The sequence below is a fragment of the Nocardia bhagyanarayanae genome (genome assembly GCF_006716565.1).
GTDB lineage: Bacteria > Actinomycetota > Actinomycetes > Mycobacteriales > Mycobacteriaceae > Nocardia > Nocardia bhagyanarayanae.
In genome coordinates this window covers 1,265,550-1,322,348 of record NZ_VFPG01000002.1, presented here as the reverse complement: position 1 = coordinate 1,322,348, position 56,799 = coordinate 1,265,550, and the positions used below count along the sequence as shown (strand labels likewise).

Annotated in this window: 54 protein-coding genes and 1 tRNA gene (2 of these 55 running past the window's edge); 20 read left to right on the top strand and 35 right to left on the bottom strand. The window is 66.1% G+C overall.

Going from position 1 to position 56,799, the window contains the following annotated elements:
- The 5 genes from FB390_RS32730 to FB390_RS32705 all read right to left on the bottom strand — a co-directional run.
- Window positions 1-526, bottom strand: the 5' end (the start) of a protein-coding gene (locus FB390_RS32730; protein ID WP_141813010.1) for a helix-turn-helix domain-containing protein. The gene continues 641 nt to the left of window position 1, outside the view; only the first 526 of its 1,167 coding nucleotides appear in the window; its start codon is at window positions 524-526; its stop codon lies beyond the left edge, outside the window.
- A 281-nt stretch (window positions 527-807) separates the two neighbouring features.
- A complete protein-coding gene (locus FB390_RS32720; protein ID WP_141813009.1) occupies window positions 808-1,155 on the bottom strand; it encodes an NAD(P) transhydrogenase subunit alpha part 2 in 348 nt (115 codons plus the stop codon).
- 684 nt (window positions 1,156-1,839) lie between these two features.
- Window positions 1,840-3,480, bottom strand: coding sequence for a GMC oxidoreductase (locus FB390_RS32715; RefSeq protein ID WP_221639453.1), 1,641 nt, complete (start codon window positions 3,478-3,480; stop codon window positions 1,840-1,842).
- 35 nt (window positions 3,481-3,515) lie between these two features.
- Window positions 3,516-3,728, bottom strand: coding sequence for a hypothetical protein (locus tag FB390_RS32710; RefSeq protein ID WP_141813008.1), 213 nt, complete (start codon window positions 3,726-3,728; stop codon window positions 3,516-3,518).
- Window positions 3,729-3,823: 95 nt separating this feature from the next.
- Complete coding sequence (locus FB390_RS32705; RefSeq protein WP_141813007.1) at window positions 3,824-4,408, bottom strand: TetR/AcrR family transcriptional regulator; 585 nt, start codon at window positions 4,406-4,408, stop codon at window positions 3,824-3,826.
- A 109-nt stretch (window positions 4,409-4,517) separates the two neighbouring features.
- On the opposite strand from FB390_RS32705, the gene FB390_RS32700 reads away from it, so the two are divergent.
- A complete protein-coding gene (locus tag FB390_RS32700) occupies window positions 4,518-5,507 on the top strand; it encodes a GlxA family transcriptional regulator (protein ID WP_141813006.1) in 990 nt (329 codons plus the stop codon).
- A gap of 132 nt (window positions 5,508-5,639) precedes the next feature.
- A complete protein-coding gene (locus FB390_RS32695) occupies window positions 5,640-6,602 on the top strand; it encodes an alpha/beta hydrolase (protein ID WP_141813005.1) in 963 nt (320 codons plus the stop codon).
- A gap of 185 nt (window positions 6,603-6,787) precedes the next feature.
- Here the strand turns inward: FB390_RS32695 and FB390_RS32685 are convergent, their stop codons facing one another.
- Window positions 6,788-7,120, bottom strand: a complete 333-nt coding sequence (locus FB390_RS32685) for a thioredoxin family protein (RefSeq protein WP_141813004.1) — start codon at window positions 7,118-7,120, stop codon at window positions 6,788-6,790.
- Between the two features lie 241 nt (window positions 7,121-7,361).
- Here FB390_RS32685 and FB390_RS32680 point away from each other — a divergent pair, with 241 nt between their 5' ends.
- From FB390_RS32680 to FB390_RS32670, 3 genes are all read left to right on the top strand, one after another.
- The gene (locus FB390_RS32680; RefSeq protein WP_141813003.1) at window positions 7,362-7,976 is read left to right on the top strand and encodes a TetR/AcrR family transcriptional regulator; all 615 of its coding nucleotides are present in this window, start codon (window positions 7,362-7,364) and stop codon (window positions 7,974-7,976) included.
- Window positions 7,973-8,857 carry an alpha/beta hydrolase gene (locus FB390_RS32675; protein ID WP_141813002.1) on the top strand — a complete coding sequence of 295 codons (885 nt, stop codon included), beginning with the start codon at window positions 7,973-7,975 and terminating at the stop codon, window positions 8,855-8,857. Before FB390_RS32680 ends, FB390_RS32675 begins: the two co-directional genes overlap by 4 nt.
- 72 nt (window positions 8,858-8,929) lie before the next feature.
- Complete coding sequence (locus tag FB390_RS32670; protein WP_141813243.1) at window positions 8,930-9,670, top strand: SCO6745 family protein; 741 nt, start codon at window positions 8,930-8,932, stop codon at window positions 9,668-9,670.
- Between the two features lie 94 nt (window positions 9,671-9,764).
- Here FB390_RS32670 and FB390_RS32665 read toward each other — a convergent pair whose 3' ends face one another.
- The gene (locus FB390_RS32665; RefSeq protein WP_141813001.1) at window positions 9,765-10,925 is read right to left on the bottom strand and encodes an acyl-CoA dehydrogenase family protein; all 1,161 of its coding nucleotides are present in this window, start codon (window positions 10,923-10,925) and stop codon (window positions 9,765-9,767) included.
- Window positions 10,926-10,931: 6 nt separating this feature from the next.
- Window positions 10,932-11,765: a CoA transferase gene (locus tag FB390_RS32660; protein WP_141813000.1), complete on the bottom strand. Its 834-nt coding sequence runs from the start codon at window positions 11,763-11,765 to the stop codon at window positions 10,932-10,934.
- Window positions 11,766-12,263: 498 nt separating this feature from the next.
- Between FB390_RS32660 and FB390_RS32655 the strand changes: the two genes are divergently transcribed.
- Window positions 12,264-12,926, top strand: coding sequence for a trypsin-like serine protease (locus tag FB390_RS32655; RefSeq protein WP_141812999.1), 663 nt, complete (start codon window positions 12,264-12,266; stop codon window positions 12,924-12,926).
- Window positions 12,927-13,043: 117 nt separating this feature from the next.
- Here FB390_RS32655 and FB390_RS32650 read toward each other — a convergent pair whose 3' ends face one another.
- The 3 genes from FB390_RS32650 to FB390_RS32640 form a co-directional block, all read right to left on the bottom strand.
- A complete protein-coding gene (locus FB390_RS32650; protein ID WP_141812998.1) occupies window positions 13,044-13,574 on the bottom strand; it encodes a hypothetical protein in 531 nt (176 codons plus the stop codon).
- Window positions 13,575-14,303: 729 nt separating this feature from the next.
- Window positions 14,304-14,990: a Zn-ribbon domain-containing OB-fold protein gene (locus FB390_RS32645; RefSeq protein WP_246124532.1), complete on the bottom strand. Its 687-nt coding sequence runs from the start codon at window positions 14,988-14,990 to the stop codon at window positions 14,304-14,306.
- A 727-nt stretch (window positions 14,991-15,717) separates the two neighbouring features.
- Entirely contained in the window at window positions 15,718-17,097 is a 1,380-nt protein-coding gene (locus FB390_RS32640) for a flavin monoamine oxidase family protein (RefSeq protein ID WP_141812996.1), read from the bottom strand.
- Between the two features lie 64 nt (window positions 17,098-17,161).
- On the opposite strand from FB390_RS32640, the gene FB390_RS32635 reads away from it, so the two are divergent.
- Entirely contained in the window at window positions 17,162-17,764 is a 603-nt protein-coding gene (locus FB390_RS32635; RefSeq protein ID WP_141812995.1) for a TetR/AcrR family transcriptional regulator, read from the top strand.
- A 126-nt stretch (window positions 17,765-17,890) separates the two neighbouring features.
- On the opposite strand, the gene FB390_RS32630 is transcribed toward FB390_RS32635, so the two are convergent.
- Window positions 17,891-18,412, bottom strand: coding sequence for a hypothetical protein (locus tag FB390_RS32630; protein WP_141812994.1), 522 nt, complete (start codon window positions 18,410-18,412; stop codon window positions 17,891-17,893).
- Between the two features lie 324 nt (window positions 18,413-18,736).
- Here FB390_RS32630 and FB390_RS32625 point away from each other — a divergent pair, with 324 nt between their 5' ends.
- The gene (locus FB390_RS32625) at window positions 18,737-20,422 is read left to right on the top strand and encodes an RICIN domain-containing protein (RefSeq protein ID WP_141812993.1); all 1,686 of its coding nucleotides are present in this window, start codon (window positions 18,737-18,739) and stop codon (window positions 20,420-20,422) included.
- Between the two features lie 14 nt (window positions 20,423-20,436).
- Here FB390_RS32625 and FB390_RS32620 read toward each other — a convergent pair whose 3' ends face one another.
- The 4 genes from FB390_RS32620 to FB390_RS32600 form a co-directional block, all read right to left on the bottom strand.
- Window positions 20,437-21,189 (bottom strand): hypothetical protein, encoded by a 753-nt coding sequence (locus tag FB390_RS32620; protein ID WP_141812992.1) that lies wholly within the window; start codon window positions 21,187-21,189, stop codon window positions 20,437-20,439.
- Window positions 21,190-21,527: 338 nt separating this feature from the next.
- Window positions 21,528-22,889: a phosphatase PAP2 family protein gene (locus tag FB390_RS32615; protein ID WP_141812991.1), complete on the bottom strand. Its 1,362-nt coding sequence runs from the start codon at window positions 22,887-22,889 to the stop codon at window positions 21,528-21,530.
- Between the two features lie 473 nt (window positions 22,890-23,362).
- Window positions 23,363-23,905 carry a hypothetical protein gene (locus tag FB390_RS32605; RefSeq protein WP_246124531.1) on the bottom strand — a complete coding sequence of 181 codons (543 nt, stop codon included), beginning with the start codon at window positions 23,903-23,905 and terminating at the stop codon, window positions 23,363-23,365.
- A gap of 570 nt (window positions 23,906-24,475) precedes the next feature.
- A complete protein-coding gene (locus FB390_RS32600) occupies window positions 24,476-25,090 on the bottom strand; it encodes an ATP-grasp domain-containing protein (RefSeq protein WP_221639452.1) in 615 nt (204 codons plus the stop codon).
- A gap of 1,023 nt (window positions 25,091-26,113) precedes the next feature.
- Here FB390_RS32600 and FB390_RS32595 point away from each other — a divergent pair.
- From FB390_RS32595 to FB390_RS32585, 3 genes are all read left to right on the top strand, one after another.
- A complete protein-coding gene (locus tag FB390_RS32595) occupies window positions 26,114-26,950 on the top strand; it encodes a hypothetical protein (RefSeq protein WP_141812989.1) in 837 nt (278 codons plus the stop codon).
- Between the two features lie 370 nt (window positions 26,951-27,320).
- Window positions 27,321-28,148 (top strand): hypothetical protein, encoded by an 828-nt coding sequence (locus FB390_RS32590; RefSeq protein ID WP_141812988.1) that lies wholly within the window; start codon window positions 27,321-27,323, stop codon window positions 28,146-28,148.
- 543 nt (window positions 28,149-28,691) lie between these two features.
- Window positions 28,692-29,024, top strand: coding sequence for a tyrosine-type recombinase/integrase (locus FB390_RS32585; RefSeq protein ID WP_221639471.1), 333 nt, complete (start codon window positions 28,692-28,694; stop codon window positions 29,022-29,024).
- A gap of 41 nt (window positions 29,025-29,065) precedes the next feature.
- Here FB390_RS32585 and FB390_RS32580 read toward each other — a convergent pair.
- Window positions 29,066-29,139 (bottom strand) — tRNA-Pro (locus FB390_RS32580).
- 621 nt (window positions 29,140-29,760) lie between these two features.
- The gene (locus FB390_RS32575; protein WP_141812987.1) at window positions 29,761-29,970 is read right to left on the bottom strand and encodes a hypothetical protein; all 210 of its coding nucleotides are present in this window, start codon (window positions 29,968-29,970) and stop codon (window positions 29,761-29,763) included.
- Between the two features lie 267 nt (window positions 29,971-30,237).
- On the opposite strand from FB390_RS32575, the gene FB390_RS32570 reads away from it, so the two are divergent.
- The 3 genes from FB390_RS32570 (at window position 30,238) to FB390_RS32560 (ending at window position 31,764) form a co-directional block, all read left to right on the top strand.
- Window positions 30,238-30,993 (top strand): XRE family transcriptional regulator, encoded by a 756-nt coding sequence (locus FB390_RS32570; protein WP_141812986.1) that lies wholly within the window; start codon window positions 30,238-30,240, stop codon window positions 30,991-30,993.
- The gene (locus FB390_RS32565) at window positions 30,980-31,453 is read left to right on the top strand and encodes an NUDIX hydrolase (RefSeq protein WP_141812985.1); all 474 of its coding nucleotides are present in this window, start codon (window positions 30,980-30,982) and stop codon (window positions 31,451-31,453) included. Before FB390_RS32570 ends, FB390_RS32565 begins: the two co-directional genes overlap by 14 nt.
- 74 nt (window positions 31,454-31,527) lie before the next feature.
- Window positions 31,528-31,764 (top strand): hypothetical protein, encoded by a 237-nt coding sequence (locus FB390_RS32560; RefSeq protein WP_141812984.1) that lies wholly within the window; start codon window positions 31,528-31,530, stop codon window positions 31,762-31,764.
- A gap of 315 nt (window positions 31,765-32,079) precedes the next feature.
- Here the strand turns inward: FB390_RS32560 and FB390_RS32555 are convergent, their stop codons facing one another.
- From FB390_RS32555 to FB390_RS32525, 7 genes are all read right to left on the bottom strand, one after another.
- Entirely contained in the window at window positions 32,080-32,367 is a 288-nt protein-coding gene (locus FB390_RS32555) for a hypothetical protein (RefSeq protein WP_141812983.1), read from the bottom strand.
- 921 nt (window positions 32,368-33,288) lie between these two features.
- Window positions 33,289-33,648, bottom strand: coding sequence for a hypothetical protein (locus FB390_RS32550; RefSeq protein ID WP_141812982.1), 360 nt, complete (start codon window positions 33,646-33,648; stop codon window positions 33,289-33,291).
- Between the two features lie 693 nt (window positions 33,649-34,341).
- The gene (locus FB390_RS32545; RefSeq protein WP_141812981.1) at window positions 34,342-35,244 is read right to left on the bottom strand and encodes a DUF6630 family protein; all 903 of its coding nucleotides are present in this window, start codon (window positions 35,242-35,244) and stop codon (window positions 34,342-34,344) included.
- A gap of 421 nt (window positions 35,245-35,665) precedes the next feature.
- Entirely contained in the window at window positions 35,666-36,118 is a 453-nt protein-coding gene (locus FB390_RS32540; protein WP_141812980.1) for a MaoC family dehydratase, read from the bottom strand.
- On the bottom strand, window positions 36,115-36,873 hold the full coding sequence (gene fabG / locus FB390_RS32535) for a 3-oxoacyl-ACP reductase FabG (RefSeq protein ID WP_141812979.1): 759 nt from the start codon (window positions 36,871-36,873) through the stop codon (window positions 36,115-36,117). The genes FB390_RS32540 and fabG overlap by 4 nt, the downstream gene beginning before the upstream one ends.
- 28 nt (window positions 36,874-36,901) lie before the next feature.
- Window positions 36,902-37,657 carry an SDR family oxidoreductase gene (locus FB390_RS32530; protein ID WP_141812978.1) on the bottom strand — a complete coding sequence of 252 codons (756 nt, stop codon included), beginning with the start codon at window positions 37,655-37,657 and terminating at the stop codon, window positions 36,902-36,904.
- Window positions 37,654-38,874, bottom strand: a complete 1,221-nt coding sequence (locus FB390_RS32525) for an acetyl-CoA C-acetyltransferase (RefSeq protein ID WP_141812977.1) — start codon at window positions 38,872-38,874, stop codon at window positions 37,654-37,656. The genes FB390_RS32530 and FB390_RS32525 overlap by 4 nt, the downstream gene beginning before the upstream one ends.
- Window positions 38,875-39,026: 152 nt before the next feature.
- Between FB390_RS32525 and FB390_RS32520 the strand changes: the two genes are divergently transcribed.
- Window positions 39,027-39,620, top strand: coding sequence for a TetR-type transcription factor C-terminal domain-containing protein (locus FB390_RS32520; RefSeq protein WP_141812976.1), 594 nt, complete (start codon window positions 39,027-39,029; stop codon window positions 39,618-39,620).
- Here the strand turns inward: FB390_RS32520 and FB390_RS32515 are convergent.
- The 3 genes from FB390_RS32515 to FB390_RS32505 form a co-directional block, all read right to left on the bottom strand.
- Entirely contained in the window at window positions 39,597-40,241 is a 645-nt protein-coding gene (locus tag FB390_RS32515) for a TetR/AcrR family transcriptional regulator (RefSeq protein ID WP_141812975.1), read from the bottom strand. The genes FB390_RS32520 and FB390_RS32515 overlap by 24 nt on opposite strands.
- Before the next feature lie 84 nt (window positions 40,242-40,325).
- The gene (locus tag FB390_RS32510) at window positions 40,326-41,747 is read right to left on the bottom strand and encodes an aldehyde dehydrogenase family protein (RefSeq protein ID WP_141812974.1); all 1,422 of its coding nucleotides are present in this window, start codon (window positions 41,745-41,747) and stop codon (window positions 40,326-40,328) included.
- On the bottom strand, window positions 41,744-42,871 hold the full coding sequence (locus FB390_RS32505) for an NDMA-dependent alcohol dehydrogenase (RefSeq protein ID WP_141812973.1): 1,128 nt from the start codon (window positions 42,869-42,871) through the stop codon (window positions 41,744-41,746). The genes FB390_RS32510 and FB390_RS32505 overlap by 4 nt, the downstream gene beginning before the upstream one ends.
- 160 nt (window positions 42,872-43,031) lie before the next feature.
- Here FB390_RS32505 and FB390_RS32500 point away from each other — a divergent pair, with 160 nt between their 5' ends.
- The 4 genes from FB390_RS32500 to FB390_RS32485 all read left to right on the top strand — a co-directional run bounded on the left by FB390_RS32500 (window position 43,032) and on the right by FB390_RS32485 (window position 49,042).
- Window positions 43,032-44,429: an MFS transporter gene (locus tag FB390_RS32500; RefSeq protein WP_141812972.1), complete on the top strand. Its 1,398-nt coding sequence runs from the start codon at window positions 43,032-43,034 to the stop codon at window positions 44,427-44,429.
- Between the two features lie 115 nt (window positions 44,430-44,544).
- Window positions 44,545-46,071 (top strand): class I adenylate-forming enzyme family protein, encoded by a 1,527-nt coding sequence (locus FB390_RS32495; protein ID WP_141812971.1) that lies wholly within the window; start codon window positions 44,545-44,547, stop codon window positions 46,069-46,071.
- Window positions 46,068-47,489 carry an FAD-binding oxidoreductase gene (locus FB390_RS32490; RefSeq protein ID WP_141812970.1) on the top strand — a complete coding sequence of 474 codons (1,422 nt, stop codon included), beginning with the start codon at window positions 46,068-46,070 and terminating at the stop codon, window positions 47,487-47,489. Before FB390_RS32495 ends, FB390_RS32490 begins: the two co-directional genes overlap by 4 nt.
- The gene (locus tag FB390_RS32485; RefSeq protein WP_141812969.1) at window positions 47,486-49,042 is read left to right on the top strand and encodes an acetolactate synthase large subunit; all 1,557 of its coding nucleotides are present in this window, start codon (window positions 47,486-47,488) and stop codon (window positions 49,040-49,042) included. Before FB390_RS32490 ends, FB390_RS32485 begins: the two co-directional genes overlap by 4 nt.
- 61 nt (window positions 49,043-49,103) lie before the next feature.
- On the opposite strand, the gene FB390_RS32480 is transcribed toward FB390_RS32485, so the two are convergent.
- The 4 genes from FB390_RS32480 to FB390_RS32465 all read right to left on the bottom strand — a co-directional run bounded on the left by FB390_RS32480 (window position 49,104) and on the right by FB390_RS32465 (window position 53,363).
- Window positions 49,104-50,438 (bottom strand): NAD(P)/FAD-dependent oxidoreductase, encoded by a 1,335-nt coding sequence (locus tag FB390_RS32480; RefSeq protein ID WP_141812968.1) that lies wholly within the window; start codon window positions 50,436-50,438, stop codon window positions 49,104-49,106.
- Between the two features lie 101 nt (window positions 50,439-50,539).
- Window positions 50,540-51,925, bottom strand: a complete 1,386-nt coding sequence (locus tag FB390_RS32475; protein WP_246124526.1) for an MFS transporter — start codon at window positions 51,923-51,925, stop codon at window positions 50,540-50,542.
- A 188-nt stretch (window positions 51,926-52,113) separates the two neighbouring features.
- Window positions 52,114-52,509, bottom strand: a complete 396-nt coding sequence (locus FB390_RS32470; protein WP_141812967.1) for a RidA family protein — start codon at window positions 52,507-52,509, stop codon at window positions 52,114-52,116.
- Between the two features lie 23 nt (window positions 52,510-52,532).
- Window positions 52,533-53,363: a phytanoyl-CoA dioxygenase family protein gene (locus tag FB390_RS32465; protein ID WP_141812966.1), complete on the bottom strand. Its 831-nt coding sequence runs from the start codon at window positions 53,361-53,363 to the stop codon at window positions 52,533-52,535.
- Between the two features lie 222 nt (window positions 53,364-53,585).
- On the opposite strand from FB390_RS32465, the gene FB390_RS32460 reads away from it, so the two are divergent.
- A complete protein-coding gene (locus tag FB390_RS32460; RefSeq protein WP_141812965.1) occupies window positions 53,586-54,491 on the top strand; it encodes an MBL fold metallo-hydrolase in 906 nt (301 codons plus the stop codon).
- Between the two features lie 66 nt (window positions 54,492-54,557).
- Here FB390_RS32460 and FB390_RS32455 read toward each other — a convergent pair whose 3' ends face one another.
- The 3 genes from FB390_RS32455 to FB390_RS32445 all read right to left on the bottom strand — a co-directional run.
- Window positions 54,558-55,850, bottom strand: a complete 1,293-nt coding sequence (locus FB390_RS32455) for a flavin monoamine oxidase family protein (RefSeq protein ID WP_221639451.1) — start codon at window positions 55,848-55,850, stop codon at window positions 54,558-54,560.
- A 179-nt stretch (window positions 55,851-56,029) separates the two neighbouring features.
- A complete protein-coding gene (locus FB390_RS32450) occupies window positions 56,030-56,683 on the bottom strand; it encodes a TetR/AcrR family transcriptional regulator (protein WP_246124524.1) in 654 nt (217 codons plus the stop codon).
- 66 nt (window positions 56,684-56,749) lie between these two features.
- Window positions 56,750-56,799 carry the 3' end of an acyl-CoA dehydrogenase family protein gene (locus FB390_RS32445; RefSeq protein WP_141812963.1) on the bottom strand. It continues 1,129 nt past the right edge of the window, so only the last 50 of its 1,179 coding nucleotides appear in the window; the start codon falls outside the window, past its right edge — the gene reads right to left on this strand; it ends in the stop codon at window positions 56,750-56,752.

Here is a 56,799-nt window from a genome sequence, read left to right as displayed (position 1 = left end):
CGGCATCCGCCAGCGAACGGCCAAGCGCCACACGGGCAGGCTCGAGTTGACGCGTTTGAACCATCACCGACCCGACCAGCTGCAACACTCGCGACCGCATAAGCGGCGAGGCCGCCTCACCATCCTTGACAAGACGCGGAAGAATCTTGGCCAACCGCTCGTACTCGTTGTGGTGATAGAGCCGCACCGCATCGACCAGCATCGCCTCGATACCCTGCTCGACGATCCCCTCCGCAGGCTGCCCCTCCCCTAACGCCGCGAGGGCATCACGCGTCGCCGCCCAAATCTCATCGCTCCCGTACCCATCTTCAGGAGGAGCCGGATCCGGACCGAGGAGAGCCGACAACGGACACCCCAGGGCAACCGCAATCCGCCGAAGCGTCACCATACGAGCGTCATCCCGCTCCCCCTGCTCGATCTTGCGAATGAGCGACAGTGAGACCCCCGACTCCTGCGCCAACTCCCGCTGCGAAAGACCACGCCGCTTGCGAACCGATTGAAGCCGTTCCCCGAGATCAAGGCTCATGCGACGAGGCTAAGACCGTGAAGCGGTCCCGTACAGCAGCAACCCGCCGACACCATCGAAGCCTTCGTCGCACTCTGCGACGGACTCTGTACAGCCATCCTCCTCGACGACCACGAATCCGACCCGGACCACATCCGCGAAGTCCTCAGTGGCGCGCTACTGCGGCCCACCCCATAGCCCGGGCGGGTCGACAATCTCCAGCCCGCAGCAGTCAGCGTTCGATGTAGGAAAGTTCGTTGGTGCGTCCCGCCTCCGGATTTCCGTCGTACCGCTCGAGTCCATCAATCGGCTGCGGGGTTGGCGGGTAGTGCCGTCTTCTCATGTTCCAATCCGCGCATGGACGGCGCGATCCAAGTCATCCGCTGCGCGTACACGGCCTGTTTATAACCTTTCCGGATGTCTTCGAGGGAAGTCGCCGGATCGTCCGCATCCAATAGCAGACTGTCCAGGTCATAAAACGCGTTGCGGTTCGCCTGCCATTTCGTTTCGAAGCCCCCGACGATATTGAGCGTGGACAGCAAGGCGGCGACAGTCGCGCAGATCGCGGCGAGATCAGCCTGAGGCGGGTCCGGGATCTGGATCGCCAGCGCGGCGGCAGCACTCAGGACGGCCGCACCGATGAGACTCACATGGTGCGCCACAGACCACCCAGCCGACCCGCGCCGAAACTTGTTTCGCGCCACGCGGACTCGTGCGAGCAGATGATCCCTGGCCGACCCGGACGCGGATCCACCAGTGCCGCTTTGCGTTGTCATGACACCATCTTCTCGCGAAACATGGTGCGGAAGAAGGCGAGCACAGCCGCCAGGTTCGATTCAGCTGCCGCTGCCACTGCCACCACTGGATCCCCCGAGACCACCGCGCTCCGTGGTGGTTGTCGGGGGTTTGGTCGCCGTCGGCTGTTGCGGGAGCGTCGTACGCGGTGACTGGGTGGTGGACGGTGTAGTTCGGGGCGCGGTCGTGGTGACCGACGTCGGCGGCTTGGGTGCCTTCCGCGGTTGGGTGGAGCCGCATCCCGTGGCGAGCAGCGAGGCTGCCACCGCGGCGGGCAGTGCATACGCCACTCGCCGTGACATGCGCCGCCCGCCGACACGGACGTTCCCAGATGAATTACCCCGCATAGTCTTCCCCCCTTGTTACCGATCGAGCGAACCGATCTTAACAACAGGCGAGGCGAGAGCGAGAAGTCGGTGAACGTCCGCCAGCTGTGTCTGCCACACGAAGCAGGCTGGGCGGCAACACGACTCGTGGCGTTCACCGCGACACCCCCGCGGTGGTCGAGGACGCGTACCACCGCGCCCTCGACGCCGGGGTCACAGATCGCTGGCGACGATGTTCTCGATATTGCGTTCCGCCAGAGCGGTAATGGTGACGAATGGATTGACGCTGGTATTGCCGGGGATCAGCGAACCGTCGATGACGTAAAGCCCGGTGTAGCCGGGCAGGCGACCGTAGTTGTCGGTCGCCTCGTTGAGCACGCAACCACCCAGCGGGTGATAGGTGAAGTCGTCGCCCCAGGTCTTGTAGACGCCGAAGAGGTCGGTCCGGTAGATCGTCCCCTCCTTCGCGTTGATCTTGTCGAAGATGCGCTTGGCGGCGTCGATGGCGTACTGGTTCTGGGAGGTCTGCCAGCTCAGATCGACCTTGCCGGTGCCCGAGTTGAAGGTGAACTGGGCGCGGTTGGGGTTCTTGGTGATCGCCAGATACAGGCTGACGTAGGTCTCCAGCCCCGCAGGGAAGGGCGCGACCTCGGCGAAGGCAGGGCCGCCCCCATCGGCCCAGTTGTCGATGCCCAGGCACGGCATGCTGGATTGCAGTACGCCGGTGCCGTCCCACATGTGATTGGCGCGGCCCACCATGACGTTGCCGTTGTTGCCCCACTTCTTGCCGACGGCATCGGGCAGGTCCGGCAGTTTGCCCTGCGCCTTCATAGCCACCAGTAACTTCGAGGTGCCGATACTGCCCGCCGCGAAGAACACTTTCTGCGCCACAACGGTTTTGGTCGCCACCGTGGCGCCACTGGTGTTGATCTCTTTCATCTCCACCCGATAGCCGCCCTCCGTGGGCGATACGGCGGTGACGGTGTGCATGGGCGTGATACGCACTTTGCCGGTCCCGGTGGCGGCGGCGAGATACGTCTTGTCCAGCGACCGCTTTCCGTGGTTGTTGCCGTAGATGACCTCACCCGCGAGTGCCGATCGGGTGACCTGCTCGGCCTGCTCCTTCTTCATGTATTCGAAGTCGTAGACGTTCGGCACGAAAGTCCAGCCGAAGCCGGAGCGTTCCGCGTGTTTGCGCCCCACGCGCGCGAATTGGTAGCACTCCGCGCTCTCGAACCAGGTCCGGTCGATATTGTTCACGCCGAGACCGGTATTGGCGCGCGGGTAATAGACGTTGTACATCTCGTCGGCGTTCACCGAGGGCAGGATGGCCGCGAAGTTCTCCCGCTTGGGCGTCACCGCCATACCACCGTTGACCAACGAACCACCGCCGACGCCCCGGCCCTGGTAGACGCGAATTCCGCTGAACTGCTCGGAATCCAGGACGCCCGTGTACCTTTCGATGTCTTTGTTGTAGCTGCTGCCCGCGAAGTAGCCGACCGGCTGATCGGTGCGATCACGCAGCCAGTAGGACCGCCCGTCGGGCTTCAGCACGGGACAGAAGATCTTGCCGTCGGAGCCGGGCGTCGTCCACGACATTCCCATTTCCACCACGGTCACCTCCACCCCCGCCTGCGCGAGCCGCAGTGCGGCGACCGATCCCCCGTATCCGCTGCCGATGACGAGCGCGGGAACTTTCTCCCCATCCGCCAGCGGCGCCGCGGTTGCCCGCGCCATGGACCTCCCCACCAGCGCGGCACCAATGGTGAAACCGGTTGCAGCTAGAAACCCGCGCCTGCTCACCCCCGGCCTAAACCGACTTCCAACAGGCATTTCATGGGTGCGAACAGACATCGCAGGCTCCTCATCGAGTCTTGGATTGGAACCTGTTATAGAGAGGAAAAACGAGCCACGCGGAACTTTCCGCACACACCGGAAAACTTTCGATCTTGGACCGAGAGGAGAAGGGTGAACAGAAGGTTCACCGCCGTCACCGCGGCGGGCTGCCAGGGCCAGCCGATCGCTTTCGATGGGGCCGGGTCCGGATCCTTCTCGGATACCGGAGGGGCAGAAAGAAGTTCCGCCGCTTCCTCGATCGACATCCTGCCCAACCACGGCAACCACGCCGGTGGCGCGGCTAATGGCTCATATACCTCGGCACGTCAGGTGTGGCGCGTGACCGGTCCTGCCGGTGGGATCACTGCGGTATCGCAGCACAAGAGATTTCGGCGACGTCGTCCAGACGCTGCCGAGACACATCCAATCGGCTCAGCTGAATCAACCCCTGGGAGACCAGCACGATGTGCGAGCTGAGCGCCGCTAATGCGTTCTCGTCCAGCACCTTTCGCGGAATGTCGGCGCGCAGCCGCTCGGCGACGTGGCTCTCCATCCGCGCGGTCGTCCGATCGGCGATGGCGATGACCTCCGGCACCCGGTGCCCGAGTTGGCCGATGCTGTTGAGCATCAGGCATCCGCGGCGGTTGGGGTGCGCGAGACAGTCTGCGATCACCGCGTCGAAGAACGCGCGCACCGCCGCCTGCGGCGACCCCGAGTTGGCGCGCAGCACCGCGTGCACGAAATCGGCCCGCCGCTCGCAGTATCGGCGGAAAGCCGCGAGGAACAGACCCATCTTGCTGCCGTAGGCGGCGTAGATACTCCCGTTGCCGACGCCGGAAGCGCTCGACACCCCCTCCACCGAGGTGCTGTCGAACCCGTCGGTCCAGAACAGTTCGATGGCGACGTCGAGCAGCGCCGACTCGTCGAACTGCCGCGGACGCCCCATTCGTCCACGCTAGCAACGCCCGGCATTCGCATCCGTCGCGGGCATGACATCCGGCACACGGCGGCCGCTCGGCTTGGTTGTGGAGGCGCGATTCCACAATAATTGCCCAATGGATTCCACAGCAGGTAACTCATCGCGACGGCGCATCGGAATCCTGGTCTTCGACGGCGTGAAAATGCTCGATTTCGCGGGCCCGGCCGAGGTGTTCGTCGAGGCCAACCAGTCCCTCCCCGCCTACGACGTGGTGCTGGTCTCGGCCGACGGCAAAGACATGCAGACCTCCATCGGCGCGCGTGTGGCCGTGGCCTGCGCGGCGGAGGACGCGGGCCGCTTCGACACCGTGGTCGTTCCCGGCAGCGAGCTGCCCGCCGCCCAGTTCGTGACGCCGGAAGTGCTGCGGGCCACCCGCCATCTCGCCGAGCACACGCGCCGCCTCGCCTCCATCTGCAGCGGGGCCGCCATCCTCGCCCACCTCGGCCTCCTCGACGGCAGGCGCGCGACAACGCACTGGAAGTTCACCAAGGACCTCGGCCGCCAATTCCCCGCGGTCGAGGTGGATTCCGACGCGATCTTCGTGCGCGACGGGCACATCTACAGTTCCGCGGGTGTCGCTGCGGGCATCGACCTCGCGCTGGCGCTGGTAGAGGAGGACCACGGCGCGGCGGTCGCGCGCCGGGTCGCCCAATCGTTGCTGGTGTACATGCAGCGGGCCGGTGGGCAGTCGCAGTTCTCGGCGGCGCTGAGCGGCCCGGTCCCGCGCAGTCCGCTGATCCGCGCGGTCGCCAATCTGATCTGCGCCGATCCCGCCCAGCCGTACACGGTGAAAACGCTCGCGTCGCACGCGAGGGTGAGCCCGCGGCATCTGACCCGATTGTTCCGCGCGGAACTGGAGAGCACGCCCGCGGAGTACGTCGCCTTCGTCCGATTCGGTTACGCCAGAGACAAACTCGACGCGGGCTACAGCGTCACCGAAGCCGCCATGGCCGCCGGATACGGCAGCGCCGAGGCGATGCGCCGCGCCTTCATCGCGCGGCTGGGCGTCTCGCCGCGCAAGTATCAGCAGCGCTTCCGTTCCACGGCGTACGCGACGGGAAGCTGATCTTCGTTCTTGCGGTTTGCCAACCGGTGTCCCAAATCGGGCGGATACTTGGCTCAACGGTTGGGGCGCGTGCGCGCCCGGTTCGCGAAAACTGGAGGCCCCACTCAACAACGACGCCGAAAGGTAGGGACCATGGCGGGAAATCCCCTCGGTCTATCGCTCGAGCCAGCAGCGCAGGAGTTCGTGGACGCGACCTCCGAGCCGCCGTTCCTGTACCAGCTTCCGCCGGAAGAGGGCCGCAAGGCGGTCGACGGCGTGCAGGACAGTCCGATCTTCAAGCCGGAGATCGACGAGGAATGGACCACCGTCGAGGGCGGTCCCACCGGCTCGGTCCGGGTGCGCATCGTCAAGCCGGTCGGGGCTACGGGACCGCTGCCCGTCGTCCTCTACACGCACGGCGCGGGCTGGGTCTTCGGTGACGCGCACACCCACGATCGGCTCGTGCGCGATCTGGCGATCGGCGCGAACGCCGCCGTGGTGTTTCCCGAGTACGACCGCTCGCCCGACGTGCGCTACCCGGTGGCGAACGAACAGTCCTACCGGGTCGCCCAGTGGGTCACCACCGACGGCGCCACGAAGGGCCTGGATTCCTCGCGCATCGCCATCGCGGGCGACTCGGTCGGCGGCAACATGGCCATCGCGTTGACGCTGATGGCCAAGGAGCGCGGTGACGTCTCCTTCGTGCAGCAGGTGCTGTTCTACCCGGTGACCGACGCGAACTTCGACACCGGCTCCTACCGGGACTTCGCCGAGGGCTACTTCCTGACCCGCGACGGTATGCGATGGTTCTGGGATCAGTACACCACCAGCGAAGAGGACAGGGCGCAGATCACCGCCTCGCCCTTGCGCGCGACGACCGAGCAACTCGCCGGGCTGCCGCCCGCGCTCGTCATCACCGCCGAGGCCGACGTGCTGCGCGACGAGGGGGAGGCTTTCGCGGCCAACCTCCGGCGCGCGGGCGTGCCCGTGACGCAGACCCGCTACGGCGGGATCGTGCACGACTTCGTGATGGTCAACTCCCTGCACGACACCCACGCGGCGAAGGCCGCGATCGCCCAGGCCGTCGCGGCGCTGTCCGCGGCCCTGCACGGCTGAGCCGGCGGCGTAGTAGACCTACGCCGTCCCGGCCCCTGGCGCGCCGCTGTTCCAGGCCGCGGCCGCCGATCTCGATCCGTGGTCGGAGACGAAGGTCCACACCGAAAACCCGGACCGCGGACCGCTGTTGATCATTTCCGGTGAGAAGGACAACACGCGGCCGGGGACTCCTCGGCCGCGGCGGCTCACTGCTCCGGGAGATACTCGCCGAACTCGTCCAGGAATTCGGGTACCGGGTCGACGCCCACGCTGTGGTGGACGAGTCGGCCGTCGATGAACAGGCCCAGCGTGGGAAACGCCCGGACCCCGTACCGCTCGGCCAGATCCGGCTGCTCCTCCACGTTCACCGTGACGACGACGAGCCGATCGGCGAGCTCGTCGGCGAGTTGGCGCAGCGTGGGCTTGGCCCGCTGGCACGGGGCGCAATAGGGGGCGGAGAAGGCGACGAGCACCGGCTTGCTGGAGGCGAGCACGGTCGTGTCGAAGGCTTCGGTGGACACGGTGTTCGGGACCTTCATCGCTTCTCTCCTCGACGCTGAGCTCAGCTATTGAATTGCCGAGCGCTAACCGGGCAAACGTACGAATCTCTGCGCGTGAATCGGCGGTGTCCTGCCTGTTCCCGGGCCGGCGACGACCGCCGGCAAACGTCCCGTTCTCGCCGCACGGCGCGGTGGCAACCGTGCCGTGGCGAGTTCGGTGCATTGACCGACCGACGGTCGGTCGGTACCGTCGGGAGAAGGGAGGTGCACCGTGCGACAGGTGAAGAAACCTGAGGTCCGCAGGGCGGAGATCGTCGACGCGGCCGTTCGCAGTTTCGTGGAGCGCGGCTACGACCAGACCACCGTCGAATCCATCACCGGCGGGCTCGGCGTCGCGAAAGGCTGCTTCTATCACTACTTCAGCTCCAAGGAGCAGGTGTTCGCCGCCGCGATCGACGACATCGCGCAGCGGCTGTGCGCGACGTATCTCCGGATCCTGCAAGACGATTCGCGTCCGCCCAGCGCCCGTCTGCTCGGCTACGTCGACCACAGCTACGCGCTCACCGAACGCAACGAGGCGCCCGACCTGCTGGCCGCGCTGCACGGGGATCGCTTCCGCGACATGCACCATCGGATCGTCGATCGGGTGGCGGACGAACTGCGCCCCGCTCTGTGCGCCTTGCTGACGGCGGGTGTGACCCAGGGCGAATTCGACGTTCTCGACCCTGAATTCACCGCGATCGCCCTACTCGGCGCACTGCGGGAACTGCACGAGGTCTACGCCGGGCGTCCGGACCTGGACCTGCGCGCGCATCGCGCCACCCTCGTGGATCTCCTCGAGCGCATGCTCGGCACACGACTCCCCCATTCCGATCGGCACACGGAGGAACGATGAAAACCCTTCCGGTCACCTTCGATTCGTCGGGCACCGAATGTGCGGGCATGCTGTACATCGAGACCGACACCGTTGGCCGCCCTTGCGTCGTCCTGTGCCCGGGTTTCAGCGGCACTCAGGACACCCCGTCGATCGTCGCGGCCGCCCAGACCTTCGCCGCCGCGGGCATGGCGGCGTTGACCTTCGACTACCGCCGCTTCGGTGTGAGCGCGGGCCAACCCCGTCAGGTCGTCGACATCGAGAACCAACTGGCCGACATTCGCGCCGCGATCCGCTTCGCCCGCGAGCATCCACTGGTCGATCCCGACCGAATCGTGTTGTGGGGCACCTCTCTCGGCGGCGGCCATGTCGTGACAGTCGCCGCCGGCGACGAGCGCATCGCCGCGGTACTGACGCAGGTGCCCTTCAACGGATTTCCGCGCCGAGCCGAAGGACGTTCCACCAGAGCCACTCTCGCACTGCTGCGCGTGATGGTGGCGGACTGGTTGCGCGGCGTCTTCGGTCTCGCACCGCGCTACATTCCCGCCGTCGGCCATCCGGGCGAGCTCGCCGTCATGACCGGCCCGCAGGCACAAGCCACCATCGACGCGATGCACAGCGAAACCTGGCGCAACAGCGTCGCGCCGCGGGCGCTGCTCCAGATGATGCGCTACAAACCCGGCGATCACGCCCCACAGCTCCGCATGCCGCTGTTGGTCTGCATCGGGGAACGCGACCGCGAGACCGTCGCCGAGAACACCGTCGAACTCGCCGAGCGCGCGCCCCGCGGCGAGCTGCGCACCTACCCTTTCAGCCACTTCGAGATCTATCGGGCCGACAACCGGGAGAAGGTCCTCGCAGACCAGATCGACTTTCTCCGCCGGGTACTTCCCGAAGTATGACCGAGCCCTTCCGTACGGTGTAAGAATCACCTAGGGTGACGGCTGGATGACAGTCCGATGAAGGGAGTGCGCGTGTCGGTCGCCGCCGCGGTCAAGAAGCAGGTCCAGGAGCTCGGCGGGGGATTCATGTTCTCCCGGGAGGCGAAGGAATTCGCACGCAGTACCGGCGTCGACGGGTTCTTCGGCCCGTACGCCCGCGGCAGGGGCGGCGTGCTCGGCGACGTCGACGCCGACGTGGTGACCGCCGCCTTCGGGTTCTTCCCCGCCCATTCGATCCGCAAGGCCTGGGAGTCGGTGTCGATGCCCGCCGCCACGGCCGCCGACGGCTATGCCGCGGCCTGTCAGGATTTCGGCCGCCGCAAGCTCGCCGATTTCGACCAAGCCGAACGCCTCGCCCAACTGCTGGAAGTCGTTGTCGCCGCAGCTGATCCGGCCGGTGTGCCGCTCTTCGCGGGCTGGCGCGCCTTGCCACTCCCCGCCGACGCCCCCGCCCGCGTCGTGCAACTCGCGCACGTCCTGCGCGAACTCCGCGGCGGCCTGCACCTCCTCGCCGTTCGCGCGAGCGGCCTCACCCCACTCCAAGCGGTCCTCATCTCCGGCTCCTCCTTCAACGACGGCCCCGGCCAGGCCCGCTGGTACGGCTGGCCCGAACCCTTCGAAGAGATCACCGCCACCATCCAGGACCGCTGGCAACGAGCCGAAGCCCTCACCGACACCCTCATCACCCCCGCCTTCGCCGTCCTCGACGAGGCCGCGGGCGCCGAGCTGACCGCCTTGGTCACCGCCGCCCACGCAACCGTGTTCGCCCGCTGACGCACAAGCGGCCCGCGAATCGGAGTCGATCGTGCGGCGTGCGGGTCGCTTCGAAAACTTCAACCTCGGTCGTCATTTCACGCTCGCTCGCAGCTCAGAGCGAGCGCGAGATGATTTCCTTCATGATTTCGCTGGTGCCGCCGTAGATCTTGTTCACGCGAGCGGCCGCGTAGGCGCGGGCGATGGGGTACTCCATCATGTAGCCGTAGCCGCCGAAGAACTGCACGCAGCGGTCCACGATGGCGACGGCCTTGTCGGCGGCGATCAGCTTGGCCATGGAAGCGGTGGCCGGATCGTTCTTGCCGTTGACGTATTGCTGGATGCAGTAGTCCACGGTGGTCTTGATAGAGAGCACCTCGGCCTTGAGTTCGGCGAGCTCGAATCGGTTGTGCTGGAACTTGATCAGCGGCCGACCGAACGCCTCGCGCTCCTTCGTATACTTCAACGCCTCGAGCACCGCGGCCTCGGCCATGCCCGCGCACACCGCGGCAATGATCAGCCGCTCGCGGGCAAGCTGCTCCATGAGCTGGTAGAAGCCCAGACCCTCCTGTGCGCCCAGGAGATTCGCCACCGGCACACGCATATCGGAGAAGAACAGCTCGCGGGTGTCCTGACCGTGCTGGCCGACCTTCTCCAGCACCCGGCCACGTTCGAAGCCGGGTAGATCGTTCACCTCGGCGACGATCAGCGAGACACCCGCCGCGCCCCGGGTCGGATCGGTCTTGGCGACGATCACCAGCAGATCGCAGTGAGTTCCGTTGGAGATGAAGGTCTTCGAGCCATTGACGATGTAGTGGTCGCCCGCACGCACGGCGGTGGTCTTGACCGCCTGCAAATCCGATCCGGTACCCGGTTCGGTCATGGCGATGGCCAGCACCAGATCACCGGAGATGATGCCCGGCATCCAGCGGGCCTTCTGCTCCTCGTTGGCGTAGGTGTCGATGTAGTGCGCCACGATCGGCGAGTGCACGATCCAGCCGGAGGAGGAGTCGTGCGCCATCGCCAACTCCTCGGCAATGACCGCGGACAAGCCGAAATCACCCGCTAGACCCCCGTATTCCTCCGGCAGGTCCACACCGAGCAGGCCAGCGGCGCCGAGCTTGTTCCAGAACTCCCGATCCACCATGTGCTGCTCGGCCCAGCGTTGTTGGTTGGGCGTGGATTCCTTGCGGAAGAAATCGGCCGCGTGCTTGCGCAGTTCGCGGTGCTGATCGGTTTCCCAGCTCGCTCGGTAGTCGGGGAAGAGTTCGGACATCGATGTCTACTTTCCTGAGTTGGTCTTGATTCCGTTGAGCGGCAGATCATCTCGCGCCGAGATCGCTTCGAGATCGGCGATGGTGAACTCCGCGAAGGCCTTACGGAAGCCCTCGTGACTGCCGTCGGCGCCGAAGGCGGCCAGCGCGCGCATGAAGAAGTGCGGTTCGATCGCACCGAGCGCGACGTAGCCGTCCTTGCACTCGTAGATGCCGTAACCGGGGAAGGCGCCGCCGAGCACCGCACCGGGCGCGGTGAGGCGATAACGCACCGCGTCGCCCGCGTTCGCCGCCGCTTCTTCGAGAGCGACCCGATAGGCCTGTCCGACACCGGTTTTCGCACGCCGCACCAGGGCAGCCACCGCCGTGGAGACAGCGCGTTCGGCCCCGAGAATGTCGGCGACCGGCACAGTCGGCATGGTCGGCGGCACCAGAGTTCCGTGCGCTGCTTGATAGTTGAGATCGTGTCCAGGCACCTCCGGATCGTCGGCGTGCCCGACAATCTCGATGAGCGACACCTGCGGGAAGCGCTCCTGCGGCTGCGCCAACCCCAGCTCGGCCAGCGCACTGGGCCGCATCGAGGTGACGAGCAGATCCGCCGTCGCGAGCAGCTCGTCGAGCTTGGCGCGGTCGGCCTCCTGCTTCAGGTCGAGAGTGACGACCGACTGGGCGGCAATGAGCTTCCCGTACCAGTCCGGCGCCGCGGCTGCCAGCGGATCGCCACCGGGCGGCTCGACCTTGACCACCGCCGCACCCAGCTCGGCCAGCCGTGCGGCGGCCAGCGGTCCGGGCAGATTCACCGCGAGCGAGACGACCTCGACACCGGCAAGGGATTGCGTCATTGCTACCTCCACTTCCCAAGGAACGATACAGTTGTATCGTATCCATGTCGAGTGTTGGCGCGGTCCGCCGCGGCGCTGCGTTCACCGCCAGCCGGGCACAATGGCCCGGTAATCTTCTCCGAGCGTGTCGTCGACCGTCTGCGTAGTCAGCCGTGTTGGGATGTGCGGGTGAGTTCCAGCTGGGCATGGCAACCGCCGACGTCCGCGCTGGTCACTGCCGATTTGCTCGACGACCGGGCCAGCCTGCCGGATCATTGAACGAATGGAGGCCATCGGCCGGCTCGAGTACGAGCTCGTCATAGCGGCAGAAGTGGCGGCCGAGCTCGGCGTCGGACGTTCCCGCCCGACAAGTTCACGCTCGAAACACAGCGGTGCCGGCCATGCCGACCAACCGGAACCAATCGAAGAGCCCACGAGAATACGCACCGTCCCGGCGTGATCCGGCCCGCTTGGCGGGCCGACGCCACCACCGAGCATTGTCGAGAAAGGGGATAGACCGTGAAGCTCGAGACCACGATCTCCGCTGCATTCTGTGCCCTCGGCCTTGCCATTCTCCCCGCCGCTCAGGCACACGCCGACGATCGCGTCATCGTCGGCCCGGGAACCTCGATCGGAGTCTGCACCATCGCCTCCGTCGGTACCGACAAACACGGCAACCTCGTCGCGCTGACCGCGGGGCACTGCATGCGCGTCCCGAACCAGCGCGTGAGCGTCGGCGGCCGAGACGTCGGGTTCTTCGCCGCGTGGTCCAGCACCTGGCCCTCGGAGCCCTTTCGCGAGGACGCCCAGCTCGACTACGCGGTGATCCAGCTCGACCCCAAGGTCGTCAAGCCCACCAACCTCACCCCGGCGGGCCGGCGCGTCGACCGCATCACCCCCTACCCCGATCCCCGACAGCTGCTGTGCAAGTACGGCCAGGTCACCGAGCACACCTGCGGCAACATGCTCGAACGCGACGGCAACGCCGTAAGGTCCTGGCAGCTGGCCTTCCCAGGCGATTCCGGTGGACCGGCCTACGCGGACTCGGGGCTGGTGGGCATCGCCTCATCGGTCAATCTGCTGCGCATCTGGGCACCCATCCAGTTCACCGGCATCAGCGGCGTCCTGGCGGATCTCGCCGCCCAGGGCGGCGTCGGCGCCGGCTTCACCCCGGTCGGCTAGGAGGCAGTCGCCCTCCAGCGCGCGTGGGATCGAAGCACCTGATCCCACGGCGTCTGGTGGCGTTGCCGCCGCGACCGCGGCGGCCACCAAGGCAAGCGTCTCCACGCCGTGCGAGCCTCACAGATCCGGCTCGTTACCGACTTCTACGACCGCCTCCGACGGTGCTCCATCCAAAAGATCCATGGAAATCGACGCGATATCGAATTCCTTTCCCGGCTGCGGGAGTTCGAAATAGAACCACACAGTGTTGTCCGATATTCGATATCCGTGGGCTCGGACGCGGATGTCCTCTCGATGCCCTTGCATCTCGGCAAGGCGTATCGAGTACAGCCGCACACCGGGTCGCGGAGCAACAGTCGGAAGTTCAGGTTTCGTTATGCCGGCCTCGGCCGACGGCTCCAAACCGAACATCGGCCAACCGCCCGGCGACAGCTCGACCACCGACAGGGGAACTGAAACGATCGAATAGAAGTGCAGTGGGCCGTCATCGTTCTGGGTGCCCAGAGAGAAGGCGATGTCGTCATCGTCCACACCGTACGAATCCGAGAAGACTCGTATCTCCGATCCGGAAACGAGTTGCAGCACTTGCAGATCCAACTCGAATCCCGGCGGACCACCCGGCCAGTCCATGCGCTCGGTCAGCTTCATTCCACTCCGGTCATTCTCGTATCCCACCGTACTCGTCTTCTTCTACCCGAGAGCCGCGTCGCCGCAGAGCCTTTCGGAAGCCTACAAATGCGCAGTCCCAGGTACTCTCCGTTGTCTCGGCCATGCCCGAGGTACGCGATGAGCTGGTAGCGCGTTGGATCGAGCTCGTTCATCCACTCGGTGGTTGCTCCCGTCGATCACCGCGCATCCTGACATCGCCGCCGTCGCTGACAGCGAAACAACCGCCCCCGACAACCGAATCCGACCATCGACAAACTACACGCCGCGATACAGCGCGGAGTCCATCGGATTACTTAGGCTCGGCTCGGCACCGCCGACCAGCACCCCGACTACCTTCTGCGGTCCGGCGACGTCGCTAAGCCGGGTCAGAAGACGAACAACTGCACCACGGCGCGGCGCAGTTCGACGCTGGGGCGCGATAGTTCGATGCGCCGCTGAAGTCGGGCAAACGAGGACGCTCCCGGTCGCCGTGTCGGGGCCGGTGATCTCTCGTCTTGGATCAGACCCCGCCCCCCGGTCAGCTCGGTCAGAGCGGAGCCGAGTTGGCGCAAACATGCGGTGACGTTGTCGCGGTTGCGGCTGTAAAAGTCGGCGCGTCTAGCCACGAGCTGGTGACGCCGAGCCGTCTCGATGCCGAGATGACCGTCGAGCAAGCGCGAGCTTGCCGACATCCTCATCGCTGCCGCAGATTGCGGCGTCCTCGGCCCGTCAACCGGCCGAAAGCAGCGAATCCATCTCCCACGCGTCCGCCAACGACTCCCGCAAACGACCTTTCAGTTCACGCACCGCGATGCTGTCGCTGCCCCGTGGGCACAGCACCTCGTTCACCATCAGCAGGAATCGCCGACGCGTCACGCCGAAGGTCACCAGCAACTCCGCCGCGGTCGCGCCACCGAACGGAGCCCATCGGATAGCGAAACCGATCAAAGACTTCGCCGCCGCGTCCAGGCAACCCGCACCCACGAGCCGATCACACTGGTCCAGCGCCGCCCGCATCCACGACCCGCCGTAGCGGTGGTCGGTATCCCGAGAACTGATCGAGATGACGTCGTTCGACGCACTCTGCGCCGCACGCACGTCATCGCTCGCCGAATCGTGCGCGTCGGGACAGACGACGAATACCGGGAACCGATCCACGCGGGGGCGCGGCTGGAACCGGACCCGGACCGACTCGTCCGTCGGCAGCGGACCATCGCCCTCGATCGTCGTGAACACCCACGGACCCTCGTCGAGCTCGACGACGGCGGTCGTCAACGGCTCCACCGCAGCATGCGGACCGCTCACACTGCGGTGCACCAGCCGCCAGGACACGATGGACCCGCGGCCGGCCGAGGGCACCCACTCGAGCTCCGAGGACTGGCACGTCGCACACGCGGCGGTCAGCGGGGCGAACAACTTGTCGCACCTTCCGCAACGCCGGATCATCAACGTCCCGGTCCGACCCGTGGAGGTGCCATTCGATTCGTGTGTGTGCTGATACATGGAAAACCTCGGCGTGATGGCTTGTATCCCGTCCTTACCGAGCGTCTTCCTCCGAGGGACTTTCCGCGACCGTAGAAATACGGGTATGCATACCTATTTCCGACCCAGGTACCGGCGATGTTCCCACCAGCAGGCGCGATAGCCACGCGCTATATCCTGGCCGGTCTCCTCGGCGCTCCTGCTACACGATGTCGTGATCAGCCGCCGTCCGGTCACAGCCTCCCACGTCGGACGCGTATTCGTATGCGGCCGATCGGTCGGAGCCTGGCGCGTCCACCGACCGTGACCAGGCCGCGGAACCGCAATGAGTCAACCACTCACGACGACGTCGAGGGGCTTGTTTCCACCGGCTCGGGTCACACTCCACCGCGTGAGCGCGCGCCGCATGCGACGGATGGTCCCGGCACTCAGCGGCGCATGATCCATTGCCCGCGACGCTGGCATGGGTTGGCCGGGTGGTCGCACCAGGCGCACCGTGTCCGAGCGACTTGTTTCATCACTAGTTCGAGATGGAGGGCGAGCTCGCTCGGCCCGAGGGCGCGGGTCGACCCCGGTGTCGAAAAGTGCGCGTGCCTGGGCTACCACGTCGGCTACGGACGGGGACGCCGATCCACGGTAGGGCGGATCGCACCGCGGCCGGTCATGCGGAATCTCCTGTCGACGCGATGGGGGCCAGGGCCAGCCCGATCTCCTGGGCGACACGGTGACCGGATTCGGCGGCGCCGTCGATGTAGCCCGCCCAGCGGGTGGCGGTTTCGGTGCCCGCCCAATGCAGCGGACCGATAGCGGGCCGCAAGGCGTGCCCGAATCGGGTGAGGGTACCCGGCGCGGTGAACGCGCCGTAACAGCCGCGGCTGTACTCCTCTTCGGCCCAATCCTTCTCGATGTAGTCGATCGGCGTACGAGCGCGCGGGCCGAAGTAGCCCACGAGGTCTTCGATCACCTGGACACGGCGGTCGGCGAGGTCCAGTCGCGAGCCGACGTCGGCGTGGCGGCCTTCCAGGAAGCCGACGAGCACGCCGGGTGATCCGTCGGGTGGGGTGTTGTCGAACACCGTGCCGAGCGGTCGATGGTCGCTGTTGGCCTGACCGCTCAACCCCTCGGCTCGCCAGAACGGCTCGTCGTAGACGACATTGATTTTGATGACGCGGCCCATCGGCATCCGCTGGACGAGCTGGTCGCGGTCGCCGGGCAGGCCGGGGGTGAAGCGGATACGCGCGGCCAGTGGCGGTGGTACCGCGATCACCGCACGGCGCGCCCGCACGACGGTCCCGCCGCTCCGGACACGGACACCGGCATCGCCCCAGCCCACCTCGGTGACGGGACTGTCGAGAACCACCCGATCGCCGAGCTCCTCGGCCATGGCCAGCGCGATCGCCTGGGTGCCGCCGACTACCCGATCCTGCTGGGCCCCGCCCTTGACGCCGATCATGGAATCGAGCCCACCACCCGCACCGAGATAGAAGCTCGCCCACAGCGCCGACATGTCCTCGGGTCCGGTAGAGAACACCGCCTCGGTGACCAACCGGAAGAACGCCCGCGCCTGCGGGGTGTGGGTGGCGCGGCGCAGCCAGGTGTCGAAGGTTTGCGAGTCCAGCACGTCGGCTCGATCCGCCCGCCACGGTTCGGTCCGCGACACCTGCCGTCCGAGGCGGTCCAGCCGCAGCTGCGCCTGGGCGATGTCGATCAGGGCCAGCGGGTTCACCTTGGGAATTCGTCCGGTGTACTCCGAACGAGACGAGCCGAGTTCGGCGATGTGGCGGCCGGCGCTATGCGTCGGATGAGTCTCCAAGCCCAGTTCCCTGATCAACGCCATCGCCAGATGCTGCGTCGGACCGACCCACTGCCCGCCGACCTCGATGGGCGCACCGCCCGGCAACTCCGCGTTGAGCAGCCGCCCACCCACCCGGTCGCGCGCTTCGAGAACCAGCACCTCGTGGCCGGTGCGCACCAGGTCACGAGCGGCGACAAGGCCGGCTATGCCCGCACCGACGATGACGACATCCACTGACTTGTCCATCCCGATCCTCCAAGCTCATACGTCATGCATCCAAGATACATCCTGTATGTGGTAAACGTACGGTATGGAGTCGCTGCGTGACAAGCACATCGAGAACACCCGCCGCACGCTGCTCGAGACCGCCGCCCGGCTGTTCGCCGAGCGGGAATACGCCGACTTGTCCGCCGAGGAGCTGGTGCGCGCCGCCGGATTGACCCGCGGCGCGCTGTACCACCACTTCGACGGCAAGAAGGGCTTGTTCGAAGCCGTCGTCGACGAGTTGGAAGCCCGTGCGGCGCAACGCATCAGGGCGGCCATCGACTCCGCGAAGGACCCCTTCGAGCGCGTAGACCGAAGCCTGGAGGCTTTCCTCGACGTGTGCGCGGAGCCCGACTACCGCCACATCGTGCTGCTCCAAGGCCCGATCGCGCTGGGCTGGCGCCGCTGGCGAGAAGTGGACCAGCGCCATCTCAGCAGCCTGGTACTCGAGGGCGCCCGCAACCTGCTCGACGCCGGCCTGATCCAGCCCCATCCCCCGGAACTCCTCGCCAGCGCCATTTACGGCGCCCTGACCGAGATGTCGCTGACCATCGCCGAATCCGACGACACCGAGAAAGGCCGCGCCGAGGCTGCCGCCCTGGCACGCGCGCTACTGAGCGGGCTCGCCGTCAGCCCGGCAGAAAGATGACGAAGCTCCGGTAGGGCACGCAGCGGCCCAAGTCATCCCCAAGTCCGACCGCATTCGTACGCGACCGATCGGCTGGCATCTGGCGGGGGCTACCGGGCTGTGGATAAGCCGAGGAATGGGGACAGGTCAACCGCTTACGACGATGTCGAGGGGCTTGTTGCCGATATTGGTGGTGTCCGTGTTGAGCTTGGATACGGTCCACACGCAGGAATCGGTGACCACATTTATCGGCTCCGCGGTCATGAGGACTTCCACCTTGCACTCGCGTCCGGCGCGACCGGTGATCGGGAACCGGTAGCTCAGTGAATTGCCGGTATCCCGGTTGATCTCCCGCACACCGAAGATCACGCATTCGACCCAAGTCTTGTCGCCCGCAACGGGAAACGTCCATTTTCTCTGACTGGCAGGGGGCAAATTCTGCGTCGGTAGTTGGAATTCACATCCAGCGGGTTCGATGAGGCGGAGCTTGGCCGTTGGGTTTTCGAACTTCGCTCGCGCGACGTTGGTCGGCATGATATCGACGATGATTTCGTCACGGCCCGTGGTGGTGATCAGATCCGAACCGGTCCGGACCGCGAGGAACCCTGGCACGATATAGACCGTCCCGGACGCCGGGCATTGCTTCTGCAGTACTGCTTTGACAGCCATGTCAATCATCTCCAGCTTGCGGTGTTCTGTAGCGGGTCCATCATCGGTCGCTCGACATGCGGGAACGTGAGTAGTCGGCTACCCGTTCTCCGCACTGGCCGTGCGACGAGGGCCTCTTCCCGTTGTGATGGCGTCACGTCTTGGCAGAACCGCCGAGGGCGAGCGGGCACACCTTGAAGCCTCCAGCCTGTTCTTCCAGCAAACGAAGTGCTTGTCCCGGAATTGGGTAGTGGGTTACTCGATCCGATTTCGTCCAGCGCGACGACAATCGCCAAGGGAACGAGAGCGACATGTCAGAGCTTACGAAAGATACGCTTGAAGGCGATGGAGACGACCATGTCAGTGCAACAAGCGCCATGCGAGCCGTTTGTCCACGTTGCCGAGGTTGCGGACACCAAGTTCGGCGAAGCGACGCCGAACTTCGGAAATGTACAGTGTTTTTTGCAGCGATTCGGCTACCTGCTCGAAGATTCGAAGGAGACGCCCGAAAGCGGGCACGGCGGACCCGCGCGGGCGAGGGTTACCGGAATACTGGACGCGGACACATCCACCGCGCTTGCAAGGTACCAAGACTTCCATGGCCTGCCGGTAACCGGACTCTTCGACACAGCCACTCGCGAGATGATGACACGACCGCGGTGTGGGTTGCCGGATTCGGCAGCGATCCCGCTGAGATTCGTCCGAGCCTGCGCATGGAGAAAGACATGGTTGACGTACTCCTTCGACACGGGCACCGCGGACATCGCTGGCGACGATGAACGCCAGGCCGTCCGTAATGCGTTCGTCACTTGGGCCGCCGCCGCGCCACTCGCTTTCACCGAAGTAGCGCCGAACCAACACCCGGATGTGCTGATCCGGTGGGGCAACGCGAACTGCGGTGACACGGATATGACCGGAGGCGTAGCGGCACATGCGGACTACCCTCCTGGCTGCGGCAGATACGGCAACGCCCTGCCCCGCCCCGTCCACTTCAATGATCAACAGGTGACGTTCATCATCGGAGCCGCCGCCAACTCACTCGACCTGGAATCGGTCGCACTACACGAGATCGGCCACATTCTCGGCCTGCAGCACTCCGACGACCCCGGCGCCCTGATGGCGAACGAAGCGATAGCGTTCAACACGATGAGGCGCGCGCTGACAAACGACGACGTCGAAGGCATCCGGAAGCTGTATCCGCCGACCGGCCCCCTCATCGCGAAGCACAGCAGCAAGTGCCTTGTCATCGCGGGACACTCCAGAGACAACGGTGCCGAGGCTATTCAGTGGGACTACTTCGCCGGCAAGAATGTGATATTTCGCATCGAGTGGGTCGAAAAGGGTTTCTACAAACTCATCCCTATGCATGCCACCAACAAGGTCCTCGACATCCGAGACCGGTCCACGGCCAACCGCGCTCAGGTCCAGCAATGGGAGTGGTGGGGTGGCGGCAATCAGCGTTTCGCGCTCGAACCGGTAGGCCACGGTTACTACCGCATCGTCGCAAAGGACAGCGGCCGAGTACTCGATGTGCTCGACCGGTCCGAGAGCAACGGCGCCAAAGTTATTCAGTTCGACTGGTGGGGTGGCGACAACCAGCGATGGCGCATCGGTCCAGCGCCGATCACTTCGATGGTGAGCCGCAAAGTTGTCGACATCAAAGATCTGTCGAGGGCGCCTGGCGCGCAGGTGATCCAGTGGGATTACTGGGGTGGCGGAAATCAAAGGCTGCGACTCGACCCGGTCGACCCGCTGGGGTCGGGCGTGTACCGCATCATGATCGAACACAGCGGCATGTGCCTCGATGTAGAGAACCACTCGCCTGCGGGGGAAGCCCGCATCATCCAATGGCCGTACCTGGGAACGGACAACCAGCATTGGCTGCTGGAGAAAGTCGCGTTCGGGCGCGTGAAATTCGTTGCCAGACATAGCGGCAAATGCCTGACCGTTTCAGGAGACCCGGATCTTGCTGGTGCACAACTCGTCCAGCGCACATACGAAGGCGACGGAAGCCAACTATGGCGGCTGTGACAAGCCGATGGTTGTCAGTCCGGCGTTCCGATTCCAGGCGGGCAGACGACTCGGTCGGGGTTCGCTCGCAAGTATTTGAGGCCCTGTTTCATGTAGACGCGGGGGTTGGTGTCGAGGTGCTTGGTCCACAGCGGTCTGGGATCGCCGCGCATCACGCTCCAGCAGGCTAGCGCGTACCCGAACATCGGCTGTGACAGATAGCCCAGCCGCTGAGATCGCCATCCGTGACGGCTCTGGGAGAACTGGAACGCCGCATTGGCATTGAAGACGCCGAGACCGAGGTACACGGTGACGAGGTCGGTGAGCTGCTCGCCATCATGCCGATCGGGTGCGATGCGGTCCTCGCCGAGGAGCCGTTCGTGCGCCAGCTCATGGGCGACGGTCGCTACCAACGCGACCGGCGAGCGCATCTGGGACATCGAGAGCGACACCACCGCGCGGCCGCGCTCCAGACGGTAGTGCCCTGCCTCCCCGTGCGAGGAACCCTCCAGAAACGCGACATCGTCCGGCAGCGCATCGCCGTCCGTGTCGACCTCGACGACGACGCGATCCCGACGGACACCCATGTAGCCGCTCACGCGCTCGACCAAGGAGCGGACCTCCGGTTCGGTGCCGGAATACGCATCGGGGAAGAAGTCCGAGGTCGGCAGGATCACCGGTGTCCGCAGCGTCCTGGGACCGAATTGCGTTGCGCACCAGCTCAACATCTCCTCGACCCACAGCCGCTCGATCTCCCCCACCGGACACGTCGGCTTGAAAAATCCCATGGGACATTATCTCTGGCGACTCGACGCACCGCGCCACTGCGCTCTCGCACGCTCGAGGTCGGTCTCCGGAGGCTCGTCCCGGCAGCCATTCCCGCGCGCGCCGCATCGATGGCGATCGAACCGCGGTTCAGCGCCACCATCCGACGAGTTCCGCTCCGCCAGTTCCACTGTCGCCACATCGGCTGAGCGAGGCACATCCCCGCGTCACGACCCCTCGGCCCGGAAACCGTCAGTCGCGTCGTGAGGCGCGGTGAGCCCGCCCTGCGGACTCACCGCGCCCACCGATTTCGACGAGTCGCCGATCGAAAGCGCTGGCGCCGGCCTGGTGGCTGCTCGCTTCAGCGACGCTCGAGTTCGACCTGCTCGACCTCGCGCGCAACGTCTTCTGGACGTTGCGGAGCGAACCAGGTTCGGTAGAACACGATCGACAGTGCGGTGAGAACGCCGAGGATCGCGATGCCGAAGGGGACCGGGTAGGTCGCCATCGGCATCGCGAAGTAACGGACGCACAGCAGCACTCCCGCGAACGTGGCGATGCCCATCGCCACCACCCGCACGCGCGCACGGTCCCAGCCTCGGTCGGGGTCGCGCAGGGCGGACTCGATCGTCAGGCACAGTGCGGCGCCCGCCACGAGGTCGACGCCGTAGTGCGCCCCGAGGCCGAGCGTCGCGATCAGAGTGCACACCAGCCAGAAAGTACCGCCCCAGCGCAACCAGCCCGGCCCGCGTCGGGAGTGGATGAACAGCGCGAGAGCCCACGCCGTATGCAGCGATGGCATGCAGTTGCGTGGTGTGATGCCGTCGAAGGGCATCGATTCGACCGAGGCGGGAAGCGCCGGAACGACATTCGGCCAGACGTCGGCGAGTTCCATGCCGTTTCCCTGCGGTCCGAACGCCAGCACAGGCCCCACCACCGGGAAGATCACGTAGAAAATCGGGCCGATGAGGCCGAGTACCAAGAACGTGCGCACCAAGTGGTGCCGCGGCCACACACCCGTGGTCACGCCGCGCAACTGCCAGACGGCGACGACGATTGCCGCCACCGGAAGCTCGAAGTACACCCAGCGCACCACCCCCACCGGGACCGGGCCGGCCAGGTCGAGCGCATGCCCGACGACCCAGGCCGGATTGCCGAGCGCTCGATCGGCCAGCTCCACATACGGGTCGAGGACCTGCGGACAGGACCAAGCCGTGATGTCCAACCAGATTTCGCCGACCTTCGTCGCGAGGATGAGCAGCGCGCCGAGCGCGATCGTGTGCAGTGCCGTCCGCCGCCGCACGCCGCTCCACCGTAGGGCGGCGATCACCGCCAGCGCCGTCAGCACAATGGTCGGTCCGTTGCCCACGGTGAACGGCCGACCGTCGAATGTCCGAACCGCCACGAAGATCAGATCGATGGCGACCGCGGCGGCGAGGGCGCTCACCCGCACCCGGACGGTGACACCGATCAGTGCCAGCAGGAAGCCCGCCCACGGTGTCGTCGCCGACTTGGGTGTCCCGACGTAGTCACGAAAGAGGCTGGTCAATGGACCGAGAGCGTGGATGTGAACGGCCATGAGCTGACCCGCGACAAGAACCAGCACCGCGGCGGCAATACCGCCCCACACCACGAAGGGCCGAAATCGACGCTCCTGGAGTCGCTCAACTCCCGCTGGCTCCGGGGGTGAGGTCGAACTGCCGTGCGCGTCGTGAATTAGCATTCGCACATCGTAAATACGCCGTGAACACGGCTTGACGGGGCACTTAACGCAGACCGACGCCGGGCGATCGAGTGCGGAAACTCATGCGGCCTGCCGGAGACCATCACCGCACGTCCCCGGGCCGACGGCGTGTCACCGGCGACCTACGACGACGGCCGCGAACCGCTGCACCTGTGCTGCCAGCTGGTGCCCGCCTACGCACTTCGCCCGCGTGGGGATCCTCCGGCTCGTGAGAACCGGCGGTGGCGGGGTGGATGCGGTGTGGCTGGTCAGCAGCAGGTGATCGAGCGGAGATCTGCCTGGCGTCTCATCGGGTAACGCGCACCACCCCGACCCCGCGGCGCTCCAACTCCCCGGCCGTGTAGTCGGCGTACTGCCACATCGGGAGCTTTCTATTCCGCATTCGGCGCGGATCTGGAACTTCAGGATGGGCGGCAAGTACTACTACCCCATGGACCAACCAGGGGCGTGGGTCACATCCTGAAGGGCGGGTGCTGGTGAATGGTCACGATCGCGACGATGTCGCGGGTGGCTCCCGCGGCGAACCTGCGCGCCAGATTCGCCATGCCCATCCGCATGAGCCCGTACTTGATGCGCAGACCGGCCTGCACCTTCTCGAACAGCGGCCCAGCGTAGGCAAGTTCCACGGTGCCCTGATGCTGCCGTGACCCGATCGCCGGATTGCCGCGCCAGTCGCCTGCCTGCACGATGACGCGACGGTCACGCGAGAGCTGTTGCGCCTCCGCCGAATGCACCGGCACCCGGAAAGCCAAACGCCCCCCGTCGGCCGGAACCACCAGATGCCTCCGAGTTTCCCAACGCCCGTCGATACCCGGATACGTCACCACCACGGTGCTCGCATCCCACCACAACATCCCGGGATGCCATTCGCTGGGACGCTCGGCAAGAATGCGGGCGCTATGCGTTTCCGCTGGGTGCGCCATCGGGCCGCCGGGGACGGTGGCGTCGTGAACCTGGTTTCTGATCAGAGTGGCGCTGCCGACGTTGCCTGCCATGTGTCGAGGTACCTCCAGAACCGCTGTGCCTTCAGTGATTCACATCCACCCGGAAAACCACTGCCAGCAGCGCGAACCATGCGTTGGCCATCGCACCCTTGCACGCTCGGCATGACAGAAATCTAATTCTCCGGGCATAGATTTGATATAGCACCGGGCTTATATCCGCGCAACAAGTACGGGTGTAGCCACCGCAAGCTCGCTGCGAGCCAAGAGCATCGAATCGCAGACGGCGGGACCGGCACCCGGGGGATCGCTCACCACGCTCACCGCGCCGGGCGCGGACTGGTCGGACTCGATGAGCCGAGGGATCAGGAACCGCACTCGATAGCTCAGCCAACAACCCCACCAACGCAAAGAGCCCCCGCAAAGCGGAGGCTCCTAGCGTCACTACCGAAGTGGACTTGCTATCAATGATCTGCGTCTCCGCACGTCACGCACGATCCGCCTTCGCCATCGACGTTGCCAAAGTGCTGGTCCCGCCGGGGCACTCACAACGTGTGGTCCCACGTTGGTCCCAAGTCCTGTACCACGGTCCGTTGAAGTTGACGAACTGCGGAAGCACACGTGTCACACATCCGCGCGAGCGAGGGCCTCGGCTTCCATCGCGGCGATGAAGTCCGCGACGTTCGAACCATAAATGCCCCAGCTGTTTACGCCACCGAGCTCGACGAGGCGGAGTGCGCCGTCGGTACCGACGCCGACATCGACGGTGACCATGGTCAAGCCGTGAGTTAGCAGGCGCGCCGCCGCGGTCTCCGCGAAGTCACGTACGTGGTCGGGGACGGGAAGGTACGGCTCGAGCGGATAGGAGCTTCCGCAGAAGAAGCGGCCGTTGCGGCAGAAGCAGCGGTACTCGCGCTCGAAGTTCACGACCTCGGACACGACGACGAGCTCATTCCGATATTCGTCGTAGGACTGGAGCCAGCGACCCAGCTCCGCGATCTCATGAACCCCCGCAGGAAACAGCTTGTAGTTCGTGTCGCTCCGGACGAAGACCTGGTCACTGTCGAACATGCGCCGGAGCGGTAAGCCGGGAACCGCCGAGAACGGTACGAGGACGACAGTACGTCCGAGGAGGTCGTACACGTGTCGGTAGTAGGACGAGCACCGCAACGTCGTGTAGTCGTCGAACACCGCTTCTCCGAGCTGCGGCACGCGGCGGAGGCGCGTCATCGTCGACATCGTCCCGTATCCGACGACCGTACGACCCTCTTGGACGACGGGCCAGCGCCCCATCATCACGTCGTGCGGCTCGACAATCAGGGCATCACCGAGCGCGGCCGCGACGATGGCGGAGCCGGGGAACTCGTCGTGGAGATCGATGAGCCAGCGCGGTCGCATCGCACGATGCTATTCGAGCCGAGCCGGCCTTCTGGGCGGTAGCGTGCACTCACCGGAAACTGGCTTCACCGTCGGCCCCTTCTCGCGCCGAGGCTCTGTGGTCATGAGTCGGCGGTGCGATCGTGGAGTGATGCCGTAGGTGCTCTCGAGGCGTGAGGGGCGCGGGGAAAACCCAGTCCACCGTTCAGCAGGGCCACGCGGCAGGAGAATATTCACTGCTGAGCTGTTCGTACTGATCAGCCCTGGCTCGTCGCCACCGTCCGGCATCGCCCGGAAGACCCCGAGGGCCCACTAGGTCGGTCCGTGGCGTGGCTTGCTCTCTCCATCCGGAGAGCCCTACTTCGATGTTCTCCGCACGCTCGCGCAATACGCCCTGGCGGGTGAGGACGCGAGAAGCTCTCCCAGCACCTCAGCGGCGGATCCAGCCCCGAATTGGCTCCAAGTCGCCGGGCGATCTGATAAGCAGAAGACCCCTCCGACCTGGGTCGGAGGGGTCTTCTATGTGTCGGGCTGACAGGATTTGAACCTGCGACCACTTGACCCCCGGGAAGGGTGACCGGCCGTCTACGCACATCACGCACGCGGCATTCTCGGGAGCGACCACCATCAAACCTGCCGCCGTTCATTCCTACGTATGACGTGTGGTCCTCAGATGGTCCCCAGTGCTAAGAGCCAAAGCATCGAAGTTGAACCCGATCACCACCGGTGGTAATTCCAGGATGTATCGACCAACGGCCGACTGTCGCACGCCGACCGCCGGATCGCGCGGATGCTCTCACACGCCCGACAGACTCGGCGTAGATTCGCTTGCAGCAATAGGGAATCCGAGGACGAGGGGTATCGCGTGCAACTTCACGGTGTGGCATGAGCAATTGTGACCACAAGTCATGCGCCAAAGAGGATTTCGAAGAGCATCTGGGCAAGTTGGCAGCAGCCGCGTTCCTAGACGATGAGGAGCTCATACGCGTCTGCCAGAACGAACGGGTGGGACCGGTCGTCGACTACCGATCACCTCTAAACGCGGTTGAGGTGAAGGCGCTCAAGACACGAGATCTCGAACGGCTGCGCGGTGCCTACCGGAAGCAGACAGACTCGGGCCTGTTGATCGAGGTTCGTGAGTTGGAGAAGACGTGGTTTGTGACGTTGGACGGCTCCGCCGCCGCAGGAGAACGCTCCCAGTATCTCGGCGCCCCATCAGTGCGAAGCCTTGCCGACAAGCTTGGGCCACTGCTGGTCGAACTCGAGGCCCAAGGCGTCGACGACTACTACGCAGCTGGATGGCGCCTCGGCGGCCAGGTCGCAGCGCTCGTGCACGGCGGGAGTTGCAGCGTGGCCGAAATTCCCGGAGTCGGTCCTGGCATTTTCCTAGCAGCCCTCCAATACGGCCACAGTCGACCGCACAGTCTGGACCGTGCAGTGCGGGACCGAGTGCAAGATTGGCTTGATAGCGACTCATCCAAAATGGTCGCCTCCTTCGACGGTGAAGACGGACTGCGGTGTGGTGTTCTCGTGCTTCCACCCGCCGGCGTCGGCTTCACGATGATGCGGTCGTTGTCAGAAGACTTCCCGGACCCCACATCTCTGCCGACCGAGCCCCTGACGCTGCCGAAAGGGCTTGACACTCTGATCATCGTCGCGGGCAACCATGCAATGCGCTTCACTCCACCAGACCTTTGGACACGCATGGTCCTACATCCCTGAGTTCGGTCCCTGACGAACGAGATCTAACCTGGTGCGAGACCTCTTCGTCCCGAACGTCGTTCCGGCCCAGTCGCTCATACTTCGCAGTACCTCTGATCTGCGAATATCTGACATCCAGCGCCATCGGATACCAACCGATCTCAACGCGCTCGCTGTCTCCCTGCTGCCTCGGTGAGCTAGTTGGAACGCTGGCCCGTTTGGCTGACTCAAGCGTGCTCGTACGATCCGGACGGTGACCGATGATGGGGGCTTCTGTTGCTTCCTCACCTGCGTGTTCGATCCGTTAACTCGTGCTCGAAAACGTCGTGCGTGTTGACGGATTAGCGAGAAGGATTCGCATTCGACAACGAGAGAGTGGTGAGGCTTGGCAATGATGGATTGGACCGACGCGAACAAGAAGGTCGCGCACGCGAAGCGGCGCACGCAGGAACTTCTCGACACGTACCACGCGTGGGAGAACGACCGGGGCTTGCTCAGGATCGAGATCAAGGACGACGAGTTGGCCAAGTACTCGTGGTTCGCTGGGATGCAGAAAGAACCAGCCGTCGACCTGTCCCTGCTTGCCGGAGATGTGTTTGGCGCATTGAGAGACGCCCTGGACTACGTGGCATGGCAGGTCTTTCTCGCCGGAGGTGGCGATCGGGACGGGAAGCAAGCGAACCAGGTCTACTTCCCGATCGCGGTCGATCAGGCCGCCTTCGACAAACAGGTGAAGAAAATCCCGACGGCGTGGCCCGCCGCGATCGAACGGCTACACGCGGCACAGCCGTTCAACCAAACGAACGGGGTTGAGAGCGTCCTGCCCGCGCTTCACGCGATCAACAACCCTTCGAAACACCGCGAGCTGAGCCTGGTCACGGCAGGAACATTTTCACAATCGGCGACCTTGCCCAAGCTACCCGACGACCTAGGTCTGTCGATCATGCTGATTCAGCCGTGGCCCGTCCTCAAGCCGAACAGCTTCGATTTGATTGCCAAAGTGGGAATCATTCGAAAAGTAGGCGACGACAGCTTCCAGACGGTCCGATGGTCCGAGGGGGTGATTTTGGACCAACCACCACGCCCTACGTTGGAACTCACGTTCACAAACGGAAACGGTGAGATTGCCCTGGGTGCGGTGCCTGAAGTCGTCGCGCACGTGGAGTCGATCGTGGGTAGTTTCGCGCATCTCGACGACCCGGACGAGTCGGAGGTCTGACGACCGCTCGGTCATTCGGGGACTTCTCCTTCAGGACCGCAGGTTCTTGGTCCTGGTCTGTGGTGGGTTGCGTTCAACGGGGGCTGGCTACCCGCCCGCCTGCCCCACGAGGGTCTGCCCGTCACGCGCAGAGGGCTCGCAGGTCAAGAGTCGGCGGATGCCGATCAGCGGAGCTGACGCCGTAGGCGCTCTTGAGGTGTGAGGGGCGCGGGATCACAATGCGGGCCACCACAGCCAGGGCCAAGCGGCCGAAGGTCGCTCCGATAGCACGCCGGAGAGGAACCCGATGGTCATCCGCGCCGGATGGACCATGCCCGACTGCCTGAACCTCGCTCGTGACTTCCTCGCTCCCAGTGACGAGAACGACCACGTCTGCGCTGACCACGACGAGGACCGGCGAGTCACGGACGATCGACGGCAGTTCGGGGCTGCGGCTCGCATAGTGTGGTAGATCGTCTTCGAGGCAAGCGAGCGAAGTTCGTGCGGCAGCCCATTGGGAGGCGAGTGGCACGATGCCGGCGGATTCCGCTGTGACCGGATCGGATTTCCGATCCGGCTGCCCGGCTGTTCGTCGGTCCGCGTGGCGGCAGGATTTCCACCGGCGTGCTGCGGCGGGCGACGCATTGGGACGAAGTGGTCGCAAAGCTCGGGTTCGATCATCTCCGCCGACACGATCTTCGCCATACCGGACTCACCTGGTTCGCCGACGCCGGAGTGCCGTTGCACCGGCTCCAGAAGATCGCCGGACACACCGATCCGCGAATCACTCAGCGGTACCTGCACCCGGATACCGAAGCGTTGATCGGGGACGGGAAGCTGCTCTCCGCCCACCTGCGGTCCCCATCTGGTCCCCAACTCCGGGTGGTTGGGTCATGAGAAAAGCCCCTCCGACGCTGGTCAGAGGGGCTTTCTCGTTGTCGGGCTGACAGGATTTGAACCTGCGACCACTTGACCCCCAGTCAAGTGCGCTACCAAACTGCGCCACAGCCCGTGGTGCGCCCGCTTGGGGCGCTTGAAGAGATTACAACAGTGTGCGTCTGGAGGGCTAATCGGCTGGTCACACGGGGTGGCTTCTGCCTCACCTGGTCGGTCATGGAAGTGCCGTTCGTGGAGCATGCCTTGATCCGGAGGCTCCTTGGCACCGCAGAGCAGGGTTTTGCCGCATTCAACTTCCACGGTGCTCGGCTATCCGCGCGGCGGTAGCTTGATCTCGTCCTCGCCGCGTTCGGCAGCCAGGGCGCGAGTCGATCCCAACGACTGTATGGAAGGAAGGTGACCGCGTAGTCATCTTCGCGAACGCGAGAACCGCTCCCACAACGCGCTTTCGGATACGAAAGTAGCCGATGCAAAGCGTTGCGCATCTCATCGACATCTCGTAGCGCCTTGATGGCCAGGTGAAGATAGCGCTGCGTGATGCGCGGGTCGACGTGCCCGGCGATGCGCTGCAACCTGTTAGCGGTACCTGGAGTCGGCGAACCAGGTCAATCCGATGTATCGGAGGTCGTGGCGCCGGAGGCGCCTGTAATCGAGTTCGGTCACGAGCTCGCGGTGAGCAGGAGGTAGCCGACTGCCACAGCGGCTGGGATCGCCAGGAAGAACGTCCGAGGCCGCCTCACTGCTTATCGCTCCTCGGGCTCAGCAGCCTGTCCGGGGCGATCAAGCGGTCGAACTTGCTCTGCATCGTGTCGCAGTCCTTGACCGGACGATCCGACCTCCGCTCCCGCAACGTCCTCTTGACCTGGGTGCTCATGCCGCCCCCATCTTCGAGAACGCTGGCCGGCCGGATCAGCGACAGCAGCTCATCGCGCTCGACCCGCAGCATGCGCGTTCCCGCAGTACACCTGCGGCGATCCAGTTCCACGTCGTCTTTGCGCCCACGTCGACCAACGCAGCCGCGGTCTTCAGGCTGATGAGGTTCCGCGCCTCCGCTGTGGCCTTGTCCATGGGCTCTCGCCTCCCTTCGAATGTGGGAAATTCCGTGCAATTCCCCACTTTTCGAAAATCCGGCTGCACGAGCACCGCATAGGTGAACTTCGGCAGACGTCTGCTGCAACTTTGAAGTCGTCTCTAGTCGTCCCTGGAGGAAGACATGGCGAACGAACGCCTTCGCGACGCACTGCTCCGCAACGGTCTCGCTATCCCGCAGGTAGCCGAAACCGTTGGCGTAGAGCCGAAAACGGTCGAGCGGTGGATCACCCAGGGCCGCACGCCCTATCCGCGCCATCGCCATGCACTCGCGGCCATGGTCCGCGAGACGGAGAACTACCTGTGGCCGGACGCCCTTGCGCCGGACCGCAAGGTCGAGGACGCGGAATCAGAGGTGCTCAAGGTTTACGCGCACCGAAGCGCCATTCCGTCAGAGCTGTGGCGTCGGCTCATGGCGTCCACCACCGAGCAACTCGACATCCTCGTGCTCGCAGGTCTATTCCTCGCGGAGGAACCTGAGTTCGCTCGAACCGTCCGCGCGAGGACGCGAGAAGGGCTCGAGGTTCGATTGCTGTTCGGTCGTCCTGAGCCGGAAGCCGACAAACGTAGCGCCGAGGAACGGCTCGCCGCGGGCACCGAATCCTCGCGTATCAATAACGCGCTGGCACTCGTCGAGCCGCTCACGAGCCTCGACGGCGTGGACCTGCGTTACCACGACACGACTCTGTATAACTCGATCTTCCGGTTCGACGACGAGATGATCGTCAACGCGCACGTGTACGGAATGCCTGGCGCGCATGCGCCCGCACTTCACCTTCGCCAGCTGCCAGCGGGCGACCTCTTCGAGACGTATATGACGAGTTTGGAGCACGTATGGTCGAAAGCATCGGTGAAAGGTGGTGATCATGGGGCGAACTGACTATCTGAACGATCCGACAGCTCCGAGCGCCAACAGCATCAAAGTCGCCGTGAGCGCCGTCGTCCTGGACGCCCGTGGCCGGATCTTGATGATTCACCGCACGGACAACAACCTGTACTCCATCCCCGGCGGAGGACTGGAAGCAGGTGAGACAGTGACCGACGCCGTGGTGCGAGAGGTCCACGAGGAGACAGGGCGCTGGATGAGCTCACCCAGCGGTGGGGCTCGAAATACGCTGCGATCGTGCGTCTTTGGTTTCATGTGTTTCATCCCGTGCTGGTACGGTTCAGCACGGGCTCACCGCCGCCGGTGTATCCAGCCGTATCGACTACGGATCAATACAACATTCATCGGTACGGCCCGCTGGCCGAGCACTTCGCGTGGGCCCGAGTCGAGCAGTCGGCCAGCTGACTGCACCAGCACAAACCGGCGGCCAAGGAGCGCCTTTGCCGCCGGATAGGAAGTCGGTGGGTAAGGTGGCGGGCATCTCTAGGTGTTGAGGGGGCACTCCGAGCACTCGAGAATAGGTGAGGTATGGACCCGCGACGGATCGCGCTCAACCGCCGGCACAGCCGGGAGATGGGCGAGCTGTACCGCCAATTCCTCAACGCCCATCCGACAGCCGAATTCGGCGATATTCCCATGACGGCCGCCGAGGACGCCGCTTGGGGCGCCTACAGCGCCGACCTGCTGGCCCGGCATCAACGCGAACGCGCCGCACTCGCCGAGCAACTCGAAGCCGAACAACGCGGCCGGGCCGGGGCCAGCTGACTGGACTAGCAAGACCAGCGGCGAGGGGGAATTCACCGCCGAATCGCGATCCGCAGACTGCCCTCGCCCCCGCTCACCGCCGAAATACTCGTCGCACGCAACCGCTTCCGCAGCGCCATCCCGGATCGACCGTGCTCGGCAGCCTCGACACCACCTTGACCTCTAGCCCGCGGGCAGGCCGGATGACGCCCAAGAATGTAGTTCTCCCCCGGCAACGACGCTGCCCACCACGGCCAAGCAGACATCCATATCGCTCGACCTTCGCGTTGGAGCTCAATGCAAATGAGCATCCCCCCGTGGACCCGGTCCATCGAGCTACAAGCGCGGGTCGTGCACGAGCCGGAAGTCGTGCAGTGGCTCGCCACGTCCACCTGCCGCGGTGAACTCGCGGCCGACGACCTCGCCGGCGGGAATATCGACGTCCCGGCCCATCTCGACGGCCGACAAGATGAGCGGCACCTTGTAGGTGTGCCAGGGCGTCACACAGTGGGCCTCGCCGCCGATCGTGAGGATCACGTACACCGGCACACGCCCGTCCGGGAAGACCGCGTAGTCATGGCCGGTGGCGGGGGCGTCCCAGTCGATATTCGGCTCTTCACTCATGATTTTCACTCCTTCTGGTAGCCCGGGTGTACTGATCAAATCGCAGCTATAGCGTGGAATCCGGCAGGTGGACGACGTCCGACCGCGCTGTTCGTGCAGCGTCGACTTCGTCAGGTAATCGAAACCTCCTGAGTCGCTCCACCTTCCGCACCTCGGAGTATCAAGGCTGTCCAATCATCGGAGGCACGACGAACGAGGGCCTGTCGGTGGGGATGTTCCTCGAAGGCCAATTCTTCGACGATCTCTCAGTTCTGGAGGTCGAACAGCCGGCTATGCGCTGCTGGAGGCGGGCGAACGAGGGCGCTTTGGTCGCCGGGTCGGGGGCACGATCTCCCCGTCCAGGATCAGATCTCGGCTACCGGCCAACTCGGAGAGTGCGGGTCCGAGTTCGGGGGAAGCACGTGGTGACGTGGTTGCGGCTGCGGCTGAAAAGTTCCACGCATTCCCGCGGGTCCCGCAAATGGTTCGCATGCCGTCCCATTTCATCTCGATCGCCCACCGATCTACATCTTCAGGTGGTCGTCCGGCGGTAGCCAGCATCGGGGCGAGCACGGCCACAAGACTCAGCGTATCGCGAGCACATACCGACCTGTCGGTACCAGCGGCTACGGTCACCGACCGTGGAGTTCAACAGCGGTGACCTCGTCCGGTTCGGACCCGGCGGGGTGAGCGTGTTCGTGTTGTCGAGATCGGCGTCGACGGCGACCCCGACATGGCGCTGATCGAGGCCGTCGGCGAACCCGGACCGGGAATCTATCGCTGGCCGATCCGGATGGCGTACCTCGTCCCCCGCCGCCGATCAGCCCGCCGGAGGTGAAAGCGCCCGACTAGGTCGTGTCTCCAAGGATTTGAGCAATGCGACGATGAGGGAAGGGGGCGCCGCAACCTTTTTCCGGGGGATCGAGTCGGGGTGCACTGCGGTCAGCAGGTCGGGTGTCCGTTTTGCGCGGCGCTCAGGATCAGGAGGTAGCCGGACGCGATGATCAGGATCCCGGCGCTGAGCACTGCCATGGGGAGCGGGCCTACTCTTCGGCGGTTGAGCCACAGGTAGGCGAGCGCGAGCGCGCCGAGCAGGAGCATGACCATTGCGCCGGTGGTTTGGATTGTGTCGATCAGGGTGTAGTCGCGGTCGCGTTGTTCACGGGAGCCATGGGCTCCTACGTCGCAGAAGTCGCCGTTTGCGGGGGTGATGAGGTAGCCGGCCAGGAAGATGGTGGGGCCGAGGAGGATTGAACCGAGAATATAGAGAAGCGCCGCGGGGATTGGGCGGATCTTGATCATGACGACTCACGATAGCTCGCGGTCGTGGGGGCTCCGTGGGTGTTGTGTGGAGATGCGGTGGGGTGGGTGGTCTAGGTCGTGTCTGCCGGCAATTTGAGCATTCGACAATGAGGGCCAGGACGAATCCGGCACGGTAGGTGGTCGCAAGCTTGTCGTAGCGGGGCAGGCAGCCCATCCTGCACGCGGCCGCCGACCACGCGGGCGGCTTCGAGCACCAGAGCAGGACGAAACCCCTTCCCCGCGTTGACAACGCCCGTGCTGGCACTCCACCCGAAGTGGTACTCCCAAACCGGACGAATGGATCCCGGAAGCCTGCCCGCCGCCGCCCGCAACGCAGGCCCGACCAGCGCTCGCGCCAACACCTGACCAGCCGACACCGCACCACCGATCGGCGACCCAGACCCGACCGCTGCCCGGTCCAACCCGGCTTCCGCCGAGACGCCGACGACGCCCCTGCCATGACACGCCTCGACGACAGCGATCCGAGCTCATAGCGTCATCTGCTCGATGACCCAATCGGCAGACTGCGGCGGGCGATCCGCCGGAGCACCTGGTGGAAGAGTTTCCCTGCGGGCCGACCGTCTAGCCGGCCGCGCCGCACATCATTGGACGCCCCGGCCGATCCGGATACCGGTGGAGTACCCGCCGCAGCCGCAGTCCGTTCCGATCCGTCGTGGTCGGTGGCGCGCCTGCTCAAGCCACAGGTGAGCCTGTGCGGTAGACGAAGGTTCGGATCCCGGCTGCCTGTGCTGCCGTGGTGAACCGCCCGAGCCGATCGCTGGGCACAAACCCGAGGGTGAGCCCGTCTCCGTCGACGAGGACACCGATCACCGCCACACCATGGTCGGCGGCGCGATCACCCAGTTGCCGCAGGAAACCGTGGCGGTCGTCCGGATCCCAGTTCGCGAGCCTGCTCCAGTCGTACCAGTCCCAGCCCATCGCCTCGGGAAAGCCCGGCAGATCTTCCAGGTAATCGGCGATTTCCTGGGCATTGTCTCGCCAGTCGAAATACAGCAATCCGTCCAGGCGCAGGGCTTCCTGGACGACCTGTTCGGCGCTGTTCCACCAGTCGGGGTCGGTGTTGTCGAGAATGTCGGACAAACTTGCCCGCGCCCGAGCGGGGTCGGTGGCGACCACCTCGACAAAGGCATCCATATGCGCGCGTTGTTCTGCGTCGAAGATCACGCCCGTGAAGCTACTGGGCGTCACCGACGTCTCGGCGGCGGAATGTGTGAATGTGGCTATGTCCTGAACTGTTCGGTCGGCCCGTCCTCTGGCAGTGTGGCCGGCTTCGCGCTGGGGGTGTTCACGGGTTTCACCGCGCAGTCGCACGATGCCGTTGTCGAGGTCGACGCCCAGCGGGTCAGCGGCGCTGTCGAGCTGCTGGCCCCGTGTCTCGCGGCTGCGTATCTCCTGCTGCGTGTGCTGACTCGATGGGGCGAACAACGCCTGCAACTCCCCGAAAAGGCCTGCGGCCCCGCCAGAGCCGAACTTGCCCCGAGAGCCGACCCAGCCACGGGCTTCTGCCAGCCCGAGCAGCCGGTCGAGAACCACGCCGAATACGACGAGGCCGACGACCATCCACAACACCGACATGCCACCCCCTGTGCCTGTGGCATCGACAGTACCGGCTGCTGGGAGGTCGGGTGTCGATGTTAGGTGCTGCGGAGTCGTCTGGAATACGCCCCGGACCGGCACCAGCCCAACTCAGGGATCGAGGATGATGGTTTCCGTGTCGGATCAGCGTGAAGTCCTCGGTGCCGAGGAGATGGCGTCGTTGTCGGCCGTGGCCGAGTGCTTGACGATGAATCAATCTGATGTCGGGTCCGCAGCATTGGGCCGGGGTGTCGTGTCCTCGGTGGGAGGGCTGGTATCCGAGCTCGAACGCCTCGGCGGCAGGTGACGCAGCTTCGGGCCGCGAGCAGGATTCGGTTCCGGTCCTGGCCGGGCTGCGGGCCGAGGCCCGCAGCCGCCGCCTGTGGAACCTGCTTCTCCCCGGAGTCGGTCCGGATCTCCGTCAGCCCACAACGAGGGTCAACGACTCCACCACGCAGACCGGTTTATCACCGCCCTCGCGCTCGATGGTGACCTTGGCGGTGACCAGGTGCCCGGCCGCGCTCGCCGCGACCGAGACCAGCTCGACCCCGGCGCGCACCTTCGAGTCCACCGGCGCCGGGGCCGGGAAGCGCAACTTGTTGGCGCCGTAGTTGATCATCATCGCGACGCCCTCGACCCGGTAGACCTGCGCGACCAGCAGCGGCACCAGCGACAGGGTCAGGTATCCGTGTGCGATGGTCGTGCCGAACGGGCCGTTGGCCGCCTTCTCGGCATCGATGTGGATCCACTGGTGGTCACCGGTCGCGTCGGCGAAGGCGTCGATCTGCGACTGGGTGACGGTGTGCCACTCGGAGTATCCGAGATGGGAGCCGACGGCGGCCTCGAGTTCGGCGACGCCATGGAAAGTCCTCATGCCTTCGGCCCTCCCGCGACGTAGAGCACCTGACCGGAAACGAAACCGGCGCCTTCGCTGACGAAGAACGAGACGGCGTGCGCGATGTCGTCGGGCACACCGGTTCGCGCGACCGGGATCTCGGCCGCGGCGGCGGACTTGAAAGCCTCGAACTCGACACCGACACGCGCCGCGGTGGCGGCGGTCATCTCGGTCTCGATGAAGCCGGGCGCGATGGCATTGGCGGTGACGCCGAACTTGCCGAGCTCGAGGGCAAGGGTCTTGGTGAAGCCCTGCAGACCCGCCTTGGCCGCCGCGTAATTGGCCTGGCCGCGGTTGCCGAGGGCCGAGGTGCTCGACAGGTTGACGATGCGACCGAAACCCGCCTCGGTCATGTACTTCTGGACCGCGCGCGTCATCAGGAACGACCCGCGCAGGTGCACGTTCATCACGGTGTCCCAGTCGTCGGCGGTCATCCGGAACAGCAGGTTGTCGCGGATGACGCCCGCGTTGTTGACCAGCACGGTCGGGGCGCCGAGCTCGGCGGTGACCCGCTCGACGGCCGCGGTGACGGCGGCCTCGTCGGATACGTCGGCGCCGACGGCGATCGCGCGGCCGCCCGCCGCCTGGATCTGCTCGACGACCGGCTTACAGGCCACCTCGTCGAGATCGATCACGGCGACGGCCAGACCGTCGGCGGCGAGCCGGCGGGCGACGCCCGCGCCGATGCCGCGCGCCGCGCCGGTGACGATCGCGGTCTTGGTCGGGGTGCTCATAGGTATCTCCTGGAGTCGAATGTTGTTGTCAGACGCCGCCGGTCAGCGTGACGCCGCCGTCGAGGACCAGTAGCTGACCGGTGATCCAGGCAGCGTCGTCGGAGAGCAGGAACGCCACCGCGCCCGCGATGTCCTCGGGCACGCCGAGCCGCTTGAGCGGGTAGGTCTCGGCGAGCTGCTGTTCGCGGCCCTCGTAGAGGGCGGTGGCGAACTTCGTCTTCACCACGGCCGGGGCGACCGCGTTGACCCGTAGCTGCGGGCCGAGCTCGACGGCCAGTTCCTGGGTGATGTAGGTGAGCATCGCCTTGCTCGCGCCGTAGAAGCCGATCCCGGGCGCGGGGCGAATCCCCGCCACCGACGACACGTTGACCACCGCGCCACCGTGCTCGGCCATCCAGGCCTTGTGCACTTCCTGCGTCCACGACAGCGCGGCAAGGCAGTTGACCTCGATGATCTTGCGGGCCGCCGCCAGATCCATGTCGATCATCGGGCCGTAAACCGGGTTGATGCCGGTGTTGTTGACCAGCAGGTCGGCACTGCCGAAGGTCGCGATCGCTCGCTCGACGGCGTCGGCCTGGTGCTCGGTGTCGTCGGCACGCCCGGCGACACCGAGGGCATGCTCGGGCCCGCCGAGCTGCTCGACCGCCGCGTCGAGGGCGTCCTGTTTGCGGGCGGTGACGACGACCTTCGCACCGTCGTCCACCAATCGCTGCGCGATGCCCAGGCCGATGCCGCGGCTGGCGCCGGTGACGATCGCGGTCTTGCCCGCGAAACGGCCGGTCACGACAGACGCTCCAGCACCATCGCCATACCCTGGCCGCCGCCGACGCACATCGTCTCCAACCCGAACTGCTTGTCGTGGAAGCGAAGTGAGTTGATCAGGGTGGAGGTGATCCGGGCGCCGGTCATGCCGAACGGATGACCCACCGCGATCGCGCCGCCGTTGATGTTGAGCTTGTCCTCGGGGATGCCGAGTTCGCGGGCCGAGCCGATCACCTGCACGGCGAAGGCCTCGTTGATCTCGACCAAGTCGATGTCGTCGATGGTGAGACCCGCACGGCTCAGCGCCTGCTTCGACGCCTCGATCGGACCGAGACCCATGATCTCCGGCGACAGCCCGGAAACGCCGGTGCTGACGATTCGCGCGAGCGGGGTCAGGCCCAATTCCTTCGCCTTGGTGTCGGACATGATCACCAGGGCCGCCGCGCCGTCGTTGAGGGCGCAGCAGTTACCCGCCGTGACGGTGCCGTCGGGCCGGAACACCGGCTTCAGCTGGCTCACCGCCTCCAGGGTGACACCGGGGCGCGGGCCGTCGTCGGCGCTGACCACCGTGCCGTCGGGCAGCGTCACCGGGGTGATGTCGGTGGCCCAGAAACCGTTGGCGATGGCCTTTTCGGCCAGATTCTGCGAGCGAACACCGAATTCGTCCTGCTCGGCGCGGGTGATCCCGGTGAGCTGGGCGACGTTCTCCGCGGTCTGGCCCATGGCGATGTAGACATCGGGCAGCACACGGTTGCGCCGCGGGTCGGCCCAGGACGCGGCGCCACCGGCGGCGCGCTCGGCGGTGCGGGCGACCGCGTCGGCGAAGATCGGGTTCTGGGTGTCGGGCAGGCCGTCGGCGTTGCCCTTGCCGAAGCGGCTCACCGTCTCCACGCCGGCCGAGATGAACACGTCGCCCTCGCCCGCCTTGATGGCGTGCAGCGCCATCCGGGTGCTCTGCAGGCTCGACGAACAGTAGCGGTTGACCGTTGTGCCGGGGACCGTGTCGAGTCCGGCCAGAACCGCGACGACCCTTGCCATGTTGAAGCCCGACTCACCCGCGGGTTGCCCGCAGCCCAGCACGAGGTCCTCGACCTGGGCCGGATCCAGGTTCGGCACCTGGGCCAGTGCGGCGCGCACCATCTGGACGGTCAGGTCGTCGGGACGCATGTCCTTGAGCGACCCCTTGCCCGCGCGGCCGATCGGGGAACGGGCAGCGGCGACTATCACAGCTTCCGGCATCGAATCTCCTTAGTAACTAAGCGCTTGCTTAGGGAGTATCGTGCAGCAGGTCACAGGCACCGTCAATAGGAGCCGAGCTTCGGCCTCCTGTTGGACACATCACACAATCGGTGAACAGCGACGCCCCACCGAGACGAGATAATGGCGGTCCCATGACCGAGACAACCGAACCCCGCGGTGACGCCACCCGCGCACGGCTCCTCGAAGCCGCCCTCGCGGCGTTCGCCGACAAGGGCTTCAACGGGACCACGACCCGCGATATCGCCGCGGCCGCGGGCATGAGCCCGGCCGCGGTCTATGTGCATCACAAATCCAAAGAGGAACTGCTCTACCTGATTTCCCGATCGGGGCACGACGCGACACTCGAACTGGTGCAGAAGGCCGCCGCATCGTCCAGCGATCCAGCGACCGCGCTACGCAACGTGATCCACGATTTCGCGGTGCACCACGCCCGCGCGCACACCAGTGCCCGGATCGTGAACTACGAGCTGAACTCGCTGAGCCCCGAGCACCGGACCGAGATCCGTGGCATCCGCCACCGGATCGATCAAGCGATACGGGACTTGGTCCAGCGCGGCATCGATGCGGGCGTCTTCGATATCCCCGACGCGCGGATCGCGGCCGTCGCCCTGCTCTCCCTCGGCATCGATATCGCCCGCTGGTACCGCGACGACGGCGACTGGTCGCCGGAAGACATCGCCGCCGCGTACGCCGAGATGGCCTTACGCATCGTCGGCGCCAGGTGAGCGGACAGGCACCGGGGTGATCAGCTCGATCGCGGCGTCGACCAGCGCTTGTGCGCGAGCCGGGGTGAACCGGTCAGATTCGAAGGGGTACATCATGGTCCAGCCGTCGCCCATGGCGGCCAGCTGGTCGCCGAGGAGTTCGGCGGGGATATCGTCGCGGATGGCGCCACCAGCCTGCGCTGCCTCGATGATCGAGGCATGCGTGTCGCGGTATTGCGCGTAGCGCTTCCTGATCAACTCGGCCAGGGCGGGTTCGGCACGCGCGTGCACGAGCAGCTCCGACATCACCGGCCAGTGCTGCGAGTCGCTGGTCGTCATGGCCAGCCAGCGCTCGATCAGCGCCGGGATGTCGGCCTGTTCCCTCGCCGCTTCGAGCATCGCGTCGTAGCGGTCGAAACGGCTCTCGACCAGCGCGGTGATCAACTCGTCCTTGTTGGCGAAATAGTAGGTCACCGCGCCGGTCGTGTAGCCGGCCCGTTGCGCCACCTTGCGCAGTGAGGCTTTGGCGTAGCCTTCCTCGGCGATCACCGCCGTCGCCGCCCGCAACAGCTCCGCCCGCTTGGCCTCGTGGTTTCCAGTCGGCCGACCCCGGCGGGCGGCGCGTTCTGGCTGCTTCACCATGGGCCCGATTCTGGCACAGAATTCACATCACAACCGTTGTGCAGAAGTGAGGCGAACGCTACAGTGTGATCCCCGGCACACTCCCTACCGGAGAATCGCCTTCACCTCGAGGAATTCCTCGAGGCCGAAGGCGCCGCCTTCCCTGCCTACGCCGGATTGCTTGTAGCCGCCGAACGGTGCGCCGATGTTGAACTCGCCGCCGTTCACCTCGACCTGCCCGGCCCGGATCCGCCGCGCGACGCGCAACGCCCGGCCGGGGTCGCCGGACCACACGCCGCCCGCCAGCCCGTAGTCGGAGTTGTTGGCGATCCGCACCGCGTCCTCCTCGTCTCGGTAGCCCATGATCGACAGCACCGGGCCGAAGATCTCCTCGCTCGAGATGGTCATCTCCTCGGTGACATCGGCGAACACGGTCGGGCCGACGAAATACCCGGTGGCTTCGCCGGTTTCGCGGCCGTCGAGCATCAGCGTCGCCCCCTCGACGACACCGCTGTCGATGTAGGCGCGCACGCGGGCGAGCTGGTCCGCGTTCACCAGCGGACCGAGCAGGGTGGTTTCGGCGGCCGGATCACCGACCCGGTATTCGGCCGACACCTTCGCCGCGATCTCGGCGGCTTCGGCCATCCGGTCCTGGGGCACCAGCATCCTGGTCAGGGCCGAGCAGGTCTGGCCCGAGTTCAGGAAGCATTTGCCGATGCCGTCGGTGACGGCCTGTTCGAGGTCGGCGTCGTCGAGGATGACGTTGGCGGATTTGCCACCCAATTCGAGCGCGACCTTCTTCACCGTCTCCGCGGCCACTTTCGCGACCCGCTTGCCCGCCCGGGTCGACCCGGTGAAGGTCACCATGTCGATATCGGGGTGCGCGGCGATCGCCTCGCCGACCACCGGCCCGTAGCCGCTGACAAGGTTGAGAACACCGGGGGGCAAACCGATCTCGTCGAAAATGCCGACCAGCTCGTAGGTGATCAGCGGGGCGACCTCGGTGGGCTTGAGCACCACCGTGCAGCCCGCGGCGAGCGCGGCGCCGATCTTGAGCACCACCTGGTGCAGCGGGTAGTTCCACGGCGTGATCGCCCCGACCACCCCGATCGGCTCCCGCACGATCAGCGCGTTGCCGAGCTCCTGCGCGTCGAAGGCGTAGGAGCGTGCCAGTTCGGCGAAGACGGCGAGATTGCCCGCGGGCATTTCGATCTGCACCGGCCCGGCGAAGGCCACCGGCATTCCCATGTCGCGGGACACCAGCGCGGTGAGCTCGCCGGAGCGCGCCAGCACCGCCTCGTGCGCCCGCTGCAGGTACTCGGCGCGCTCGGCGCCGCTGCGCGCGGACCAAGCCGGGAAGGCTGCTCGCGCGGCCCGCACCGCGCGGTCGACGTCCGCGGCGGTGCCGTCCGCCACCGCCGCGATGGGCGATTCGGTGGTGGGATCGATGACCTCGATCCGACCCGCCCCCGTGGAGTCGACCCAGGCGCCGTCGAGGTAGATCTTGGTGTAGTCGAGGGTGGTCATCGATCCGCCTCCGTGTATTCGATCACGCCACGCAGGTTCTTGCCGTCGAGCATGTCCTGGTAGCCCTGGTTGATGTCCTCGAGCCGGTAGGTGTTGGTGATCAACGAGTTCAGCTCGAGTTTGCCCGCCTCGTACATCGACAACAGCGACGGAATCTCCTTGCGTGGGTTGGCCCCGCCGAAGAGCGCGCCGTGCAGAGTCTGCTGGTACAGAGCCAGCAGGGCCAGGCTGAGTTTGACGTCGACTTCTTCCTGATCGCCCATGCCGACCACCACGCACCGGCCCGCCTTGCCCGTCATCAGCAGCGCGGGCTCGATGTGCTCGCCGCGGAGTTTGCCGATCGTGAGGATGACGTTCTCGGCCAGTTTGCCCCTGGTCAACTCCGTCACCGGCTCGATGGCGTCGGTCATCGACGCGAAAGTGTGGGTGGCACCGAACTTCTCCGCCTGATCGCGGTGGTAGGCGACCGGATCGATGGCGATGATGTTCTTGGCACCGGAGGCGACGGCGGCCTGTACCGCGTTGATCCCGACGCCGCCGATCCCGACCACTACGACGTTCTCGCCCGGTCGCACCTGCGCGACATTGGTAACCGAACCCCACCCCGTGGTCACCCCGCAGCCGACCAGTGCCGCCGCTTCGAGCGGAATGTGGTCGTCGATCTTGACCACCGAGTATTGATGGACGGTCACGTAGGGCGCGAAGGTGCCGAGCAGACACATGGGAACCACGTCCTTGCCACGCGCCCGGACGCGTGCCGTGCCGTCGCTGATGGACTTCCCGGTGAGCAGGTCGGCACCCAGGTCGCACAGGTTCTGGTGACCGGTCGAGCATGGTTCGCACATGCCGCACGCCGGAATGAAGGAGAGCACCACGTGGTCGCCCTCTGCGAGCCCCTTCACGCCGGGGCCGACCTTGGTGATCACTCCCGCGCCTTCGTGTCCGCCGATCACCGGATACGACTCCGCCTGCGAGTCGCCGGTGAACAGGTGATGGTCGGAGTGGCACAGCCCCGACGCGGCGAGCTCGACTTGCACCTCACCTTCGCGAGGATCACCCACCTCGATCTCCTCGACCGACCACGGTTCGTTCACGCCCCACAGAATCGCGCCCTTGGTTTTCATCTCACTTGCCTTCCGTCAACGCCGGATCGGGCCGATCGCCCGCTCGGACCTGTCGCGCTGGTGTGCCGAGAATTTACATCACACCTGTTGTGCAAAAGACAGCGTAGCTCTTAGAGTGACCTCCGTCACTAACAGCTTGCTTTATCGATAAGGCACTCTCATGACCCTGCTCGATTCCGAGGCCGGCCCCGCCTCCGAAATGAACCCGGCGGAGATACCCGCCCGCCTCGACCGCTTGCCGGTGCTGGCACCGCACATCGCGTGGATCGCCCTGCTCACCGTGAACCTCGGGCTCGGGTACTACGACAACGCCCTGTTCGCCTACGTCACACCGGCGATCGTGGAACACGCGGGCCTGACCGTTGGCGAAGTCGGCCTGGCCAGCAGCTCCTTCTTCGCCGGCATGGTGATCGGCGGCCTGTTCGGCGGACGTCTGGCCGACCGGTTCGGCAGGCGCTCGATCATGGTGTGGGGCACGGCGACGTGCTCGCTCGGCGTCATCGCCACCGGCCTCGCCCCGAACTTCGAGACCATCCTCGCCTCACGGACGGTCACCGGCATCGGCGTGCAAGCGTCGATGTCGGCACTGCTGGTCTACATCGTCGAGATGTTCCCGGCGGCAACCCGCGGCCGCTTCGTCTCGATCGTGACCTCGGCGTTCGTGATCGTCGCGCCGATCGTCGCGCTGCTCGCCCTGGTGACCGTCCCCGCCGGCGGGCCGGACACTTGGCGGCACCTGTTCATCCTCGGCGGTATCGGGTTGCTGATCGCGCCTGCGGCCCACTTCCTCATGCCGGAATCGGTGCGCTGGCACATCTCACGCGATCAGGTCGGCAAGGCCGAGCAGATAGTCGCGAAACTCGAGACCCGTGCGCTGCGGCGCGGTCCGCTCGCCGAGCCCGACCCCGTGGCCGAGGGCTCGCAGCACGTGTCGCTGCGCAGAGTCCTGGGCAACAAGCGCATCATCCGCACCATCGTCGCGCTCTCGATCGGCTACTTCGGCGCCACCCTCGGCCTGTACCTGTACCAGAATTGGGCGATGTACGTCCTGGTCGACGGCCTATCGATCGCCGAGGCCGACGCCTACCGGATCCAGCTCGTCTGGAACGTCGTCTACTTCGTCACTCCGCTGCTGGCGTGGCTGGTGATCGACCGGGTCGAACGCAAGACCTTCATCCTGGCCTCCTCGCTCATCTCGGCCGTGCCACTGGCCGGCCTCGGCTTGGCCACCGACAGCCTGCTGGTGACGTCCGCGGGTGGCGTCGCCGCCGTGGTGACCGGACTCGTGATCACCGCGTACTTCGCCTACATCCCCGAGACGATTCCCACCGAGGCTCGCGGCCTGGGCAGCGGGATCATCATCAGCGTCGGCAACATCGGCGGCGCACTGTCGGGCGTGCTCGGCGCGGCGCTTTACGGCGCGTGGGCCGGTGCGGGCGTGATGATCACCGCGGCGGTGGCCTTCGTCGCGTTCTCGATCGTCATCCTGATCTTCGGGCCGCGGACGACGAACCGGCCGCTCGAGGGCGTCACCGCCGAGGAGTTGCACGCCGCGTGATCCCGCGCCCTCATTTACATCACAACTGTTGTGTTAAATATGCATCGCTGGTTACAGTGACCTCCGGCACATCGTCTGCTGCGCCCTATCGCCTGTTTCGAAAGGCAGCCACCCCATGTCCAATCTGATCGACCCGATCATTCAGCACGCCGAGGCACACCCCGAGCGCGTCGCGATCCACACGTCGAGCGGCCCCTGGTCCTACGACGAACTGCTGGCGCGCAGTCTGCGCTACGCCGGACTGCTGGCCGCGCACGGCATCGGCGCGGGCGACCGGGTGCTACTCGCCGCACCGTCCTGCCCGGAATTCGTGGTGGCGTACATGGGAATTCAGGCCCTCGGCGCGACCGTGGTGCCCATCAACACCATGTCCACCGAGCCCGAGGCCGCCTACTATCTCACCGACGCGGGCGCGACGCTCGCGATCAGCTGGCACGAGGTCGGGCCCGCGGTCTCGCGCGCCGCCGACGGCGCGGGCATCATCCACCTGACCCTGACCACCGGCGCGGACACCGACAGCACTCCCCTGGCCTGGGTAATCGACCGCGACCCGGCCGAGACCGCGGCGATCCTGTACACCTCGGGCACCACCGGGCGGCCCAAAGGCGCCGAACTCGGTGTCGCCAATCTGCTCGCGGCGGGCCAGATCGGCTGTGCGGTCGCGGGCACCTCCGGCGAGGACCGCACCGGCACCGCCCTGCCGCTGTTCCACGTCTTCGGGCAGGCCGCGGTGATGATGGCAACCTTCACCGGTGGCGGATCGCTGTCGCTGCTCCCGAAGTTCACACCGCAGGGACTGATCGACCTGCTGCGCCGCGACAAGCTGACGGTGATGTGCGGCGTGCCGACGATGTGGAATGCCATGCTGCACGCGGCAGACGATGCCGACAGCGCCGACTTCGCGACCCTGCGCGTCGCCGTCTCCGGCGGCGCATCCCTGCCCGGCGAGGTGGCGCGCGCCTTCGAGGAGAAGTTCGGCTGCACCATCCTGGAGGGCTACGGGCTCACCGAGACCACCGCCTTCGGCGCGTTCAACGACGTCGAGCGCGGCGGCAAGATCGGCTCGGTCGGCCGGGTGGTACCGCGCCTGGACATGCAGATCCGCACCACCGACGGTGCGGTGTGCGGGCCGGGTGAGGTCGGGGAGATCTTCGTCCGCGGCGACACCGTGTTCAAGGGCTACCGCAACCGTCCCGACGCGACGGCCGCCGCGCTCACCGCCGACGGTTGGTTCCGCACCGGCGACCTCGGCGTATTCGACGCCGAGCACGACCTGCGCATCGTCGACCGGCTCAAGGACATGATCATTCGCGGCGGGTACAACGTTTATCCGAGCGAGGTCGAAGAGGTGCTCTACGCCCATCCCGATGTCGTCGAGGCCGCCGTGGTCGGTATCCCCGACGAGTACTACGGCGAAGAGGTCGCCGCCGTCGTCACACCACGGTCCGGATCCGTGCTCACCGCCGCCGATCTCGACACCTGGACGCGAGAACGGTTGTCCGCCTACAAGATTCCGCGCATCATCCAGTTCGTCGAGCAGCTGCCGAAGGGCACGACCGGGAAGATCCTCAAGCGCGATATCGACCGGGATCAGCTCCGGGCCGCAGCACCGTCACGTGACGCCAAAGCGGTGCGCCCTTGACCACCACCTCTCGCACGGGAACAACGCCCGATCAGCACGTCCTCGAGCGGTTCGCGGCTGTCGTCGGGTCGGCGCACGTGGTCACCGAGGACAGGATCGGGCCCGATTACCACCACGACGAAGCGCTCGCCGGTGCGCCGGTGGCGCCCCGCTATCTGGCCCGCCCGGCCACGGCCGAGGAGACCGCCGAACTCCTCGTCGTGGCCGCGGCCGCGCGGGTCCCGGTGACCGCACGGGGTTCGGGCACCGGTCTGTCCGGTGCCTGCCGGCCCGTCGAGGACGGCCTGGTCATCTCGTTCGAACGCATGGCCACCGTCCTCGAGGTCGACGTGGACAACCAGGTGGCCGTCGTGCAGCCCGGTGTCACGCTCGCCGAACTCGACGCGGCGGTCGCCCCATACGGGTTGATGTACACCGTGTTTCCCGGCGAACTGTCCGCCAGCGTCGGTGGCACCGTCGGGACCAATGCCGGCGGCATGCGCGCGGTGCGCTACGGCGTGACCCGCCACAATGTGCTCGGTCTGCAGGCCGCGCTGCCCTCGGGGGAACTCGTGCGGACCGGCGGCAAACTCACCAAGGTGTCCACCGGTTACGACCTGACGCAGCTGATCATGGGCTCGGAAGGCACGCTTGCCCTGGCCACCGAGATCACCGTCCGCCTGTACCCGCGGCCCGCCCACAGTGCCACCCTCATGGCCGCCTTCGCCGATCTCACCGCGGTCATGCGGGCGGTGCCCGCGGTCCTGCGCACCGGGGTGGCGCCGACCATCCTCGAATATCTCGACACCCGAACCTTGGAGGCACTGACCCGGGCCCAGGATCTCGAGCTCGGCATCGGTACCGGGATCCGCGCGGCCGCACAGGCGTATTTGGTGATCGGGCTGGACGATCGTGAACGTGCATCCCTCGACACCGGCATCGACCTGCTCGGCGAACTACTCGACGCCCTCGGCGCACTGGATATCTATGTGCTGGAAGGCTATTCGGCCCGGCTGCTGATCGAGGCCAGGGAGAAGGCGTTCTGGTCGGCCAAGGCGTCCGGCGCCGACGAGGTCCTCGATGTGGTGGTGCCGCGGGCGGCGATGCCCGAGTTCTTCGACGGCGCCACCGCGCTGGCCCACGCCGTCGACGCGCAGCTGATCGGCTGCGGCCACGCTGGTGACGGCAATGTGCACCTGGCCGTGTACTGCCGCGAGGAGACCACCCGCGACGCGCTGCTGCACCGCATCTTCGCCCTCGCCACCGGCCTGGGCGGGGCGATCTCCGGTGAACACGGTCTCGGGCGGATCAAGACCGCCCACTTCACTGCCTTGGCGGACCCGGTCGCGCTCGCCCTGATGCGGGGAATCAAGCAGGTGTTCGACCCGGCCGGAATCCTCAACCCCGGCGTCATACTCGGTGGAAAGGCGGTCCCATGACCAACGGTGCGCAAGCGCTGATCAGCACACTCGTCGACGCCGGTGTCGAGGTGTGCTTCGGCAATCCCGGGACCTCGGAGATGCATTTCGTCGCCGCACTGGACTCGGTGCCGCGGATTCGCGGGGTGCTGTGCCTGTTCGAAGGGGTGGTCACCGGCGCGGCCGACGGTTACGCCCGGATCGCGGGTAAACCGGCCGTCACCCTGCTCCACCTCGGCCCCGGTCTGGCCAACGGTCTGGCGAATCTGCACAATGCCCGGCGCGCGCACGTGCCGATCGTCAATGTGGTCGGCGAGCACGCCGATAGCCACAAGCAATTCGACGCGCCACTGGATTCCGATATCGAGGCGCTCACCGGCTGGAGTCACAGCTGGACACGCCGCGGCAGCTCCCCCGACCGGATCGGGCGCGACGCCGCCGAGACCGTCGCCGCGGCACAGGCCACTCCGCCGCGCATCGCGACCTTGGTGCTGCCCGCGGACGTCTCCTGGGGTGAGGGCCGTGGCCCCGCCGCGCCGGTCGAACCGGTCCCGGCGGCCGCTCCGGACCCGGCGACCGTCGCCGAGATCGCCAAGATCCTGCGCAGCGGCGAGCGGGCGGTGCTGCTGATCGGCGGGGCCGCCACCACCGAGCGCGGTCTCGTCGCGGCCGACCGAATCGCCGCCGCCACCGGCGCGCGACCGCTGGTGGAGACCCATCCCGCGCGGCTCACCCGCGGCGCGGGTGTACCGGCCATCGACCGGCTCGGCTATCTGGCCGAACAGGCCACCGGCCAGCTCGACGGCGCCGAGCATGTCATCGTGGCGGGTACCCGGCCGCCGGTGTCGTTCTTCGCCTACCCGGGCAAGCCGAGCGATCTGGTACCGGCGGGCGCGCAGGTCCACCGGCTCGCCGAGCCGGAAGCCGATATCGTCGCCGCGCTGGAGGCCCTCGCCGCGGAGGTGGCGGCCGATGTCGCGCCAAGGGGCGCCGTCGCGTCGCTGCCCGAGTTGCCTTCCGGCCCACTGGATGTGCGTAATTGGGTCCAGGTCATCGGCGCGTTGCTGCCGGAGAACGCGATCGTCTCCGACGAGTCGAACACCTCGGGTGTCTTCCTGGGGGCGGCCACGGCGGGTTCGCCGCGGCACGACGTGCTGTCCCTCACCGGTGGCGCCATCGGCCAGGGCCTGCCAGTAGCGGTGGGTGCGGCTGTGGCGGCTCCCGAGCGACCGGTGATCGCCCTGCAGAGCGATGGCAGCGCCGTCTACACCATCTCCGCGCTGTGGACGATGGCGCGCGAGAACCTGAACATCACCACGGTGCTCATCAACAATCGCGCCTACGCGATCCTGCGGATGGAACTCGGCCGGGTGGGCGCCACCGAGGTCGGCCCGAAGGCAGGCGACCTGCTCGACCTGTCGCGCCCAGACATGGATTTCGCCGCGATCGCCCGCGGTTTCGGCGTTCCCGCAACGGTCGCCACCACCTGCGAAGAACTCTCCGAGCAGTTCCGCGCGGCGCTGGCCGAACCGGGCCCGCACCTCATCGACGCCCGGATTCCCTCGCTCTTCTGATCCCGCACACAGAACTGCCCTGCACCGAAAATCGGTGCAGGGCAGTTTCTTTGCGCCTGACTCAGCGAGCTGCGCGACGATCGCCGATCCGGTCGGCCAGCCAGGCCGCACGCAACACGGGGTTGTGCAGGTACAGCGAGCGGGCGAAGCGAGATTCGGTGCGCCAGAACGGGATCAGGTCGTGGTGGATCTCGTCGGTGACCAGGTGGTCGGCGAGCAGGGCACCGAGATAGGGCGCCTGCCCGAGGCCGTGACCGTTGCAGCCGATGGTGTAGTAGACGTTCTTCGACACCTGTCCGGCCACCGGCAGGCGCGAGGTCGTCATGGCGATCCAGCCACCCCACGTCTTGGTGATCGCCACATCGGCAAGCGACGGGAATCGCGCGCGGAAGGCGGCGGTGAGGTCGGCCACGACCACCGGATCCGAGGTGCGATCGGTGAGCGGGTGCTTGCCGACCTGGAGCCGTCGGACACCGACGGCGATCGTGTTGGCGGGCGTCACGTGATAGCTCTCCATCACATGGTGTTTGGTCGCCAGACCCGAGCGGCTCGTCCAGCCGGTCGCCGCGATTCGTTCGGCATCGACCGGTGCCGTCTCGATCATGCTCACCCAGACCGGTTTCGCCAGATGTTTCGGGGTGATCCCGATTTCGGGCGCAAAGGCGTTGTTGGCCAGCACTACTCGCTTGGCACGCACCCGACCCAGTGGCGTGCTCACCTGCGCGCCCGCACCGATGTCGGTCACCGACTGCACGGGCGACTGCTCGAAGACCCGCACCCCCGACCGCAGCAGCGCCGCGCGGACGCCGAGGGTGAACATGCCGGGGTTCATCGTCCCGCCGACGGTGGTGAGGACGCCTCCCAGGAAGGTGTCGGGCAGGCCGAGTTCGCGGTGGTCGCCGACCCGTTCCGAGGCGCCGGCCGCGATGAGCGCCCGCGCGTCGCGCCGCGCCTTGCGCAGCTGCCGCGCAGTGGCGGCCACGCCGACATTGCCGACCGGCTCGTATTCGCAGTCGATGCCGAGCTGTTTGATCATGTCCTCGGCGAATTGCACCGAGCCCTCGGCGAACCGGACCAGATCGCGCAGCAGTCGCGGATTCACCTTGGCCAGGATCTGCGGTTCCCCGGTCGGCTTTCCGGACAGCTGACCGGCGTTGCGCGAGCTGGCGCCGTAGCCGCAGAAGTCCGATTCGAGCAGCACGACATCCACGCCCTGCTCGGCCAGCCTCAGCGCGATCGCCATGCCGCCCAGCCCGCCGCCGACCACGGCGACATCACAACTGATGTTGGTGTCGAGCGGTGCGGCCAGGTCGGCAGGCCGATCGATCCAGCCGGTGAAGGTCGTGTAGGCGGTACCGGCGTCCTTGGCCGGTTGCGGACCGCTGGTTCCGGTCATGATGTGACTCCCGTCGTTGGAGAGGAAAAGGGAAGACGAGGTTCGGCGGAGAGCGGGCGCACAGAACCGCACGACCGTTCTCCGCCGAGTGCGCGGAAGTGTCAGTTCTCGACGGCGACGCCTTCGAGCGAGCGCTGCGTGGTGCGTGGCCCGAACAGCAGGACCACGGCGGAGAACACGATGTAGCAGGCCGCGGCGGCGATCATCACGCCGCCGATGTTCCACCGGCCGAACAGCGCCGCGCCGAGCACCCCGGAGACGGCGCCGCCCATGCGGCCTATACCGATGACGATGCCGGTACCGATGCCACGTCCCTGCGGCGGCATCGCCTCGGGGATGTAGGCGAAATAGACGTTGATCACCAGGCCGGTCATGATGGCCGCGGCACCACCGGCAGCGGTGACCACCAAACTCTGGGTGGACACGCCGAGCAGTACCAGCGGAATCGCACTGGCGATCGCTCCACCGAAGATCAGGGTCTTGCGCTCGACCCGGTCCATCAGCGCCAGCGCGACGAGCGGGGTGACGCAGTAGACCACGTTCCAGACGAGCTGGATCTCGTAGGCCTTGCCCTCGTCGTACTGCAGACCCTCGATCAGCGAGTACAGCGCCCAGTTTCCGAACAGGTAATAGCCGAGTGTCGAGCCGAAGTAGCCGATACCCACGATCGCGAGCACGCGGACGACCTGCGGGTTGGCGAATACCTCACGCAGGGACTTCTTCTCGAGCGGAGCTTCGGGGACCACCGCGGGTTCGGCCAGCGGACCGCGGCGCAGCGCGATCGTCTCCAGCTTGCTCACCAGCGCCTCGGCTTTGTCGAACTGGCCACGCGAGATCTGCCAGCGCACCGATTCCGGCAGGACGATGCGCGCGAGCGGCGCGATCACCAGGCCGATGCTGCCGATGACGAACAGGTGCCGCCAGGTGTCGGGACCGCCGTTGGGGATCGCGACCATCGCCAGGAAGGCGACCAACGGCGCGACGGCCACGAAGCCCGTGGTGAGCACCGAGGCGAACCGGCCGCGGGTCTTGCTCGGGAACATCTCGGCGACGTAGACGAGCAGTACCGAGGTGGCCGCCTGCACGCCGACCCCGGTAACGAAGCGCGCGAACATCATCGCCTCGAAGCCGGTGGCGAACGCGGTCGCCAACGCACCGGCCGAGTAGACGACGGTGGCCCAGATCAGTACCTGTCGTCGGCCGAACCGGTCCGAGAGCCTGCCGCCGGCCAGCGCGCCGACAACCATGCCGATGAAGAACGCGCTGCCGACGGTGCCGAGCTGGGGCAGGCTGAGGCCGGTGTTCTCCGCGATCGACGGCAGTACGTAGGCGAACAGGGCGTTGTCGTAGTACTCGAGCGCCAAATTTATTGCCAGGATCGAGATCCAGACGATATGCGGCGAAATCACCGGCAGCCGATCGAGTCTGGCGGCCAAGCGCGCACCGTCGACGTGCGCAGCCGTGTCCATGGTGTTCAAGGGATTCATGGTTTTCCATCCCGCGGCGGGACCGGTAGACTCGGGTGAAGTAGCGTGGGGACGTCTACTGGGCCGGGCTGACGGCAACGACCGCTGAGCTGATAAAGATCAAGTGCGAGAGCAGATTTCGGGAGTGGGCGCCCGTTCTGTGATCAGGTGCGGTCCCGGCGCGTGTGCCACGCCGGGACCGCCTCGAGTCAGTTGCCTACGGCGGCAACGACTCTGATCTCCACGAGCAGGCCATCGCGGGCCAGCTGGGAGACGCCGACACCGGTCCATGCCGGGTAGTTCTCGGGCAGGTATTCGTCTTTCACCTTGACGAATTCCTCGATATCAGTGCGCATATCGGTGTGGAACGTCATCAGCTCGACGATGTCGCTCATGCTCGCGCCCGCGGCCGCGAGGACGGTGCGCACGCCCTCGAAAGCGATTCGCGCCTGGGCGTCCATGCCCTCGGCCGGTGCTCCGGTGGACTTGTCGATCCCCACCTGACCCGAGACCCAGATCAGATTCCCGGCCCGGACGGCCTGCGAGAAGTGGAGTCTGTCGTAGGTCGCCTCGGTGCCGGGCGGGTTGATCAGTTGTCGCTGCATGTGCTGGTTCTCCTACGGGGCGACTAGACGAGCTGACGGAAGACGGGCGAACGGAAGGGGTCTCCCGCGTTCAGCTTCGCCATCTCCTCGGCGAACAGCGGCCCGTTGCGGGCATAGCGCGGGTTCGATTCCGGCAGCGGCCGGAAGGTCGCGTCGTCGCCGAAGAACCGCAGGACCAGGGTGTGGCGGTCGGGGAAGTCCTCGTCCACGCCGGCGCCGCCGTGCAGGCAGTGCGGATGCAGGGCGACGATGTCGCCGGGTTCGACCTCCCAGGAAAGCACGTCGTAGGCGTTGGGGTCGGCCGCGAGCTCCTTGTCGATGGCGGGTAGCCGAGGCCAGGTGCCGTCGTCGAACACCGGATCGGTGGGATCGTCGGGGTTGCGGAAGCTGGCGCCGTCGTACTGGATGCCCAGATGCGAACCGCGAACGATTTCGAGCGAGTTCTTCTTGGGCACCTTCTGGAAGGAGATCCAGGCATTGCCCCAGTGCCTGCCCGCCCACGGCAGCACCGAGGTGTCCTGGTGCCAGGGGCCGCGGCCGCTCTTGCCGCCCTCCTTGACGAACACCTCCTCCGCGAAGTACCAAACGTGCTCGGAGCCCCACAGTTCGGCGAACAGCTCGCCGAACGGCATCGCCGCGACCATTTCGTCCAGCCGGTCCTTGGCCAGCGGGTTCGAGTTGTCGATGTGGGTCTGCAGACTGGTCCCGTCCAGGGCGCGGAAGACGTACGGTCCCGGGTTCTCGACATCCCATTTGAACGCGTCGTAGCCCTGCGCCAATTGGGATTCGCTCAGGCAGTCCTTGATGAGGACCGCGCCGTCCTTCCGGAACGCTTCCTTGACTGACTCGTCCATGTGTGACCTTCCTGCGAATCGGGGTGACTCACGTCACGGTAGCGCGAGCAACCCCGTTCACACAACAGTTGTTATGTAAATATTTCCGCCCGGCTCGACAAGGCTGTCGACCCTGCGCATGGCCAGCGACAGCCAGACTGGCGGCTCTTTACACAACGATCGTTGTGTAAATTGCGAGTGGTCGATAGCCTGGCCGGATTGGGTCATGCGCAAGGAGAAACGATGTACGAATCGATCAGAGCATCGGTCACACCCCAGTCCTTCGGCGGCGTCACCGTGCTGGTCGCCGACAACGGTGGCGTCCTGCCCTACGGCAACTCCGTGGTGGTGCGCGGTAGCGAGCAGACGCTCGTCATCGACCCCTCCCTGGCGCTCGAGCCCGGCACTGTCGCAGCGGATCTGGTCTTCCTGAGTCACGGCCACGAGGACCATATCGCCGGGCTGCGGCATTTCGACGTGCCCGCCTACGCCCACCACCTCGATGTGGGCGCGGTGTCCTCGCTCGACGCGCTGGTCGCGCAATACGGGCTGCCTTCGGCCGCGCGGGACGAGGTCACCCAAGGCCTGCGCGACGAGTTCGGCATTCCACTGCGGCGCGACGGGGTTGTCGGCGTCGCCGACGGCCACGTGTTCGAGCTGGGCGATGTCACCGCCACCGTCGTCCACCTGCCGGGTCACACCCCTGGCCACTGTGGCGTGCTGGTCGAGCCGGAGGGCTTCCTCTACGTCGGCGATATAGACCTCACCTCGTTCGGCCCGATGTACGGCGACGTGCACAGCAGTGCCGAGGACTTCCTCGCCTCCATCGATCGGGTAGCGGCCACCGAGGCCCACTGGTACGGCACCTTCCACCAGAAGGGCGTGATCGAGGGCACCGAGGCGTTCCGCGAACGCCTCGGCGCGTACCGCGCCAAACTGTTCGAGCGCGAGCGCAGGTTGCTCGACTTCCTCGACGAACCACGCTCGATGGAGGCCATCGTCGCCCACCGGCTGGTGTATCGGCCACACGTGTCCGCGCCCTATATCGATCCCATCGAACGGCGGGTGGCCCAACAGCATCTGGAACGGCTCGTCAAGGCCGGTGATGTCGCCGCGTCACCGGACGGCACGTTCGTGCGCACCGTGTGATCTGCCCGTGAAACGGTGAATCCCCGGGAATCTCCCGGGGATTCACCGCTTTTCGGCACCGCGCGGTCAGGAATCCGCCCGCAACGCGCGCGCGACATCGCGTGCCGCCCGCGCACCGGTCTCGATCGCGCCGTCGATCCCGCCGACCCCGACGGGCGCGAAATCCCCACTGGCGAAATGAATCCGGCCGTGCGGCCGACGCAGCAAAGGCGCGGCCTTGGTGAGATGCCCCGGCCGGTGATGCACCCAGGTGCCCTGCGAATAGGGATCGCTCACCCAGTCGTGGCACGCCACATCGAGCACCTCGAGATCGGGGACGAAGAACCGCAGCGCCCGCTCCACGGCCGCTCGGTCGGTCGGATCGATCGAGGAGGCATCGCCGCAGAAGCAGACGACCAGCGTGTCACCGTCGTAGCGATATTCGGTGCGGGCCGAGTTGATCGGATGCCTACCGACCGGCGCGTTGGCGGAAAACGTCGGCACCTCGCCTTTCACCCGCGCCCAGATCTTCGACGTCCGCATCGGGTGCTTCTGCTCGATCATGTCCGCAGCGGGTGGCGGCGGGGTCACCGCCACATCGCCGAGGGTGTTGAGCGGAACCGCGAGCACGACCTGCCGCACCCGGATCCTTTCACCATCGGCGGTGGTCACCGTGACACCGGACCCGTCGTCCTCGACCGCGACGACCGGCACGGAAAGGCGCAACTCGGCGGTGGACTCGCCGTTGATCGCCTCGAGCAGGCGCTTGGTCCCGCCCTCGATCGGGAATCCACCGGCGCCTTCCATGAAGGTCTCCCAGCTGCCGCCGTTGAGCGAGGTCCAGAACAGGAACTGGGCCATGCCTTGCTCGGCAGGCGAGGCGACCAGCGACCCCATGACATCACAGAGCACGTCGCGCTCCAGCGCGGACAGGCCCATGGCGTCGAGCCGGTCGGCCAAGGTTTCCTTCTCTATCGCGGTGGTGTCGGCGGCGTGGATATCGGCAGGCAGGGGGAACCACTCGCGCGCGTCGGCCAGACAACGGGTCGCCAATGGTTTGGTCAGCGCGTGGTATTCGGCCGGAGTGCCGGTGTGCACCGTCCCGTCGGCCAGCCAGTAGCACTGCCCGATCGTCAGTCGCCTGGCCAAGCCGATGTCGTAGCGCCGGAGCTCGTGCCAGACATGCGCCTGCGACCAATGCGCATACGTGCCACCGAACTCCACTTGGCGCCCGAACGCCTCACCCACGAACGTCCGGCCACCGATCCGATCGCGCGCTTCGAGGTGAATCACCGAGTGCCCGGCGAGAGTGAGATCCCGGGCCGCGGTGACGCCGGCAAAGCCCGCACCGATCACCGCGACATCATAGGTAGAGGTCACGAGCATCTCCTTTGCGAAAGTCAGCAGATACAAGCAACCTATCGAGATCGGACATTTTTCACAACATCCGTTGTGTAAAGTCTCCCCACCGACAGAAAACCGCCCGAGCAGGGCCGTCGACCAGCCGTCAGCTCGGGCTCATCGCTGTCACGATGAAGATGGCACGGCTCGAACCCGCACTAGCGCGGCGCCAAAAGCGCGACGGTAGCGTCGATCAGTTCACTCGTCTGCGCAGGCGTGAAACGCCCCGGCTCCACGGGATACAGCAGCGCCCATCCGTCACCCATGGCGCTGAGCTGGTCGGATAGAACGTGCGCGGGGATGTCGTCACGGATTGCGCCGCGCGCCTGCGCCGCCGCCAGAATCGAGGCGTAGTCCGCGCGGAACTTCGCGTAACGCCGCGCGATGAGCTCGGCGATCCTGGGTTCGGACCGAGCCGACGTCAGCAGCTCGGGCATCAACGGCCAGAACTTCAGGTCCTGTCCCAGTTGGAACCATTGCGCCAACAGTTCCCGGACGTCGGTAGTGCCGCGGATCGCCTCGATCATCGCGTCATAGCGGTCGAATCGGCTCACCACCAACGCCAGGACCATGTCCTCTTTGTTGGCGAAGTAGTAGGTCACCGCGCCGGTGGTGTATCCGGCGTGCTCGGCGACCCGCCGCATCGACGCCTTGGCATATCCTTCGGTCGCGATCACCGAGGCCACCGCGTCGAGCAACTCGGCGCGCTTGGCCGCGTGATCGCCGGCGGGTCGGCCGCGCGGCGCGGTCGCGACCGCCGCCCCGACGACCTGGCCGGGGCCTTCCAGGCTCTGCTTTCGTTTCTGCGCCACGCCCACAGTTTTGCACAGCCATTTCACACAACACTTGTCAGGTAAAGCGCGGCGGCGGGAGAACAATCAGCGAAAGGCCCCGATGCCGGTGAGCGCCTTACCGATGGAAAGCTGGT

Excerpts from the sequence above, each read along its gene's own strand:
- FB390_RS32485 (WP_141812969.1), top strand. The coding sequence starts at position 47,486 with ATGACCAACGGTGCGCAAGCGCTGATCAGCACACTCGTCGACGCCGGT.
- FB390_RS32660 (WP_141813000.1), bottom strand. The coding sequence starts at position 11,765 with ATGACGCAATCCCTTGCCGGTGTCGAGGTCGTCTCGCTCGCGGTGAAT.
- FB390_RS32650 (WP_141812998.1), bottom strand. The coding sequence starts at position 13,574 with ATGAAGCTGACCGAGCGCATGGACTGGCCGGGTGGTCCGCCGGGATTC.
- FB390_RS32480 (WP_141812968.1), bottom strand. The coding sequence starts at position 50,438 with ATGACCGGAACCAGCGGTCCGCAACCGGCCAAGGACGCCGGTACCGCC.
- FB390_RS32505 (WP_141812973.1), bottom strand. The coding sequence starts at position 42,871 with ATGAAAACCAAGGGCGCGATTCTGTGGGGCGTGAACGAACCGTGGTCG.
- FB390_RS32465 (WP_141812966.1), bottom strand. The coding sequence starts at position 53,363 with ATGGACGAGTCAGTCAAGGAAGCGTTCCGGAAGGACGGCGCGGTCCTC.
- FB390_RS32595 (WP_141812989.1), top strand. The coding sequence starts at position 26,114 with ATGAGCAATTGTGACCACAAGTCATGCGCCAAAGAGGATTTCGAAGAG.
- FB390_RS32495 (WP_141812971.1), top strand. The coding sequence starts at position 44,545 with ATGTCCAATCTGATCGACCCGATCATTCAGCACGCCGAGGCACACCCC.
- FB390_RS32710 (WP_141813008.1), bottom strand. The coding sequence starts at position 3,728 with ATGTCGATCGAGGAAGCGGCGGAACTTCTTTCTGCCCCTCCGGTATCC.
- FB390_RS32470 (WP_141812967.1), bottom strand. The coding sequence starts at position 52,509 with ATGCAGCGACAACTGATCAACCCGCCCGGCACCGAGGCGACCTACGAC.
- FB390_RS32515 (WP_141812975.1), bottom strand. The coding sequence starts at position 40,241 with ATGGTGAAGCAGCCAGAACGCGCCGCCCGCCGGGGTCGGCCGACTGGA.
- FB390_RS32550 (WP_141812982.1), bottom strand. The coding sequence starts at position 33,648 with ATGATCAAGATCCGCCCAATCCCCGCGGCGCTTCTCTATATTCTCGGT.
- FB390_RS32540 (WP_141812980.1), bottom strand. The coding sequence starts at position 36,118 with ATGAGGACTTTCCATGGCGTCGCCGAACTCGAGGCCGCCGTCGGCTCC.
- FB390_RS32545 (WP_141812981.1), bottom strand. The coding sequence starts at position 35,244 with ATGTCGGTGTTGTGGATGGTCGTCGGCCTCGTCGTATTCGGCGTGGTT.
- FB390_RS32560 (WP_141812984.1), top strand. The coding sequence starts at position 31,528 with ATGGACCCGCGACGGATCGCGCTCAACCGCCGGCACAGCCGGGAGATG.
- FB390_RS32665 (WP_141813001.1), bottom strand. The coding sequence starts at position 10,925 with ATGTCCGAACTCTTCCCCGACTACCGAGCGAGCTGGGAAACCGATCAG.
- FB390_RS32615 (WP_141812991.1), bottom strand. The coding sequence starts at position 22,889 with ATGCTAATTCACGACGCGCACGGCAGTTCGACCTCACCCCCGGAGCCA.
- FB390_RS32630 (WP_141812994.1), bottom strand. The coding sequence starts at position 18,412 with ATGGCTGTCAAAGCAGTACTGCAGAAGCAATGCCCGGCGTCCGGGACG.
- FB390_RS32460 (WP_141812965.1), top strand. The coding sequence starts at position 53,586 with ATGTACGAATCGATCAGAGCATCGGTCACACCCCAGTCCTTCGGCGGC.
- FB390_RS32600 (WP_221639452.1), bottom strand. The coding sequence starts at position 25,090 with ATGTCGACGATGACGCGCCTCCGCCGCGTGCCGCAGCTCGGAGAAGCG.
- FB390_RS32685 (WP_141813004.1), bottom strand. The coding sequence starts at position 7,120 with ATGAAGGTCCCGAACACCGTGTCCACCGAAGCCTTCGACACGACCGTG.
- FB390_RS32695 (WP_141813005.1), top strand. The coding sequence starts at position 5,640 with ATGGCGGGAAATCCCCTCGGTCTATCGCTCGAGCCAGCAGCGCAGGAG.
- FB390_RS32565 (WP_141812985.1), top strand. The coding sequence starts at position 30,980 with ATGGGGCGAACTGACTATCTGAACGATCCGACAGCTCCGAGCGCCAAC.
- FB390_RS32555 (WP_141812983.1), bottom strand. The coding sequence starts at position 32,367 with ATGAGTGAAGAGCCGAATATCGACTGGGACGCCCCCGCCACCGGCCAT.
- FB390_RS32715 (WP_221639453.1), bottom strand. The coding sequence starts at position 3,480 with ATGTCTGTTCGCACCCATGAAATGCCTGTTGGAAGTCGGTTTAGGCCG.
- FB390_RS32620 (WP_141812992.1), bottom strand. The coding sequence starts at position 21,189 with ATGGGATTTTTCAAGCCGACGTGTCCGGTGGGGGAGATCGAGCGGCTG.
- FB390_RS32570 (WP_141812986.1), top strand. The coding sequence starts at position 30,238 with ATGGCGAACGAACGCCTTCGCGACGCACTGCTCCGCAACGGTCTCGCT.
- FB390_RS32625 (WP_141812993.1), top strand. The coding sequence starts at position 18,737 with ATGGAGACGACCATGTCAGTGCAACAAGCGCCATGCGAGCCGTTTGTC.
- fabG (WP_141812979.1), bottom strand. The coding sequence starts at position 36,873 with ATGAGCACCCCGACCAAGACCGCGATCGTCACCGGCGCGGCGCGCGGC.
- FB390_RS32640 (WP_141812996.1), bottom strand. The coding sequence starts at position 17,097 with ATGGACAAGTCAGTGGATGTCGTCATCGTCGGTGCGGGCATAGCCGGC.
- FB390_RS32510 (WP_141812974.1), bottom strand. The coding sequence starts at position 41,747 with ATGACCACCCTCGACTACACCAAGATCTACCTCGACGGCGCCTGGGTC.
- FB390_RS32700 (WP_141813006.1), top strand. The coding sequence starts at position 4,518 with ATGGATTCCACAGCAGGTAACTCATCGCGACGGCGCATCGGAATCCTG.
- FB390_RS32575 (WP_141812987.1), bottom strand. The coding sequence starts at position 29,970 with ATGCTGCGGGTCGAGCGCGATGAGCTGCTGTCGCTGATCCGGCCGGCC.
- FB390_RS32500 (WP_141812972.1), top strand. The coding sequence starts at position 43,032 with ATGACCCTGCTCGATTCCGAGGCCGGCCCCGCCTCCGAAATGAACCCG.
- FB390_RS32705 (WP_141813007.1), bottom strand. The coding sequence starts at position 4,408 with ATGGGGCGTCCGCGGCAGTTCGACGAGTCGGCGCTGCTCGACGTCGCC.
- FB390_RS32520 (WP_141812976.1), top strand. The coding sequence starts at position 39,027 with ATGACCGAGACAACCGAACCCCGCGGTGACGCCACCCGCGCACGGCTC.
- FB390_RS32675 (WP_141813002.1), top strand. The coding sequence starts at position 7,973 with ATGAAAACCCTTCCGGTCACCTTCGATTCGTCGGGCACCGAATGTGCG.
- FB390_RS32525 (WP_141812977.1), bottom strand. The coding sequence starts at position 38,874 with ATGCCGGAAGCTGTGATAGTCGCCGCTGCCCGTTCCCCGATCGGCCGC.
- FB390_RS32475 (WP_246124526.1), bottom strand. The coding sequence starts at position 51,925 with ATGAATCCCTTGAACACCATGGACACGGCTGCGCACGTCGACGGTGCG.
- FB390_RS32605 (WP_246124531.1), bottom strand. The coding sequence starts at position 23,905 with ATGGCAGGCAACGTCGGCAGCGCCACTCTGATCAGAAACCAGGTTCAC.
- FB390_RS32590 (WP_141812988.1), top strand. The coding sequence starts at position 27,321 with ATGATGGATTGGACCGACGCGAACAAGAAGGTCGCGCACGCGAAGCGG.
- FB390_RS32635 (WP_141812995.1), top strand. The coding sequence starts at position 17,162 with ATGGAGTCGCTGCGTGACAAGCACATCGAGAACACCCGCCGCACGCTG.